Genomic DNA, 56719 nt, shown 5'->3' with positions numbered 1-56719 from the left:
GTATTTATGTCAATAATATAAATATTAAATATAAGGAGTTGATAATTTGAAGAAAATTTCTAGAATTATTACTATATTTTTGATCTCTTTAGTATTAACTACCTGTAGCATAATTCTTTATTTTAGTGATTCTTTACTGATAATATATAGAGTTTATGAGCAATTAAAAGATAATAACTCTTCAATAGAAACTCTTGCAGAGCTTACTGATTATAATGTTACTGATGATATAGATATACAGGGGGTAGTCTATAAGGATACAGATTCTAAAGAGGTATTTTTAGATATATATAAATCAACAGTTTCTAATAAGCCATCTCCTGTTATTTTATATGTACATGGTGGAAGCTGGATATATGGAGATAATGGTATTCCAATAGGGTTAGTACCAATAATAAAATCATTTAATGAAAGTGGATTTTCAATTATTAGTGTTTCATATGAACTTTTAAAAGAAGATACTCCAATAGAAAATCCAATTAAGGACGTAAAAGATTCAATAAGATGGATTTATAAAAATAAGAATAAATATAACTTTGACACTGATAATATTGGAATATTAGGAATTTCCTCTGGTGCCCACTTAGCTCTGATGGCATCTTATTCTAATGATAATGAATTTATAGGCGATTCAGATTTATCTACTTATTCATCAAAGGTTAATTATGTAATAGATGTTTTTGGGCCAACTGATTTATCAACATTAGATACATCTTCAATTGAAGAAGAATATAAAAACGAAATAGAAAAATTAATTAAATCTAAAAATATAATTAATAATTATAGTCCTATTAATTATATTTCAGATTCATCTCCAAATACACTTATAATACATAGTGAAAAAGATGAAATTGTACCATATAAAAATGCTTTAACTTTATACAATTCTCTAAAAAATAAAAAATCAAAACTACTATCACTGTCATCAGGTTCTCACTTTTTTAATGGATTCAAAGAAAATGAACTTGTTGCTCTAGTATTTGAAGTTTTAAAGTTTATACAATTAAACAAAAAAGGCTAGTACCATAAAATACTAGCCTTTATCATTATCTATTATATGTTACACCATATATATCATAATACGCTTCTATAGCTGCTTTCATTTCATCATCTATATATATTTTTCCATTTAATTCTCTATTATGTAGATATTCTACAACTTCTTTCATAGTAACTATTGAATATGTAGTAATTCCAAATACTTCTTTAATTTCTTCTTGAGCTGATCTATCAGTTTTACCTTTTTCCATTCTATCAACAGAAATTATAAGACCTTTAATATCTACATTTCCTTGAGCTTTTAATATAGGTGCAGTTTCGTAAATTGATGTTCCTGCAGTCATAACATCCTCAACTATAACAACTCTTGATGAATCTTTTAAGCTACCACCTAAAAGTATTCCACCTTCACCGTGATCTTTTACTTCTTTTCTGTTCGAACAATATTCTACATCTATATTATATAAATTATTAAGAGAAATAGCTGTTGTAACTGTTAAAGGAATACCTTTATAAGCTGGTCCAAATAAAACATCAAAGTCTTTTCCAAAATGTTTATTAATTGCCTTTGCGTAAAATTCCCCTAATTTCTTTAATTGTTCTCCAGTAGTATAATTTCCGGTATTTATAAAAAATGGAGTTTTTCTTCCGCTTTTAGTAACAAAATCTCCAAATCTTAAAACATTACTTTCAACCATAAATTCAATAAACTCTTCTTTATATCTTTCCATAATAAACATTCCTTCCAACACAAATATTAAGCATATATATAATTTTAATATACGCCTTAATAATTTTATCATTTCTTATTAAAAATTACCAATATTTTTTAAAAGAAAAAAGCATTAAATAAATTAATGCTTCTACAAACTATGAATATCTAGATAAAATTATTAATTTCTTGCTTCTTTATTTAATTCATATAATCTTTGTCTCTCTGGTAAAGTGAGTTCTACATCACCTTCTCTTTTTTCAATCAATTTTTCTAATTCTTTAAACTTCTCTTCACCCAATTTAATTTTAATAACTTCTGATTTAATTAATTTCAAATCATTTTTTTCTGTAATTGTTAAATTTTCTCCATTTTGAATTTTTTCTTTTAAAGCCTTTACTTTTTGATTTTGAACTTTATTTAAATAACTTTCATTTTTAGGAGTCCAAAAGTCATCAAATTTATCTTCTTTACTTATGCATATAGAATAGTTATTAAAGACTCTATATGCATTATTTTTATATCTAACATCATCAGATTTACATATATTAATAGAAGAGGTTATTGCACTTGTTGAAATCATTAAAAGTAAAGTTAAATTTTTAAACATCTTTTGCTCCTCCTTTTATAGATACTCACATTATTATTATATGAAGTTTTCTAATAAATAAAGAAAGTAATTTTTTCTATAGAAAATCTATATTGTTTTTAAAAGAAAATTTCTTATTTTTTTCATCCCATATAGAACTTTGAACCTCTCCTATATGAAGTTTATTAAGGAAGTACATACAAATACGAGATTGTCCAATACCTCCACCTATAGTATATGGAAGTCTTTCTTTTAAAATTTCTTGATGAAACTCTAAATTTGTTCTATTTTTACAATTACTTTTGCCTAATTGTTTTTCTAAAGTTTCCTTATCAACTCTTATACCCATAGATGATAGTTCATAGGCTATATTAAGCACAGGATACCATACTAAAATATCTCCATTAAGATGCCAATCATCATAATCTGGACTTCTTCCATCATGTTTAATTCCTGATTTTAGTAAATCACCAACTTCCATTAAAAATACTGCACCTTTATCCTTGCATATTTCATTTTCTCTTTCTTTTGGACTTAATTCAGGATATAAATCTTCTAATTCCTGAGTTGTAATAAAATATATATTTTCAGGTAATTTAAAAGAAATTGGATTTAAATTACTATTTACGAATTGTTCTGTTTCCCTAAAAACTTCATAAATATCTTTAACAGTTTTCTTTAAATATTCTTTATTTCTATCTGACTTAAAGATTATCTTTTCCCAATCCCACTGGTCAACATAAATTGAATGAATATTATCTAATTCTTCATCTCTTCTTATCGCATTCATATCAGTATAAAGTCCTGTATATGGATTAAATCCATATCTTTTTAAACTCCATCTTTTCCACTTGGCTAAAGACTGAACAACCTCTGCTTCAATTTTATCTGCTAATATTTCAAATTTAACAGGTCTTTCAGTTCCATTTAAATTATCATTAAGCCCTGTATTACATTTAAGAAATAAAGGTGCTGACACTCTTGTTAAGTTTAATTTACTTGCTAAAGCCTTTTCAAAAAAATCTTTAATTTCTTTAATTTGAATTTCAGTTTTTATTAATGAGTTTGTCATAAAATAAACCTCCTCTAATAAATAAGATTTTATTTTAAATTTAAATATTCATTAATGCTTTTTGCAGCATCTAACCCTTCTTTTATTGCCCAAACAACTAAAGATTGTCCTCTTCTTGCATCTCCACAAGAAAAAATCTTTTCTCTATTAGTTTTAAAATTATTATAGTCAGCTTCTATATTATTTCTATTATCTAAATCTACTTTAAAGAAGTTAGAAATGTAATCTTCTGTACCCACGAAACCCATTGCTAATAAAACTATATCTACATCTATTATCTCTTCAGTATTTTCAACTTCTCTAAATTTTAAGTTTCCTAAATTATCTTTAAACCAATTTACTTTTACTAATTTTGCTCCTGTAACTTTCTCAGAAGCATCATATAAAAACTCTTTAACGCTTGTACAATATCTTCTAGGATCCTCTCCAAATAAATCTATTGCTTCTTCTTGTCCATAATCTACTTTTAAAGATTTTCTCCATTCAGGCCATGGATTATCATATAATCTATCCTTAGGAAGAGGCTTTGTTATTTCTATTTGTAAAACTGATTTACATCCTTGCCTTATAGATGTAGCTACACAATCTGTTCCAGTATCTCCACCACCTATAATTAATACTCTCTTATCTTTACAATTAATATTATTTTCATATTTATTTAATAAATTTCTAGTGTTTTCTTTTAAAAAATCAACTGCAAAATAAATACCTTTTGAATTCCTACCATTAATATTTAAATCTCTAGGCTTACTAGCTCCTGTAGCAAGAACTATTGCGTCATATTCTGTAAAAACTTTTGTTTTTAAACTTTCATTTATACAAACATCAGAATTTGTATAAAAATTAATTCCTTCTTCCTTTAAAAAGTTGATTCTTCTATTAACAATAGCTTTATCTAACTTCATATTTGGTATACCATAAGTAAGTAAGCCACCAATTCTATCTTCTCTTTCAAATACATCAACTTTATAACCATATTGGTTTAAATAATAACTACATGAAAGTCCTGCTGGTCCAGAGCCTATAACTGCAATTGTTTTGTCTTTTCTCTTTTTTGGTGGATTTGATTTAATATATTGATTTTCAAATGCAAAATCAATTATAAATCTTTCATTTTCTTTAATTGTAACAGCTGAAGAATTCATAGAAACTGTACATGCTGATTCACAAGGAGCAGGACAAACTCTTCCAGTAAACTCAGGAAAGGGATTAGTTTTTAATAATCTATCTAAAGCTAAAATTAAATTATCTTTATATAGTAAATCATTAAATTCAGGGATTAAATTATTTAAAGGACATCCTGAAACCATTCCTTTAATTGTTATTCCAGATTGACAAAATGGAACTCCACAATCCATACATCTTGCACCTTGATTAATCTGCTCTTCTTTAGAAAGTAAGTTGTGAAATTCATTAAAATTTTCTACTCTTTCTTTTGGAGTTTTATCATCACCTGACTTTCTTTCAAACTCTAAAAACCCTGTTGCTTTTCCCATTTAATCCCACTCCTTTCATAAAATGTAGCTAATATAGCTTCATCTTCAGATAGTCCTTTATCTTTATTTTTATTTATCAAGCTTATGATATTTTTATAATCTGTTGGAACTACTTTTTTGAAGTATTTTATATAATTATCAAAGCTTTTTAATATTTCATTTCCATAAGAAGAATTAGTTAATTCTACATGCTCAGTTAGCAATTCTTTAATAATGTTTATATCTTCATTATTTAGAGTTTCAATTTCAACTAGCTCTTTATTTAAATTATGTTTTAGATTCTCATTTTTATCTAAAACATATGCAACTCCACCACTCATACCAGCTGCAAAATTTAATCCAAAATCACCTAATATTAAAATAGTACCTCCTGTCATATATTCACAACCATGATCACCGACACCTTCAACTACTGCAATTGCTCCAGAATTTCTAACTGCAAATCTTTCACCTGCAATTCCATTAATAAACACTTTCCCCGATGTTGATCCATATAATGCAACATTTCCAATTATTATATTATCTTGAGATTTAAAAAAACAATTTTCAGGTTTCTTAACAACTATTTTTCCACCAGATAATCCTTTACCTAGATAATCATTACAATCACCATAAATATTAATAGTTATACCTTTTGGAATAAAAGCACCTATACTTTCTCCACCAGAACCAGTACAATTTAAAATAATTGAATCCTCATCTAATTTATTATATCCAAATTTTTCTGTAATCTTAGATCCTAGAAGAGTTCCTAAAGCTCTATCTGTATTATTAATATCAATATTAATAGATAAATTTTCATTAATTTCAAAATACTTATCAACCATAGGAATTATAAGAGATCTATCTAGTGTTTTATCTTTTTCTTTAATATAATCTTTATTAAATTTATTTTTTAATGTAAAAAATCTTGAATCATTAATTAATATTGCTGACAAGTCAACTTTACTTCTTTTAAATCCTTTTTTATTTTCTTTTTCTTTTAACCTATCAAATCTTCCTATCATTTCATCTAAAGTTCTAAAACCTAATTTAGCCATATATTCTCTTAAATTCTGTGCTATAAAATACATAAAGTTAATTACATATTCAGGTTTACCATTAAATCTTTTTCTAAGTTCTTTATTTTGAGTTGCAATTCCAACTGGGCATGTATCTAGATTACATACTCTCATCATTACACAACCTAATGACACTAATGGTGCTGTAGCAAAACCAAACTCCTCAGCCCCAAGTAAAGCTGCAATAGCTACATCCCTACCTGTCATTAATTTTCCATCTACTTCAAGTCTTACCCTATCCCTTAAATTATTTAATATTAACGTTTGATGTGCTTCAGCAAGACCAATTTCCCAAGGTAAACCAGCATTTTGAATTGATGTTTTAGGTGATGCACCAGTGCCACCATCATGACCAGATATTAAGATAACATTAGTGCCTGCTTTTGCAACTCCAGTAGCAATAGTTCCTACTCCGGCTTCTGAAACTAATTTTACAGATATATCTGCTTCCTCATTTGATTGTTTTAAGTCATAAATAAGTTGAGCTAAATCCTCAATAGAATATATATCATGGTGTGGTGGTGGAGATATTAATCCTACTCCTGGTATAGCGCCTCTAGTCTTAGCTATCCATGGATAAACCTTACTTCCTGGAAGTTGTCCTCCTTCACCTGGTTTTGCACCTTGTGCCATTTTTATCTGTAATTCAGTAGCATTTACTAAATACTCAGATGTTACTCCAAATCTTCCTGAGGCTATTTGTTTTATAGCAGATTTTTTTGAATCTCCATTAGAGCTAAGTATAAATCTCTCTCTTTCTTCGCCACCTTCACCAGTATTAGATTTACCACCAATTCTATTCATTGCAATTGCTAAAGTTTCATGAGCTTCCTTTGAAATTGATCCATATGACATTGCTCCAGTTTTAAATCTCTTCACTATAGATCCAACACTTTCTACTTCTTCCATAGGAATAGGATCACTTAAAAATTTAAAATCTAATAAACTCCTTAAAGTAATAAAACTTTCATCATTATCTATTAATTCAGTAAACTCTTTGAAAGTTTCATAATTTTCATTTTTAGTTGCTTGTTGCAATTTATATATGCTTAATGGATTATACAGATGCTCTTCTTTATTTGATCTATATCTATCTCTTCCAATAGAATCTAATGATATTTCGTTAATGCTTCTATATCTTTTTAAAACCTCGTCTTGAATTTCTTTTAGTGATATTCCTTCGATTCTACTTATAGTATTAGTAAAATATTTATTTATAACGTGAGTATTTATTCCAACAGCTTCAAAGATTTGAGACCCTCTATAAGATTGAATTGTCGAAATTCCCATTTTAGAAATTATCTTAACTAATCCTTTTAATATAGCCTTGTTATATTTCTTTATTGATTCCTCATAACTGTTTTTTAATAAATTATCATCAATTAACTTATTAACTGATTCATATGCTAAATAAGGGTTTATTGCTGATGCTCCAAAACCTATTAAAGTTGAAAAATGATGAACTTCTCTTGGTTCTCCACTTTCAAGAATTAAATCTATTTTTTTTCTTAATCCTTTCTTAATTAAATAATGATTAACAGCTGATACTGCTAATAGTGATGGAATAGGTATTATTTTTTCAGTAACATTTCTATCACTTAATATAATAAGATTAAATCCATTGCTAATTGCTAGTTCAACTTCTACGCAAATAGAATCAATTGCAAATTCTAAATCATATTCATCATTTATTTTTCCATAAGAAATAAATATAGTTTTTACTTTAAAATTAGAATTTTTTATACTTCTTATTCTTTCTAAATCTTCATTTGTTATAATTGGTGAATTTAATTTAATTTTAGGTTTATTTTCATTTAATTTACCTAAAATGTTTCCAGTGGATCCTATATAAGTTGTTGTTGAAATAACAATTTCTTCTCGAATAGCATCTATCGGGGGATTAGTAACTTGAGCAAATAACTGCTTAAAATAATTAAAAAGTAGTTGAGCTTCTTTTGATAATATTGCTAATGGAGTATCTATTCCCATTGAACTTAATGGTTCTTCTCCAGTTTCACACATTGGTAATATAGTATTTTTAAGATCTTCATATGAGTAATTAAATATTTGAAGTAATTTATTTTTATCTAAGTTATTATTTTTAAGATTTGACTGCAAAGGTAAGTTTTCTATATTTAAAATATTTTCTTTAATCCATAATAAATAATCATTTTTTAGGTAATACTCTTTTTTTACCTCTTCATTACTTTTAAGTTTTTTATTAATAGTATCAACTAATAATATTTTGCCAGGTGTTAGTCTTCCTTTATATGTTATCTCATCATTTTTTATATCTAAAGCACCAACTTCAGAAGATAATATTAAATTATTATCTTTAGTTATATAATATCGCGCAGGTCTTAATCCATTTCTATCTAAGGTTGCTCCCATTACATTTCCATCAGTAAAAACTATAGCAGCAGGACCATCCCAAGGATCCATTAAAGTTGAATTATATTCAAAATAAGCCTTTTCCTCTTTTGATATATAAGGATTTTTTTCAAATGGTTCAGGAATTAAAATCATAATTGCTTCTTCAATACTTTTTCCATTCATAATTAAAAATTCTAAAGTATTATCTAAAATTGCAGAATCAGATCCTTCAGTATTAATTATAGGTAATACCTTTTTTAATTGATTTTTAAAAACATTTGAATATAAATTTCCTTCCATAGCCATCAAACTATTAATATTTCCTCTTAAAGTGTTAATTTCTCCGTTATGAATAATATATCTATTAGGATGAGCTCTTTTCCAACTAGGAACTGTATTTGTGCTATATCTTGAATGTACCATAGTTATTGCTGACTCCACCATAGCATTAGATAAATCTATATAGAAATTTTTTAGTTGACTAGCTAATAATAAGCCCTTATATACTATAGTCTTAGAAGAAAGGGAAGCTATATATGCTTTTTCAGTAAGTAACTCCTTTTCAAACCTCCTTCTTATTACATATAACTTTCTTTCAAAATCTTTTATATCAGAAATATTGGATGGTCTTTCTATAATTACTTGCTTAAAACAAGGTATTGATTTAGTAGCAAAATCACCTAAAACTGATTTATTAATAGGAACTGCTCTCCAAGCTAAAATTTTTAATTCTTCTTCTTTGCATAACTTTTTAAATATATTTACACAAAGTTGTTTTTCTATATTATTTTCTGGTAAGAAAAACATTCCTACAGCATAATTTCCTTCTTTAGGAAGAATAACTCCTAATTTTTGTGCTTCTTCCTTAAAAAATCTATGTGGTATTTGAAATAGTATTCCAGAACCATCTCCTGTTTTTCCATCTGCTCCAGTTCCACCCCTATGCTCTAAATTAATTAATATATTAAGAGCATCTTCTATAGATTTATGAGTTCTTATTCCATCTATATTTACTATGGCTCCAATTCCACAAGCATCATGTTCAAAAGAGCTTCTATATAGTCCTATATCATTATGCATAAATATTCCCCCTTCATAAAAATAGAGATACTCTTTAAATTCTATAAAGAATGCATTTTAATGAGTTGCTAATACAACTTATTAAAATAAGCTCTCTTTTTCATTTATTAGTTTTTTTGAAAAATCTATAATTTTAATACCATGATTCATACAACTTTTTTGTATATATTTATAAGCTTCCTCTTCTGACAACAGAAATTTATTCATTATTATACCTTTAGCTTTTTCTATAAGAATTCTATCATTAATTTTACTTTCTAATGATAAGACCTTTTCTTTTAGTTTTTTTACGCGTTTTTCACTTTGATATATAATCTCTAGTGAATTTATTAACAAAGAAGCATTAACTGGACTTGATATGCAGTATATATCTGTGGCTTCTTGAATAAATGATTTATATGGTTCATTTACTATAGCAAGAAAGCCACATCCATCTCTAACACTTTCATAAATATTAATCAAGTTCATATCCTTAAACTTATATCCACTAATGACTATAGAGGGAGAAAATTGCTTTATGGCTCTTATAAGTTCACTACCGTAGGTGCACATCGTTACTACATTAAATCCATTTGATACTACAATAATTTTTATCTTTTGAGCTATGTCTTCATTATTTAGTGCAATAATAACATCTATTGCCATCTTAATTGCTCCCTTACAAGTAAAGTTAGAATTGATTTAAATAATTATCTATTTCCCATTTATGAACTTTACTTCTATAATCATCCCATTCAGCTTTTTTAGCTTTAATATAATTATTAAAAGTGTGTTCCCCTAAAGTTCTCTTTACTAATTCACTTTCTTCCATATATTTTATAGCCTCCTCTAAACTTCCAGGTAAACTATCAATCGATTCACTTTCTCTTTCTTCAAGGGTCATTTTAAATATATTCTTTTCTACACTTTCAGGTGGAACTAAATTATTTTTTATACCATCTAATCCAGCAGCTAGTAAACATGCTAAAACTAAATATGGATTTGCACTTGGATCTGGGCATCTAAGTTCAACTCTTGTTCCATTTCCCCTTGTAGCTGGAACTCTAATTAAAGGACTTCTATTTTTAGCAGACCATGCTATATAAACAGGAGCTTCATATCCAGGAACTAATCTTTTATATGAATTAACTAATGGATTTGTTATAGCTGATATTCCTTTTATATTTTTAATTAAACCAGCTATAAAACTATATGCAGTTTTACTTAATCCTAATATATCATTTTCATCTACAAATGCATTTTTTCCATCTTTACTTAAAGACATATTTATATGCATTCCTGAGCCATTTATTCCGAAGAATGGTTTTGGCATAAAAGTAGCATAAACTCCATGTCTTTGAGCTATCGATTTTACAACTAGTTTAAAAGTCATTATATTGTCAGCTGTTGTTAAAGCATTCTCATATTTAAAATCTATTTCATTTTGTCCAGCTGCAACTTCATGATGAGAAGCTTCAATTTCAAACCCCATATCTTCTAATACTAATGCAATATCTCTTCTAATATTTTCACCTGCATCAACAGGACTTAAATCAAAGTATCCAGCATTATCTTGAGTTTTTAATAAAGGTTGTCCATATTCATCTGTGCTTAATAAGAAAAATTCACACTCAGGTCCTACATTCATAGAATACCCTAAATCCTCTGCCTCTTTTAAAACTCTTTTTAATATATTTCTTGGATCTCCTTCGAAGGGAGTTCCTTCTGGTCTATAAATATCACAAATTAATCTAGCAACTTTTCCTTGTTGAGGTCTCCAAGGAAAAATAACAAAGCTATCTAAATTTGGTCTTAAATACATATCAGATTCTTCAATTCTTACAAATCCTGATATTGAAGATCCATCAAACATTATTTCATTGCTTAAAGCTTTTTTTAATTGCTTATCGGTGATTGCAACATTCTTTAAAGCCCCAAATATATCAGTAAATTGCAATCTTATAAATTTAACACCATTTTCTTCTACTAAATTTAAAATGTTTTCCTTTGAATATTTTATCATTGTAAACTCCCCCTTTTTTAATAAAAAAAAGCGCACAATAGAAATACATCTATTGAACGCCGTTGTTCAAAAACTACTTTTTACCATTATATTCTTAAATTAATAATATGGCAATAATATTTCAAAAAATTTTTTTCAATTTTTTTCTAAAGTATTAACTCTTTATTATTATAAGCTATTAACCAATTTTGTGCTTTTTTACAAATCTTTTTATTCTTTTAACAGCTTCAATTAAATCTTCAGTAGAAGAGGCATAACAGGCTCTAATATATCCTTCTCCACATTCACCAAAAGCATTTCCAGGTACAGCTAATACCTTTTCTTCCATTAGTAACTTCTCACAAAATTCATCAGAAGTTAAGCCAGTAGATTTAATACATGGAAATACATACAAAGCACCTAATGGTTCAAAACATTCTAATCCCATTTCTCTAAATCCATTTACTAAAATTCTTCTTCTTCTATTATATTCTCTTGCCATTTCACTTACACTATCATCACCATTTTTAAGAGCTTCTATTGCTGCATATTGTGCTGTAGTCGGTGAACACATTATTGCATACTGATGTATTTTTTTTAAGGCATCAATTAAAACAGGATGTCCACAAACATATCCTAATCTCCAACCAGTCATAGCATAAGCTTTCGAGAAACCATTAATAACTAAAGTTTTATCTTTAACTTCTTCAAAGCTAGCTATGGAATAATGATTTTTATCATAAGAAAGTTCAGCGTATATTTCATCAGATAAAATTATAATATTTCTATCTTTTAAAACATCAACTATCTCTTTTAATTCTTCCTTAGTCATAATTGCTCCAGTAGGATTATTAGGAAATGGAATTATGACTACTTTAGTTTTAGGTGTTATTGCTTCTTCCAATAGTTTTGCTGTAAGTTTAAATTCATCTTCTTGCCTCAAATTTATTGTTACAGGTGTTGCCCCACAGAACGTTGCACATCCTTTATAAGCAACAAAGCTTGGCTCAGGTATAATAACCTCATCACCAGGACCGACAATAGCTCTTAAAGCTAAATCTATGCCCTCGCTTCCCCCGACTGTAACTAATATTTCATCATTAGGATTATATTTCAAATTAAATCTTCTATTTAGATAATTTGATATTTCTTTTCTTAATTCTATAAAGCCTGCATTCGATGAATAATGAGTATGTCCCTTTTCTAAAGAATATATTCCAGCTTCAATCACATTCCAAGGAGTAACAAAATCAGGTTCCCCTACTCCGAGTGATATAACGTCTTCCATTTCATTAATTAAGTCAAAATATTTTCTTATACCTGAAGGTGGCATATTTCTTACATTTTCTAAAATCATATTTTCTAGAATCATATAAATATAGCCTCCCTACTTTCATTTTTCTTTTCTTTAAAAATTCTTCCATGATCCTTATATTTTTTTAATACAAAGTGTGTTGCAGTTCCTGTTACATACTCTTGAACAGCTAATTTTTCTGAAACAAATAGAGCAACTTCCTTCATTGTTTTTCCTTCTACTATTACAGTTAAATCAAATCCACCTGAAGACATTAAATAACACGCCTTTACTTCATTAAATTTATAAATTCTCTCAGCAACCTTATCAAATCCTACACCTCTTTGTGGAGTTATTTTGACTTCAATTAAAGCAGTTACGGTTTCTTTTCCTGTATTTTCCCAATTAATTAAAGTTGTATATCCTGCTATTATGTTTTTTTCTTCATAATCTCTTATAGCTTCCCTAACTTCTTCAACAGTCTTACCAGTCATTGTGGCTATTTCTTCATCCTTGTACCTACTATTCTTTTCTAAAACCTCTAAAATATCATCCATTCCATATAGACCTCCTATGTTAAATTTAAAAATAAAAAAGCCCCTCATCCCCATATAAAGGGACGAAGGACTTAACTTCCGCGGTACCACCCTAATAAGTAATAAATTACTCACTCAGTATGAATATATTAAATATTCATGTCTCTTTAACGGGAGAAAACCGTCAATACCTAATTAAGATAAATCTTATTTTTCAATACGAGATTCAAAGGCTGCTTTCATTTAACATACCATACTAGACTCTCACCTATACCTAGCTCTCTTTAATGTTTAGTTAAACTACTCTTCCTTATCATAATCTTTACAAATATTACTTTTTTACTATTATAATAATAAAATAAGATTTATTCAATAGATTTTAATATAAAATTTATTTTATTTTTGCTAAATAGTTAATTAAAAGCTATTCTACTTCACCTACAAGAGAAAATGGTTGAGCTCTCACTATTTTAACATTTACTAAATCACCAGCTTTTATATTTTCACCAGAAAAGTTAACTAACTTTCCATTTCTAGTTCTTCCAGTAAATTTACTTTCATCATTCTTACTTGGACCTTCAACTAAAACTTCAACTACTTTTCCTTCAAATTCTTTATTTTTTCTTATAACACTATCATTTACAGCTTTTATTAATCTATCAAATCTGTGATGTTTATCATCATCTGAAACTTGATTTAACATCATATCGGCTGGTGTATTATTTCTTCTTGAATAAATAAAAGTAAATGCAGAATCATATTGTACTTTATTTACTAAATCTAATGTATCTAAGAAATCTTCTTCAGTTTCTCCAGGGAATCCAACTATTATATCAGTAGTTATAGATACTCCTGGAATTTCTTTCTTAATAAGTTCAACTAATTCTAAGTAAGACTCTTTAGTGTAATGTCTGTTCATTTTCTTTAATACTCTATTAGATCCACTTTGAACTGGAAGATGAACTTGCTCACATAGCTTATCACATTCTTTTATAGCCATTATAACATCTTTAGTTAAGTCCTTTGGATGAGGAGTCATGAATCTAATTCTTTCTAAACCTTCAACTTCATTAATTTTTCTTAAAAGCTTAGCAAAATCAATATCTTCTTCTAATCCTTTTCCATAAGAGTTAACATTTTGTCCTAAAAGAGTTACTTCTTTATATCCTTTTGATACTAAATCTTTAATTTCATTTATTATATCTTCAGACTTTCTACTTCTTTCTCTTCCTCTTACATATGGTACTATACAGTAAGTGCAGAAGTTATTACATCCATACATAATTGTAACAAAAGCTTTAACAGCACTTTCCCTATCTATAGGTACACCTTCTATAATTTCAGTTTCTTTATTAAATATTTCCTTAACTTGAACACCTTCAGTTCTTACTCTATTTAAATACTCTGGGAATTTATATGCATTATGTGTACCAAATATTATGTTAACATGTGGGAATTTATTAAGTATCTTATCTGCCATTCCTTCTTGTTGCATCATACAACCACAAACAGCAATAATTAAATCTGGATTTTTCTTTTTTAAATGTTTTAATTCTCCTAAGTTACCAAATACTTTATTTTCTGCATTTTCTCTAACACAGCAAGTATTATATATAATAATTCCAGCTTCTTCAAGAATTTCTGTTTTAGTATAACCTATACTCTTAAGCATACCGGATAGCTTTTCAGAGTCTTCCTCATTCATTTGACATCCCCATGTTTCAATATAGTATTTTAATTCCTTAATTTCTTCCTTCATAGTATTCTCCTTCTTAGAAATATATTTCTTCATTAATATTATAATAAAAATATTAACTTTTTTAAATACCTATAATAAAAATAGATATTATATGATTTTTTATATTCTATTTTACACTATATTAAAATACATTAAATTTATAGTTACTCCCTGTTTAACTAACAAGGAGTAATTTACTTAATACACTTTATATTTTCTTTCCCATAATGCTATTTTATTTAAATCTTTAAATCCAATTCCCTTATATAAATTAATAGCTTTTATGTTATCATAATCAACTCTTATATATAAATCATTTATCCCATAATTTTTAGCTTCCATAATTATTTCATTCAATAGAAGTTTACTTAATCCAAGCCCTCTATATTTTGATATTATTCCAAAGTTAACTATGGTATACATATTCCTATTAAAAATTATCTGTCCATAACCTATATATTCATTATTTACCATTCCAAAAAAGCAAAGATTATCTAAATAATAATCTTGAGCAGTATCAGCAAAAATATCATCTAAATTAAGAGGTCTTCTATTAACTTGAGCAAAAATATCATTTTGCAAATGACATCTCAATACTTCGTCTTTTCCAGCTTCTAATTTTCTTACTGAAAACTTTATTTTGTTTTTTGGGTTAGTTTTCTCATATACTTGATCTTTCATTACAGTTAAAATATCTTCATTAATATATTTGTTAATATACTTACTAATATCCATTTTTAATAGAAAAGTATAATTATTTTTTTGAAAACCCAACTTAGATAATAATAATGATTTTTGAGTATTATCTATTTCTTCGTAAGATAAAATATTATTGTTAAAATATGATAATGTTCTTTCATTTATCAAGGATATATAATTATTATCTATATAAAGAGCCCATACCTTAGTATATTCTTCATCTGTACTATCAAACCATATATATCCTATATAAATACCATTAATCTTTATTAATCTAATAAACTTTCTATATAAAAACTTAATTAAGAAATTCTGATTATCATAACACTTAAAAAAATCTTTATTATAGCTAATTTCATTAAAATTTTTAAAGTAAATTTCTTTAAATACATCAATATTATTTAATGTTAATTTCTCCAGCATTACCATAAAACCCCTTTAACTCTCTTTATAAAATATAGTATAATTGTTATATAATATATTGGTCAAGAGAATAAAGTGTATAAAAATTTAACATTATTAAAGAAAACACACACATATTTTTCCATGTGTGTGTTTTCTTTATACATTATTCAGCATCTCTTATGCTAAGAGCAATTTTTTTGTTTTCAGCATCTACTGAAAGAATTATAGCCTTTACTTCTTCTCCGATATTTAAGACATCGGCTGGATTATTAATTCTTTCATTAGATATTTTTGAAATATGAACTAAGCCATCAACACCAGGTTCTAATTCTACAAAAGCACCAAAATCATTAATTCTAACAACTTTTCCTAAAACAGCAGAACCTTCAGGATATTTTTCTTCAATATTGCTCCATGGTTCTGGAGTTAAAGCTTTTATACTTAATGAAATTCTATTATTTTCTCTGTCAGCTTCAATTATTTTAACATCTACAATTTGGCCTTTTTTAAGAACACTTTCAGCAGATTTAACATGATTCCATGATATTTGTGATAGGTGAATTAATCCATCAACACCATTTAAATCAGCAAAAGCTCCAAAATTAGTAAATCTTTTAATTTCAGCTTTAACAATATCTCCAACCTTTATATTTTCCCAAGCTGCATCCTCTACTTTTCTCTTTTCTTCTTCAAGAATAACTCTTCTAGATCCAACTATTTTCACAGGATTTCCTAGCGCAAAATCTATTAGTTTGATTTCTAATTCAGATCCAATTAAGTTTCTTCTATCATTTGAAAATCTAATATCTACTTGAGATGATGGAACAAAAACTCTTACACCTTTATAATAGCAAATAAGTCCTTTTTCAATAAAATCTTTTACATTAACTTTAAATATTTCTTGGCTATTAAATTTTTCTTCTAATTCTTTTAAAGTTTCTTTCTTTTCATATTCAAGTCTTGAAAGAACTACATTTCCATCTTCATTTTTTAATTTTATAACTTTAGCAGTTATTTCATCTCCAACTTTAATATTTTCAAGACAAGATTCTAAATTTTCTTCAGATGTTAATTCTTTAAATGGGATTACTCCATCTGACTTATAACCTACTAAAGATATAATAACCTCATCTCTTCCAAGTGATAAAACTTCACCTTTAATTTCATCACCAATTCTAAATCTTCTATCCATTTCTTCCATTAGTTTTAATTGATCTTCCATTTAGCTTTTTCCCTCCATAATATCAATTACTTCTTTTATTATCCAGTCGGGAGTAGATGCACCTGCAGTAATCCCAACAGTTTTACCTTTATTTTCTTCTATGAACTCTTTAGTAAGTTCTTTAGAATTTTCAATATGAATTGTATTTGGGCAATTTGTCTTTGCTATTTGATAAAGCTTAGTTGTATTAGAACTATTCCTTCCTCCAATTACAATCATAGTATCTACAGTTTTAGATAACTCATTAGCACTTTTTTGTCTTACTTCTGTAGCAGAACAAATAGTATTAAAAGCTAACAATTCTTTTGAAAGTGAAGATAAATTACTTACTGTCTTTTTCCAAGTTTCTTCTTTTTCTGTAGTTTGTGATACAACGCATATTTTTTTAGATAATTTCTTATCAAATGTACCATCCTTAGTTATTACAGCATTATTATTGCACCAACCATTTATTCCTACTACTTCTGGATGCTTGTCATCACCTAAGATAACAATATTGTAACCTAAATCCGAATACTTATTAACCTTTTTGTGTATATTTGTTACATAAGGACAAGTTGCATTTACAACTATAAGTCCACGTTTCTCAAGATTTTCAGTAACTTCTTTAGATACTCCATGAGATCTTATTAAAATTACATCACCTTCATTTAATTTATCAATTTCGCTATATTCAATAGCATATATATTATTTTCTTCTAAATACATAACAACATCATTATTATGTATTAATGGACCTAATGTATAAATCTTTTTATCATATTGTTTTTTTACTTTAAGAGCTTCTTCTACAGCTCTTTGTACACCAAAACAAAATCCAGCATTTTCTGCTAATATAACTTTATTCATATCAATTCTCCTAAGAAATTATTTGTTATTTTTTATACTTAGGGATATCTTTTCTACAACCTCATCTATTGATAAATTTGTAGTGTCTATTTCAATAGCATCTTCTGCTTTCCTTAGTGGGTCAACTTCTCTATTGCTATCTATATAATCCCTTTTAATTATATCTTCTAAGATAGTAGAATAATCTACTGATAACCCCCTATTTTTTAACTCTTTATATCTTCTTTCAGCTCTTGCTTCTGGAGTTGCTGTTAAGAAAAACTTAAACTTAGAATCTTTTAATACCACAGTTCCAATATCTCTACCATCCATTATAACATCATATTTTTTTGACATTTCTCTTTGTAAATCAACTAATTTACTTCTTACTTCTTTAATAGATGCATATTTAGATACTATTGAACTAATTTCTGGCATAGTAATTTTATCTTGAATATTTTCATCATTAAGATATAAATCATCATTTATAAACTTCATATTTAATGAATCAATTAAATTGCTTAATTCTTGAATATTTGTATCATCTATATTATTTTCCTTAGCAACTAATGCTACAGCTCTATACATTGCACCTGTATTTATATACATTAAGTTAAAATTCTTAGCAACTAACTTTGCAATTGTACTTTTTCCTGCTCCTGCTGGTCCATCTATAGCAACTGATATTTTCAAAATAATATTCCACCTTTCATCTTTGAAAAACATTTTCATATAAATTATATTATTATTATAAATTTTTAACAAGTTATTTTATATATTACTTCCAGCTAAATAACCAGTAGATAATGCAATTTGAACATTATATCCTCCTGTAAAAGCATCTACATCAATTACTTCTCCTGCAAAGGATAAATTACTTATTAATTTAGATTTCATAGTTGATGGGTCAATTTCTAAAGTATTAACCCCTCCTGATGTAACAATTGCTTCTTCTATTGGTCTTAATCCTTTTATATTCATTTTAATACTCTTAATTAGGTTGACTAAAAATTTTCTTTCTTCCTTTGTAATTTCATTAACCTTTTTATTTTCGTCAATACAAGAAAGACTAATTATAATTGGTATTATTTTTTTAGGAAGTAAATCATCTAAAGAGTTTTTAAAATCCTTATTTATATATTTTTTAAAATCTTTTTGGATTCTTTTATCAAGTTCATCATAAGACAACGCTGGTTTTAAATCTAGATTTAAATAATAGTTTATACCTTTTTCTATATACCTAGAAGCTTTTAATATTAATGGGCCTGAAGCTCCATAGCTTGTAAATAGAATTTCTCCTTGGTCTTTATATAATGGTTTTTTCGCTCCATCTTTTAATAAAGTTATTTCAATATTTTTAAGATTTAATCCTAATAAATCTTTAATCCATGAATCTTTAATTTCAATAGGAACAAGTGATGGTTTTAAGCTTACTATGGTATGACCTAAAGATTTAGAAAATTTAAGACCATCTCCAGTTGAACCGGTTAAAGGATAAGAAACTCCACCTGTAGCTATAATAAAATAGTCTCCCTTAATATAGTAATTATTATTTATTTGAACTTCTTCTATATTTCCATTACTAAACTTTAAATTAGTAACCTTACTATTTAACTTGATTTCAACATTATTATTTATTAATTCTTTTTGTAGTCCTTTTATAATATCAGAAGATTTATCTGACAATGGAAATACTCTTCCACCTCTTTCACTTTTAAGCTTTATCCCTTGAGACTCAAAAAAATTAATAGTGTCTTCATTTGTATAAGAATATAATGCACTATATAAAAAATGAGGATTTCCAGGAATATAGTCAAAGAATTCCGAAATATCTTTGCTATTTGTTACATTACATCTCCCCTTGCCTGTAATAAATAACTTTTTTCCTATTTTTTCATTACTTTCAAGTAATGTTACTTTATAATTATTTTTAGCTGCTGTTATTGCTGCCATCATTCCTGCAGGTCCTGCTCCTATAACTATAACTTTTTTCATTCTATTCCTCCAATGCATTAATTATCTTAGATAAATATATCATTTAAAAGATTCTAATTCAACTTTTATAAATTAAAAACTAAATAAAGTAATCAGATATTTAAATAATATAAAAATGATTTTTAAAATAAAAAAAACGACATATAAGCCGTTTTTAATTTATAATACATAAATACTATTTAATTAGTCTTCACCAACATTTCTATTATTATAAGAGTATACATTATACTCTCTCCAAATTGATTCAAGGTTATTAAAAGTACTTGTAATACTTGCTTTTTCTCTCATTCCAACAGCTATTATTAATGCATTAATAACAGATAAAGGAGCTACTAATGAATCTACAAAGGAAGCCATGTTACTTTGAGCTATTAATGAATAATCAGCTTTAGCTGCTAGTGGAGATAATAAGCTATCTGTTATAGCAACTACATCCGCACCTCTATCTTGGGCAAAAGCTAAAGCATCTATTGTTCTTGAGGCGTATCTTGGAAATCCTATTCCTATAACTAAATCCCCTTCCTCAAGATTAATCATTTGCTCAAATATATCTGAGATTCCATAACCTACTGTTTTTACATTTTGTAAAATTATATTTAAGTAAAATCCTAAAAATTCTGCTAAAGCAGTAGAACTTCTTAATCCTATAATATATATTCTTTTAGCTTCAAATATCTTATTAACTACTTCTTCAAAAGTATTATAATTTATTTTCTCAAGAGTTGCTCTTATATTTTCCATATCAGCTTTAAGAACACCTTTTAGAGCGTAACCCTCACTTACATAATCATTTGATAATTCTAATCTTTGAACTGTTGTAAGCTTGTTTTTAATTAACTCTTGTAATGCCTTTTGAAGTTTAGGATAACCAGAAAAGCCTAGCTCATTTGCAAATCTAACAACTGTAGATTCTGAAACTCCTACTGAGACTCCAAGCTTTGCTGCTGTCATAAATGCAGCTTTATCATAACTTTTTAAAATATATTCTGCAATTAACTTTTGTCCCTTACTTAATCTTGGGAATCTTGCTTGTATTAATCGCATTAAGTCTTTTGAGTTATCATTAAGATTATTATCCATCTGTATCCCTTCTTTTCATTTAAACTAACAATTATTAATTATATAGTATCATTTTTTGAATAAATCATCAATAATTATTTCATTTTATTATATAATTAGAATAAAAACTTATATATATTTTATAAGTTGTCAATTTTACTTTTTCTCTATAACTACTAATAAAGGCGAGATTTCTTGCCTGTTTAGATAAGTTTGAACCATTACTCCAAACTGATTTTTAGGTAAAGTCTTAAGATATTCTAAAATGCAAGATTCTTCAATTTTACCTTCAGAATGACCTCTATAAATACAAATTGTCATTATACCGCCATTTTTAAGTATTTCTAATCCTTCTTTAATACTTTTTAAAGATGTTTTATGTAAAGTTGTAATACTTTTATCTCCTCCAGGTAAAAAGCCGAGATTATACATTATACAATCAACTTTTTCATTTATATACTTTTTAAATAAATGATGAGAATCATTTATTACTTCAACATTATCTTTTTTATTAGCACTGTAATTGTCACAAGCCTCTTTTTGAATATCAAAAGTATAAACTTTTTTAAATAATGAAGATAAAAAGTCAGTATCATATCCATTTCCTAAAGTTGCATCTATTGCAACTTCTTTATTTAAAACAAAATCTTTAATTATGTAATGAGATAAATCACTTATATTTCCAACATATCTATACATACTTTTCTCCTATAATGAATTTATATAATCCAATTCAGATTTAGTTAAATTTCTCCATTCACCTTTTTTTAAATATCCTAGTTTAATATCACCTACAGAAATTCTATTTAATGATATTACTTCATGGCCTAAAGCTTCACACATTCTTCTTATTTGTCTATTTTTACCTTCATGAATACATATTTCAACTAAAGTATTAATACCATTTGTTTTTCTATCTATCTCTTTATCTATCACTTTAATTTTAGACTTAGCAGTAATATATCCACCGATATCAATTCCCTCTTCAAACTTCCTTAATTCTTCCTTTGTAAATTCTCCCTTACATAACACTATATATTTCTTGTCTATCTCTACTCTAGGATGAATTATCTTATTATATATATCACCATCGTTAGTTAATAGTATTAATCCTGAACTATCATAATCTAATCTACCAATTGGATAAATTCTTTCATCTACATTAACTAAATCTAAAATAGTTTTTCTTCCTTTTTCATCCTTCACAGATGTTATGTAACCTTCTGGCTTATTAAGCATTATATACAATTTATTTTCTTCTGGTGTAATTATATTTCCTTCATAATAAACTTTATCAACTTCTGAATTTACCTTAATACCAAGTTCATTTACTACTTTTCCATTAACTGATACTTTACCACTTAATATAATTTCTTCGCACTTTCTTCTAGATGCTACGCCGCATCTTGCCATATATTTTTGTAATCTTTCTTCCATAATCTCACTCCATTTTTAACATGAACAATAATATAGTACTCTACTATACTATATTCTGCAATATTAAATACTTTTAATATTTTGTTAAAGTAATTCTAAATAAAAAATAAGGCGTTAAAAATATATTTAATTTCCTAACACCTTAAAATTTATGATTCTAAATTCAACAAAATATCATCTAAATCTTTTTTTAGTTTTATAACTTTATTATTATCAGTATTCATACTACATAAAATTTTCGTAGGAATATCTTTTGCCTTATCTTGTAGATTTTCACCTTTTTCAGTTAGTTCTGCTATAACAACTCTATCATCTTCAATAGATCTATATCTATTAATAAATCCAGCAACTTCAAGTTTTTTTAATAGCGGAGTCAGAGTTCCAGAATCTAAGTGAAGTCTATTACCTAAATTCTTAACAGTTGATTTTCCTTCTTCCCATAAAACTAACATTACTAAATACTGAGTATATGTTAAATTTAGCTCATCTAATATTGGTTTATATAACTTAATTATTTCTCTAGATAAAGCATATAAAGAAAAACATAACTGATTTTCTAATTTTAAATTATTGTATTTTATCATTAAATCACCTTTATAATGTATTTATTAAATATAATTTTATACAACTAATATATTAACCATAATATTATATCTTTTAATTTATATTGTCAATCCCTAGGAATAACAGTTATTAATTTCTAATTTATAAATCCTACTTTAAATCCTTCAATAATATCTTCTATATCCTCTATTCCAAGTGAAACTCTAATTAAAGTATCTGTAATACCAAGTTTTTCTCTTTCATTTTTAGGTATTGCAGCATGGCTCATTTTAACTGGATATGAAACAATAGTTTCAACAGCTCCTAAGCTTACAGCAACTACAACATTTTTTACATTATTTAAAAAGTATTTTGTTTGCTCTATATTTTTAAATTTAAATGATAATACTGCACCAGGTCCAAAAGACTGTTCCTTATGAATTTTATATCCTTTATGATAAATAAGTCCAGGATAATAAACTTTATCAACTATATCTTGCTTTTCTAGCCAGTTAGCAAGTTTAATTGCATTCCTCTCTGATTCATCCATCCTTACTTTTAATGTCTTTAATCCTCTAGATACTAAGTAACAATCCTGAGGCGATAATATAGCCCCAAACCCATTTTGTATTTTATATATTTCACTTGCAATTTCTTTACTATTTGTAGCTGCTAATCCTGCTATAACATCACTATGTCCAGCTATAAATTTTGTTGCACTATGAATTACAATATCAGCTCCAAGATTTAGAGGATTTTGTAAGTATGGTGACATAAAAGTATTATCCACTATTGTTAATAAATCATTTTCTTTAGCCAATTTTATGCAACCTTTAAGATCTGTTATTTTTAATAATGGATTAGATGGTGTTTCTAGGTATATTGCTTTAGTATTAGTTTTTATTAATTTTTTTATATTAGAAATATCTTCTGTGTTTACAAAAGTAAATTCAATATTAAATCTATTGAAAATTTTTGTTATAGCTCTATAAGTACCTCCATACACATCTTCAGCTACTATTAAATGATCTCCTGATGAAAATATACTTAGCACTGATGAAATTGCTGCTATACCTGAAGAAAATGCAAAAGCATATTCTGCACATTCTAATTTTGAAAATTCCTCTTCTAATATATTTCTAGTAGGATTACCAGACCTTGCATAATCAAATTCTCCAAAATTATCTATATCAAATTGATGAAAGGTTGAACTTTGATATATTGGTAAAGTAACTGCACCATTATTCTTATCTATAGTTTTTTCACCATGTAATAATTTAGTTCCAAATTTCATATTAATCCTCCAATACTCTCTTTAAGTCATCTAATAAATCCTTTATATTTTCTATTCCTACAGATAATCTAAGTAATTTTTCGTCTACACCTAACTTGTCCCTTAATTCCTTTGGAATTTCAGAATGAGTTTGAGTAAACGGATAAGTAATTAAACTTTCCACTCCACCTAAACTTTCAGCAAAGGAAATAACTTTTAGATTTTTTAATATATAAGGAATTAATTTTTTATCTTTAACTCTAAAAGATATCATAGATCCATATCCAGTAGCTTGTTTTGAATTTATATTATATCCTATATGATTATCTAAACCTACGTAATAAACCTTTTCAATATTGGGGTTTGATTCAAGATATTTTGCTATTATAATTGCGTTTTCTTGAGCTTTTTCAACTCTAATATGCAAAGTTTTTATTCCTCTTAAAATTAACCATGAATCAAAGGAAGATAAAGTTGCCCCTATGGAATTTTGAATTAACCTTATTTTACTTAATATAGTATCATTATTTGTTACTACAAAACCTGCCAAAACATCATTATGTCCACCTAAGAATTTAGTTCCACTATGAATAACTATATCTGCTCCAAGAGAAAGAGGTCTTTGTAAATAAGGTGTTAAAAATGTGTTATCCACAATAAGTATTAAATTTGATACTTTACATATAGTTGAAATTTCTTTTATATCACTAACTCTCATTAAAGGATTAGATGGAGTTTCTATAAAGATAGCTTTAGTATTTTCATTAATAGATTCTTTGATTCCATTTAAATTTGAAGTATCTACAAAAGAAGCCTTTATACCAAAAATACTATAAATATCTTTAAATAGCCTAAATGTTCCTCCATATAAGTCTTCGGAAATTATAATATGATCATTTGGTTTAAATAAATGAATGCATGCTGATATAGCTGCTACTCCAGTAGAAAATGCAACTGCCCCTATACCATTTTCTAATAGGCTTAATGTTCTTTCAACTTCCTCTCTTGTTGGATTATTAGTTCTTGAGTAATCATATCCTGTACTTTTATTTAACTCAGGATGTTTAAATGTTGAACTTTGATAAATCGGATAGCTTATTGATCCAGTTACTTTATCCCCTCCACTATAACCTCTTACTGATATAGTTTCAAAGCTTAATTTTTTTTCGTTCATAATAAAATCCCCCTTTTTAAATATAAAAAAAGAATTCCCTCAAAATAGAAAGAATTCTTATATACAAAATTATTAAATTTTATATTATTTCTCTTATTTCTCAGATAATCTGTTGGAATTAGCACCACATTTATATAATAAATAGGTTGCTGGGTTTCTTAGGGCCAGTCCCTCCACCGCTCTTAATAAGATATTATTAAATTAAAATTATTATATAACACAATCCTATTATAATCAAGAATATTTTTCCATATTTATTAAAATTATTAATTTTTACTTACTTATAATATTCTTATAGAAATACTTAATTATTTAATATAAAATAATTAAGATAAAACTTTACTTTTGGAGGAAATAAAATGAAAGATTTTTTTAAAAAGCTCATATATAATAATTGGCTTTTTGTTTCGTTAGTTTTAATTATACAAGGAAAATCAATGCTATTACTTTCTATGTTAAGAACTACCAATTCATCAAGTATTGATTTTGCAACAATGTATTTTGGAGTTCCGGCAATTGGTGCACACATATTAATTATAACTCTATTATCTAGTATAATATATTTATTTAGATATAAAGGAAAAATACGAGCAGTTTTAACTATAGATATTATAATAACTCTATTATTTTTATTTGATATATGGTATTACAGAGCTAATGGAACATTTTTATCAATAAGACATATACTACATCCTGAAATATTTAATCCTACAGAGAGAAATTTACTAAATTTTAGAGTTGTAGACTTATTTTTCTTTATTGACTTTATAGCATTTTATATATTATTTAAATTTAATAAAGTTAAAAATTTTAAAGATACATCAAAGTTTACATTAAGATTAATAAAAACTTTATCTATAGCTATATTAAGTGGATTTATAATCTATCTTTCCCACTATTACATAGATATTAAAGGCTTAGTACCTAATATATCATTTTTAAGACTATCATGGGCTCCATTCCAAACCTATAGTGATATGAGTCCCTTAGGCTATCATGCCTTTGATTTATCATATTATACTGGAGCTAGTAAAGAATTAACTTCTGAAGAAATATCTGAAGTTGAAGAGTGGTTTGAAAATAATAAAGAAGATCTTAAAGATAATGAATATGCTGGATATTTAAAGGGAAAAAATTTAATTGCAATACAAGTTGAATCATTAGAAAACTTCGTTATTAATCAAAAAGTTAATGGACAAGAAATAACACCTACATTAAATAAATTACTATCAAACAGTTTATACTTTGATAATATTTATGAACAAAACAACTCTGGTACTAGTTCAGATGCTGATTTAATGGTTAATACATCTATTTTCCCAGTTAGGAACAATAGTACTTTTCCAACATATCCCTGGACTAAATATAATAGCTTACAACAACTTTTAAATGAAGAAGGTTATACAACAATTTCTACCCATGCAGAACTTCCTGGAAATTGGAACTGGGCAGAACCTCATAAGTCTTTTGAAACTGATAAAATTTGGGATATAAACGAATTTAACTTAGATGAAGTAATAGGGCTTGGATTATCAGACGAATCTTATTTAAAACAAGTTGCTAATAAATTAAAAGATGAAAAAGATCCATTTTATGCTTTTGTAGTTACATTAACTAGCCACGGTCCATTTGAAATTCCAGAGGATAAAAAGTTACTAAATTTACCTTCTGATTTAGACGAAAATATGTTAGGAGCTTATTTTCAAAGTATTAGATATACAGATGAAGCTATAAAATTATTTTTAGAAGAGTTAGATAAAAATGGACAACTTGATAATACAGTTATAATGATATATGGAGATCATTGTGGAGTACATAAATTTTATGAAGACTTAATAGTTGATGCTCCACTTGAAGGAGATTGGTGGCAGGATAATGATAAAGAAATACCTTTTATTATTTATAACAAAGATATAGAAGGAAAAACAATTTCTAATGCCGGTGGACAAGTTGACTTCTTACCTACTATTTCATATTTATTAGGAATAGATAAAGAAAAATTCCAAAATAGTTCTATGGGACGTATTTTAGTTAATACCAATAGAGACTCAACTATATTGAATAATGGAGAAATTAAAGGTACTCCTAAAGATGAGGATGAAAAGAATCATTTAGATAATGTATTTAAAATAGCTGATCTTATTATTGAAGGTAATTACTTTAATATACTAAAATAGATTCTATAGAAACAGTTTTGTTAATGGTTAAATCTAAACTGAAAGCAATCAACCATATTTAAAACAATTTTTAAATTGTATAGATGAAGTAGTTAATATAAAAATATAATTCTATAAACAGAAAATCAGCTAGTTTTATTAAAAATAAAGCTAGCTGATTTTAGTTTTTCATGAAATTAATATATAAGTTATACTTAACTATCTAATTTTTATATATGCTATTATTATAATGAAAAATAAAGCTACTAATATTATAGTTTGAACAAAAAAGCTCTTAGTATTTTTTGAAGAATTGTTTATACTACTGACTTCATTTTTAACTAATCCTTCTTCATTAAGACTATTTTGATTTAAATAATTTTCATTTGTATATTTCTCACTATCAGATATTACTATATTACTTTCTTTATATAGTACTTTATCAACTATATTATTGATTAAATTTTCATTATCAATATTTGAAAATGCATCTAAAGAAGAGATAGCGGTATTATCTTTAATATATTTAAAGTATTTTTTCACTTCACTTACATTTCCCGTAAAGATTTCATTTCCATTTTTCTTTTCTTTAAGAGTAAAATCACCACTTTTGATACTAAAATCTATTTTTAAATTCAAGTTATTTGCAATATTGTTGAAATGTTTATAAATCTTCAATATTTCTTTAATTTTATAATCACTAAAAGCTGTTTTCCCTTTAATATCTCCAATAATTATTTTACTATCCTCTGTAATTTCATTAACCTTATCCTCTGTTAATTCTAAGCTGTTAATATAATCAATCAAATCTTTAATATTTATATCATAACTTATTTCTTCTGATTTAGGAGATATAGTAAAAGTATCAAAAACACTCATATCATTACAAATAAGGAATATAAAAATACCTAATATAAGAAATAATAAAATTTTACTTTTCTTCACTTAATCAAACCTCCTTATTAGTTAAGAGTATTGACAGTAAAGTAAAAAATTAAACCATTTCCAAAGGAATTATTTTACATTATTTCCCAGAAAATAATATAAACTTAAACTTTGAACTTAAACATTTAAGTTTATATTATTGTGCTTATTGTTTCATTCATATGTATTCTCCCAATTTAATTTAATCTATTTATAATTTCTAAGCCATATTTATTTAATATATCTAAATCTAACTCTTTTTCAAATTCCATGAGTTGACTTAAAATTATATTTCCTTCTGTTTTATAACTTAATATCTTCCCCTTTGCTTCATCTTTAAAATCGCTCCATGTCCAAAGATGAGCTGTTCCATCAATAGCTTTAATTTCATATATATATTTTTTAGACATTAATATGTATTGAGATATTAATAATTTTTTATTATTTTCATTATAAATAACCTCATTAGAATAGCCCTTAATTATATTTCTTAAATCTTGATTCATATTTAAATATTTAATATATATATCCTTAAACTTTCCCATTTAAATACTCCATAAATATAATATTTATAAATATTATATCATTATTTATATATATAAAAAGATACTGCAATAAAAGAAGCTTATTTGCAGTATCTTACGTTTTACTCTACATCATAAATTTTATAATACTTATTCTTTAAGTAATCTATAAAGTATTTAGGATTAAGTCCTTCTCCAGTAATTTGTTTTATTAGCTCTTCTGGAGTATAAATTGCTCCGTGAACATGAACCTTTTCATTTAACCATTTTGTAATTTCAGTAAGATTTCCTTTTTTGACTTTTTCCATTACATCTGGTTTTTCTTTTAGTAATGTATTAAACATTTGGGCTCCATATAGATTACCTAAAGCATAGCTTGGAAAATATCCAAAGGAACCATCTGACCAATGCATATCTTGAAGAATACCTTCTGAATCATCTCTAGGCTCAACTCCTAAATATTCTTTATACTTCTTATTCCATAAATCTTTAAGATTATCTACAGAAATTCTTCCATTAATTAATTCCTTTTCTATTTCATATCTTATAATAACGTGAAGACCATAAGTTAATTCATCAGCTTCAGTTCTTATTAATGAGGGTTCAACATAGTTCATAGCTTCGTAGAATTCATCTAAAGTTACATTTTTAAAATCCTCAAAATAATCCTTAGCTACAGATAATAAATATGAGCAAAACTCCTTACTTCTTCCTAATATATTTTCATAGAATCTAGATTGAGATTCATGGATTGCCATAGAAGCCCCTCCTTGTAACCCTGTAGATTCTAATTCATCACTAATATTTTGTTCATAAATACCGTGTCCACCTTCATGAATTGTACTAAATAATGCTGAAGTAAATTCATCTTCATGATAATTAGTAGTTAATCTTACATCTTTATTTCCAAAGTTAGTTGTAAATGGATGTACACTAACATCTAAACGACCAGCTTCCATATCAAAACCTATTTTATCTAATATATATAAAGATAACTCTTTTTGCTTATCAGCATCAAATTTTCCATATAAAAAGTCGCGATTTAAAGTTTTCTTACTTTCCTTAATCTTATTTAATACTTCTATTATTCCATCTCTTAATTCTAAAAATATATTATCTAATTTTTCAGTAGTAAGACCTAATTCATATTTATCTAATAAAGTATCATATTTATCTTTATCATAACCCCAATACTCTATAAATTCCTTCTGGAATTCAACTACTTTTTCTAAATATGGTTTAAAAATTTCAAAATCCTTTGCATCCTTAGCTTTTTCCCAAGCTAATTCTGAATTACTACAAAGACCTACATAAGCAACATACTTTTCTTCTGGTATTTTTTTGGTTTCATTATAGTTTCTTTCTAGTTCTTCAAGCATTCTTTTTTCAATTAAAGACATTTCATTTACATATGGTTTTAAATCAGTAATAAATTCAGAAACTTTATCACTAGTAATTAATTTAAAGCCTTCACCTGATAAATACTCTACTACCTTAGATCTTGATTCTCCAGCTTTACTTGGAAGGTTAGTTCTCATATCCCAGTAAACTAATCCTAGGGCTTGTACTAACTTCTCATATTGACCTAGATAGTTCTTTAACTCATCTATTTTATTTTTTAACTCCATCTTATACTCCTCCTATACAAATTAACGTTATAATAAATATACCATATTTTATCTTTATATGAAAATTATTTATATATAATTTTATTATAAGTGAAAAATAACATCACTTAATTTTCCTAATTAAACTAAAATAGCAATAAAAGATCTATTAGACTATTAGTATTTTTAATTAAATTTTCATAATTTAATTCACTTAATGAAGATAAAATTCCAGTTAAATTAAAATTAATATCTTTTAAATATTTTAGTAAATACATTTTACTATTAGTATATCCTAAAGTAAATTTATCATTTTCTAAGCCATATATTATATTATTTATTATCTCTTTAGATTTCCTTGTCTTATTATTTATATCAATAATTAAGTCCTTACTAAATCCAATTTTGAATATGATATTCTTTCTCATTTCTAAAGTAAGATTTCTTAAAATATATATTTCATCATTTAAATCTACATAATTCTTTTTACCTATTATTTTTTCAATTAATTTTCTATCCAAATCTTTCTCCTGTTCTTTTATATACTTTATTATAAGTTTAATTGTACTAAATTAACTTTTCAATATAATTTTAAATATATAGAATAAAAAAATAGATAAACATTATATTCCTTTTTCCGTCGCATGCTCTCCAAGTCACCGTCATACAATGTTTATCTCTTTGTAAACTGAAGGAAGGAAATTATTAAGGTGCTAATTCTTACACTACGAATTTTACTACTCTTATAAAGCTATCTACAATTTGTCTATAGATATAATTTCCTAAATAATAAAAAAGTACGTAAATACGCACTTTTTTATTCTACAACTTCTGTATTCTTTTCTCCTTTATTTACTGCTAAATATGTAATTGATATAAAAATAATTATACAGCCTAAAAGCTTTTGCAAATTAATATTTTCATCAAAAATTATAACTCCAGTTACTACACTAGTAATTGGCTCAAACAAAGAAAATATTGCTGCAGATGTAGAGCCTATAATAGAAATACCCATTTGAAATAAAACTATTCCTACTACTGAAGCTAATACTGAACAAAATATAATTAATATATAAGCCTTTATAGGTAGATTAAGTTTTATATATCCTCCAAAAATATTACCTATTAACATTTCTACAGAGGAAAAAGTAACTACATAAAAAGATAACTTATATGGATTCATTTTTATTAAATTTCTTTTATCAATCCATAATATATAAAATCCATAAGTTAGTCCAGATATTAAAGCCATTATAGCACCAATCATATTTCCATTACTTTTGAGATCCATAAAAAATGCTACTCCAACTAACGCTAATATTAAAGAAATTATTTTTCCTCTTCCTAGTTGTTCTTTAAAAATAAACATACACGCTAAAGCAACAAACATTGGATATAAAAAATGTAATGTTGTTGCAGCTCCTATCCCAATGTATGAATAAGAACTATAAAGTAAAGCTGTTGTAAGTACGACGCCTATTAGACTTAAAATAAAAATATCTTTAACTTCTTTAATATTTATTTTTAATGGAATCTTTTTATATTTTAGTATTAAAAATAAAAAAGGAATAGCAAAGAAATTTCTATAAAAAGTCATTGATAAGGAATTATTACCAAGACCATAAGTTATACTAGCTAAAGCTGGTGTAAAGCCAAAAATTATTGCAGATATAATAGTAAGTAAAATTCCTTTAACTTTCATTTAATCACCTTCTATTATTAAATTCTATATTACCATTATATATTACTACATTATTATATAAAATTCATCATTTAAAGATTTTTAATTACTCATCACTACAAACACAAAATTTATTTTGAAGTTCTATGTATTCTTCATTGCTTAAACTATCTAAGTATTTTGTATAGTGCTCTTCACTGCAAAATACTCCTACTTTGTTTTCAAATCTATTTTCATTTAACTCTTTTTTACAATATCTACATTTATACATTTTATCTCCACCTTTTAATTTATTAATAATATTATGTATAAAAATACTTATATAAATACAAAAACCTACATAATAGATCTTAAAATCTATTATGTAGGTTTTAACTAATTGATAATATTAATTTTAAACTTCTTCATTCATAATTCCAAGCTTATCAAATACTATAAATGCTAAATTTAATACTATTCCAACTACAGTTGCAAGTCCCATTCCAGATAACTCAACAACACCTATACTTAATTTTATACCACTTAAGCCTACCATAAATATAACTGATGTAAGTATTAAATTTCTTGATTTTGAGAAATCTACTTTTTCTTCAATAAATGTTCTAAGTCCTGATGTAGCAATTGTACCAAATAATAATATACTAACTCCACCTATTACAGGAGTAGGTATTGTGCTTATTATAGCTGAAAGCTTACCAGAAAACCCTAATATTATTGAAAATATTCCTGCACCACATATTACATATACACTGTATACTTTTGTTAATGCCATAACACCTATATTTTCACCATAAGTAGTAGTTGGCACTGACCCAAACATACCAGAAATCATAGTTGATAAGCCATCACCTAAAAGTGATCTATGAAGACCAGGATCTTTAGATAAATCCTTACCTACTATACTACTAGTAACCTTTAAATGTCCTATGTGTTCTGCTATTACTACAAAGGTTGCTGGAAGTATAGTTATGATTGCTGTAATATCAAAATGTGCTAATTTTATTTGTGGTAATGTAAAAAATCCCGCATTAGCTATAGATGTAAAATCTACAAGCCCCATAAAACAAGCTGTTATGTAACCAACAACAACTCCTATTAATATAGGAATTACTTTTAAAAAGCCTCTTAATAAGACACTACTTAATATTACTGCTAAAAGAGTTACTGTAGAAACTATAACCCAAGTTGGATTTAGCTCTGGAGAATTTGATCCTCCAACAGGAAATCCTGCCATATCAGCTGCTGTAGTAGCAAGTTCTAATCCTATTATAGTAACTATAGCTCCCATTGCTGCTGGTGGAAATAATTTGTTTATCCAGCCTGTCCCAGTATAACCTACAATAATTGCAACAATTGAAAAAACTAGACCAGAAATTACAAATCCACTTTGTACAGTTTGGAAATTATAACCTTCACTAAATAATAAGAAAGTTGGTGCTAGAAAAGCAAAACTTGATCCTAAGTATGCTGGTATTCTTTTCTTTGTTATAAATGCATAAAGCAATGTTCCTATACCATTGAAAAATAATACAGTTGTTGGATCAATATTAAATAATATTGGAACTAAAACCGATGATCCAAACATTGCAAATAAATGTTGGATACTTAAAGGAATAGCTCTCTTCATAGGAACTTTTTCGGTAACATCAACCATTAGAATTTCATTCTCAGAATTTTTTGACATAATATTATCTCCCTTCTTAGTTTCTCTGAACTAAATTAAAAGTATTTTTATAAAATATATCATTTTTTTCGATTAAATACAACATATTTTTTAATAATTTGTTAATATTATTAAATTTTATAGATTCTATTTTACTGTAAAACAAATTATTTTATTTCTATTGTTTTTTCATATAAAAATAAATCTATATTTACCTTTGTTGTATCACCACTTTTTTCTACATTAACAAATTTATTTAAGAAATTTGGAATCTCAGACTTTATCTCCTCTATACTTGAAATATTGATATTTTTAACTTTCTCTTCTATTATTTTTCCTACTGCAAAATTTCCAGATAAAAGTACACCTACTATAGCTATAACAATAGCTAATTTAAAAACTTTTTTCACTAATGAAAGTATAATTCCTACTATAAGTATAGCTCCAATTATAAGTATTATATTGTTATTCATAGATTACCTCCTTAAGATATATTTAAATAGTATTTTAATATTAAAATACATATAAAAAGAAGTCAAATATTGACTCCTTTTTATGTAATTATTTGCTTGTATTTGATGTATAAACCCTTGCAGCTAATTCATCGTCCATTAAATAAAGTCCAGCAGGATTATCTTCAATTCTTCTGACTCTCTTTACTAATGAGCTAAAACTATTTTCTTCTTCAACTTGCTCATCTATAAACCACTTTAATAAACTAATAGTTGAATGTTCTCTTTCCTCATAAGCAATATCTGTTAATTCATAAATCTTCTTAGTAACTAATTGCTCATGTTCATAGCCCTTTTCAAATACATCAATTATTCCATCATATTCTGCTTTTGGCTTATCTATTTGTTCTAAGACAACTGATCCATTTTTTTGATATATATAATCATATATTTTCATAGCATGATCTAATTCTTCTTTTGCTTGAACTCTAAAAAAGTTCGCAAAACCAGCTAAATCTATTGATTCACAATATCCAGCCATTGCAAGATATGTATAAGAAGAATAAAATTCAAAATTAACTTGATCCTTTAATGCCTTTAATAATCTTTCACTTAACATAAAATATGCCTCCTTATATATAATATCTCCCTCTTATATTTTATACCATTTTATATTGTTTTTTACAATGATTTTAACTAATTTTTATACTAAACTTAAAATTAATTGGAGAATTTCGATATTTTATTATTCATATCTACAATTTAATTACTTATAAATAATTAAAAAGACTTAGCTAAAAAACTAAGTCTTAAAAAAATTAAAAGGCATGGCTCCTATTGAATATAAGAGCTATACCTTAGTGATGTAATTTTATATTATTTCAGTCTACTTGACATGGTGTTATTAATTTAAATATTCTCTTATTAAACTTGTATGATATTTTGCATCTAAAACATCATTTTCTGGTCCAATATTTTCTAAGACTATTATAGTACGATCTTTTTCTATATCATATTCAGTATTTGAGGTAAATCCATCTATAAAACCACTATGGCTTATAAGATTTTCTTTAATAAAAAGTCCATATCCATAATCATCAACTGGTGTTGTCATTTCATTATAAGATTCTTTTGATATAATCTCTCCAGTATGTAAAGATCTACACCAACGGAAGATATCATAAATATTTGAATAAATAGCCCCAGCAGCATAAGTAAATTCTGGATTAGCTACAACTATTCCTGATTCACTGCTTCCATATCCTTTAGCATCAAAATTTAATGGTACTAAACTGCTACTATTCATTTCAGCTGGTTTAAATATATATTCATTTAAATAATCTTCAAAAGACATCCCAGAAGCTTCTTCTATAATTAAACCAAGTAAATAATAATTAGTATTACAATAATCATATTCTTCATTTGGTTCAAAAAGTAAATCTGTTAAATACATATTCTTTAATATTAATTCTTTAGACCATCTATCATCTTCAACATATTTATCATAATAAACATTATCTTCATATTCTTTTAAAAGACTTTTAGTATCTTCATCTAACATGAATGTTTCCACTTCATTAAGATAATCTGGAATACCTGATCTCATTTGCAATAAATTTTTCACTGTAATTTTATTAGCGTATTTGTAATCTGGAAAATATTTATCTATAGTTTCATTAATATCTATTTTATTTTGTTCTACTAATTGCATTATAACAGCTGCTGTAAACTGTTTTGTATTTGATGCAATTGCAAAACGTGTAGTTAGTGTATTTTCTATATTATTTTCATAATCAGCATACCCATATGCTTTTGCAAAAACAATCTTGTCCCCTTCAGCAACTAATACTGTTCCTTGTAACTTTTTATCTAAAGCCTCTTCATCTAAAAACTTTTCTAAACCTTCATATCCTACTTCTACAACCTTTTCAACCGCTTCATCAATTTTATATCTTTGACTTAACTCTTCATTTACAATTATATTATTACTAATACCTATAGTATTGTTAGTACATGAAGTTAATGTTAGCATACAAGTATAAACACATAATACTCCTAATAGTAAATATCTCTTTTTCATAAATCCCTCCATCTATTCTTATTCCAAATATATATTAACATTTTTAATAAAAAAGTTCATCTGTTAATTGTATTTATGAACTCTTAATGATTTAAAATAGAATAATGTAAAGTATAAAAAGTTATTTGTATGATAATATTTTATAACTTTTTTAAAGAGTAAATAAGAGTAGTATTTGAATACTACTCTTTAAATTATATATTTAGCTATATTAACTTATCTATTATTCCCAAATTTCATTAGCTATTTCTTTTACTAATTTTAATTTTGCCCACTGCTCTTCTTCAGTAAGCTTATTCCCTTCTTCTGTCGATGCAAATCCACACTGAGGGCTTAGACATAATCTTTCAAGTGGAATATACTTTGAAGCTTCTTTTATACGATTTATTATATTTTCCTTATTTTCAAGTATAGGTGATTTTGTAGTTATAAGACCTAATACAACTTTCTTATCATCACTTACATATTTTAGTGATTCAAATCCACCTGAACGCTCATCATCAAATTCTAAGTAAAAAGCATTTACATCTTCATTTCTAAAAAGATCTTTTGCTACTCTATCATATGCTCCTTCACAAGCCCATGTTGAATGGAAATTACCACGACAAATATGAGTATTGATAACCATATCTTTAGGCTTGTCTTCAATTGCAAGATTATTTACTCTAATTAACTTTTCAATTACTTCTTGTAACCCTTCATCGTTAGTTCCAAGTATAAATAGAGCATTAGGATCTACACATACTCCCCATGTACAATCATCAAATTGAACATTTTTACATCCAGCTTCATATAAATCTTTAATTACCTTTTTATATCCTTTTGCTATATCATTAATAAGTTCTTCTTCATCAGGATAAATTTCTCTAGTTTTATCTATATTATCAGGTGTAATCAATTGAAATAAAAATTGTGCTGGTGCAGGTATTGTTTGACGGGCAACTGTATTCTCATCTTCAAATTGTTTTACAAACTTAAAATCATCTACAAAGGAATGATAATCCACAGAGATTTTTCCTGTAAGAAAGGTATCATCAATTAAAGCAGGCTCTCCATGGAATGGAATACCATTTTTTGTTTTTTGATGTCCAATACCATTAAATCCCCACATAAAATCAAGATGCCATGAACTTCTTCTAAATTCTCCATCTGTAATTGAAACTAATCCAACTTCTTTTTGCTTTTCAATTAATTCTGTAATTGCTTTATCTTCTATGATTTTTAACTCATTCTTATTGATAACTCCATCAGCATAATCTTTTCTAGCTTTCTTTAAATAATCAGGTCTTAAAAAACTTCCAACTATATCATATTTAAATGGTGCATTTTTACTCATATAACTCTCTCCTCTTTCTCTAAAACTTTTATTAAATTTAGTATAGAATAATTTTCCTTACTTGAAAAATACAAAAAAATAGGAGTTTGTTATAGCTTTAAACTATATCAAACTCCTATTATATATTTTCCATTATATCAACACATTTAAATTACTTTATGTAATCACCTAAATGATTTTTTAATGCTTCCATATATGCTTTTCCATATCTACTTAAAGACATATTTTTTTGAACTATAGTTCCAATACACATATGTTCATCTACAAGAAGAGGCTTTGCTATTATATTCTCACCATTAAGCTCTTTACTTATAACTCCAGAACTTACTGTATATCCATTTAATCCAACAGCAAGATTAAATAAAGTTGCTCTATCACTTACCTTTATATTTTTACTACGATCCAAGGTGCTTAGAATTTCTTCTGAGAAATAAAATGAATTATAATCTCCTTGCTCAAAGGAAAGGTATGGATAATCATTTAACTCTTCTAAAGTAAGTACCTTCTTATTAGCAAGTGGATGCTTTGAACTAATGAATACATGAGGTTTTGCAATAAATAATTTTTCAAAAACTAACCCATTCTGTTTAATAATTTTCATAATTACTTCCTCATTTTTAGATGAAGTATATAATATACCTATTTCACTTTTAAGCCTACTTACATCCTCAATAATTTCATAGGTCTGAGTTTCCCTTAAAGTAAAATCGTAATGATTTCCCCCAAATTCCCTAATAACATCCACAAAAGCATTTACTGCAAAGGAATAATGCTGAGTAGATACTGAAAATCTAGGACTTTGCTTTTTTATATTTAAAAACTTTTCTTCTAAAAGGTTAACTTGTTCAAGGACTTGTCTAGCATAAGCAAGAAACTCATTACCTTTATTTGATACTACAATCCCCTTATTAGTTCTGTTAAATATAGTAATTTGCATTTCCTCTTCTAATTCCTTGATAGCATTAGTTAAGCTTGGTTGAGAAATAAATAGCTCTTTTGCAGCACCACTAATGCTTCCACTATCTGCAACTGTTACTATATATTTTAATTGTTGTAATGTCATAATTTATTTTCCCCCTTTTATTTATTATATAAGATTTTATATTTTTTTGTTGTTATATTTATAAAGAAAAAGAGATTACAAATTAATCATTGTAATCTCTTTTACTAATTTATAGATTATTAATTATTTTAATTCACTCTTAAAGTAATCAAGCATGAATAATGCTGTACTAACTTCTTGATCTGTTGCATCTTGATTATTGTATATAGCACTTGCATACTCTATTCCATATAAGAAGTTATTCCATCTTACATCTTGATAGCTTCCTTTTTCTATTGCTTTAGCTTCGTTAATTTTCTTTTCAAGCTCTACTTTATTTTCTCTAATAACTAAGTTCTTAGATGATTCATTAATTTTATTTAATATAGCATCTACTTCTTCTTGTGTAGCTTCTTCATTAGCTAAAACTTTTTTACCTTCTTCTATTAATGCTTTATGTGAAGTAATAGCATCTTTGAAGTAATGTAATTCATTTAAATCACTATTTTGGTTTATAGCTTCTTCAAGGCTTGTAAAGTCTGTTTTTTTAGTTAAAGCACTTACTGCATCTTTTATAGCTTTTACAGCTTCATCTATTACAGTTTGATCTTTTGAAGTTAATGTTTCTTCACCTTTAGCTATTGCTTCTTTTAATACATTAATAGTTTCTTCTGTGTAATCAGTTAAATCTAAAGCTTTTGCTTCTTCTAAAGCTTTTACTAATTCTGTTCTATCATAATTAGCTACTTTTAAGAATCTAGCATTTGCCCAGTCTGCATGGTCCCAAGTGTTTCCGTTAGTAGATGTTTCAACTACAAGTTTTAATTGTTTTGAGTTTCTAACATCTACTGTTAAACGTTCCATTGGTGTATTTGACTTCATAACATCTGTTTGAGCTTTTAATACTCCATCAACATATACTTTGAATATAACACTTGAGCTAGTATTTCCTGCAACTTGTTGATCTATACCTACCCATGTGTCAAATACATCATATCCTTCTGAATTATAAACAATTTGTGAATATGAGTGAGTACCTATACCTGTTTTGAAAGTTTTAACCTCATTATTTTCATCTAATAATCTTATTGCATTACCGCTTACAGCTTTATTTTTTCCTATGCTACCTGATCCTATGCTTGCTGAGTTCCAATTTAAACTTGATAATTGAACTTCATCTTCAACAACTGCCACAAATCTTGTAAAGTCTGAAGTTAATCCATCACTATCAGTTACAGTATAAACAATTGTAAATACTCCTGATTTTCCTTTTACAAAGTCTGAAGATTTTACTGTAATATTTTTAGTTATATCTCCATCTTCAAAGTCAGTAGCTTTTAATCCATTCATTAAATCTACTTCTTCATCCATTGAGTATACTAAGTTATCTCCAGTTATTGTTGGTTTAGATTCCATAGTGAATAATTTTGCACCTGCCCAATCACCATGGTCAGCATCTGTTCCGTTACCAGCATCTGTTATTACTAATTTTAACTCTTTAGCACCTTTAACATCTACTTTAACGTACTTTTGATCTGTATCTCTTGTCATAACTCCACTATTATATTTTTCTACACCATCTACATAAACTTTAAATTCAATTGATGTTAAGCTAGAATTTGAGTTTCTATCTCCACCTATATATGATTCAAAGTATTCATAGTCTTTTCCTTCTAGATCATATACATATTCTGAATATGCATGTAAACCTAATCCCTTAGCATAAGTAACAGTATCTTCTCCTCTTTTTAAAGATATTGTTCCTCCACTTATACTCTTATCTTTTCTAACTGTTCCCCAACCATTCTTTGTTGATGTTGCAGTCATATCACTTAAGTATGTTTTATTAGCTACTACATTAACTTTAGTTTTAGCACTGTATACTATTCCACCTGATCCTTCTACAAAGTAAACTACTTCATATTCTCCAGTTCTAGATGTGTTAACATTAGATTCTACTTTTACTGAATCTACAATTGAATTTCCTTTCATATCCTTAGCTACAATATAAGATTTAGCATTAAATTCTTCACCTAATCCTATAGTTATTACTGGATTTACTGAAATTGTTGGCTGAAGAGCTCCAACTTCTATTTCATCTATTGCATTTAATTTTATATCATATGGAGTTACAGTATATACTTCATCATCATCTAGGTTAGAACTTGTATCAACAAAGCTATCATTATAAGCAAATCCTATATATTTTCCATCTTTACGTATTTCATATCCTAATAGATTATTTTTATTAGCTTCATCTATTGAGAATACAAGTTTTACATTTCCATTTGAACCAACTGTTTTTACTGATACATTTACATCTTCTGTAAATCCATTACCTGTATAATTAATTGCTTTATCATTTATATAGTAAATTTTCTTATCTGGTTTTTCATATTTAGCTGATATTTCTGCTTTAGCTTCATCGCTTAATCTTATACCATGTCTTTCGAAGAACTCAGTTAAATCTAATTGCATTGCATCAGATGCTGCTACAACCCATGACTTATAGATATCTTCTCTTGTCTTATTTCCATAGTTATTTGCTCTGAATTGTTGTTCAAACTTACCATAGAAAGTATTGTCATATAGGTATAATTGCCATAATGGAGTTATTTGTGCTAAATCTGTTGAATCATCTACATTATATAATGCATTATTAGAATAATCATCTAATCCAACCTTTGGATAAATTCTACTCCAAACATCAAATTTTGTTAATCTTGTAGTACCTTCGTATTTTGCTCCAAAGAATAATGGCATAATATTATTTGTAACTTCAGCTATTGCTCTTCCAGTTGTATCAAAGTTATGACCAAGTTCATGCATTGTTCCCCAGCCTACATCAGCTCCAACTATACAGTTTTGGTTACCAGGTCTTATTCCAATTATACCAGCATGAGCATTCATAAATACTCCACCAGTAAGATTTTTCATCATTGGCATTATTCTAAAGTTATAATCTGAGTTTATTTCACTTGATCCATCAAATCCCCAGAAGCCCATTGCCTCTCTAACTATTTGATCCCATCTTTCAGCTGTGTATTTAGGAGTTTTATTATTTTTTGTGTACCAATCTAAAGCATAAGTAGCTTGTACTAAACCTAATGATTTTTCTCCACTAACTGCAAATACATTTGGTGTAGTTGAAGGATTTTCTTTTATTTTAGCTACATAAGCTTCTAACTCTTTCATTACTTCATTTTCATCTGATTTACCAAGTACGAATACAGGATATTTCTTAGCTCCTTCTATTCTTACCTTTGGTGCTCTTGTTTGACTATCACTGCTATAGTTTGTAAAGAATAATTCTCCACCTTGGATAGTTCCAGATAAAATTCCATTTGACGTTGCATCTATTGTTGGTATAGTTATTACATTTTTACCTTTCTTTAATTGGAAAGTAGTTGCGCCACCATGTTGTGTAGCCGCTTGTCTATATAATAATGTTGGAGTTGGTTCTCCATCTTCTACATCAACATATACTGTGATAACATCTCCAGCTACAGCTGACATACCTGTTACCTGCCAATCTTGGAATCCCCACATTTTTCTATTATTAGTTTCAGCTACAGAGTTTCCTCTCATTTCTAATTCCATTACATCTTGTTGTACTGGATTATTTAATACTTCTTTAGCTAAATCTATTATTTCTTTAAATTTACTTTCATATAATGGATGAGTTTTTGCTGTTTCTTCTAAAGCACTTATTTCATTTAAGCCATTAAACTTATCTGATATAGCACTCATTGTTCCATCTGTAAATAATGAATCTACAGAATTCCATACTTCATCAGATTTATAGAACATTATTTCATTTAATGTTGCTGAGTTTTGATCTGACTTTTTGAATTTAAATTTAATTCTCTTAAATTCTGTTTCATTAAATTTAGCTTCTACAAGTCCTGAAACTTTGTTATATGATCCTGTTGCAATTAATTGATATGTATCACCTTTGCTTGTTGTAGTTCCATATATTTCAACTTCTGTTGCAAAACCTTTTAAATCACTTTGTCTTGAACCATAAACTACTCTATCAAATTTTACTATATCATTAAATTCAACTTCAACTTCATTTGTAAAGCTACCGCCATTTAAACTTCCTGTTTCCCAGTAAGTAGATAAATCACCATCTATAGCATTTTCTATTTTTTGGCTTGCATATTGTCCACCATTAGTTTTTATGGATTTTATTTTATCTGATGATATTCTATATAATTTGTTATAATCATCATTTTCGTTATAATCTACTTTTGACATATTTGCTTTTGTAGCTTCTATTGTTTTATTTTCTACTACTATTTTAGCATTGTCGATTGATTCCTTTAATTCATTATATAAAGGATGTTCTTTAGCTTTTTCTTCAAGTGCATTTAATTTTTCTGTAGTATTAAACTCTTCACTTACTTTGCTTAAAGTATTGTCTGTAAATAATCTATCAACAGCATCTTGCACATCATCTTTTGTATAGAACATTATTTCACTTAAGCTTGCCCAGTTTTGATCTGAGTTTACAAACTTGAATTTAACTCTCTTAAATTCTGTTTCATTAAATTTAGCTTCTACAAAGCCTGAAACCTTGTTATATGTTCCTGTTGCAACTAATTGATATGTATCTCCCTTACTTGTTGTTGATGCATATATTTCAACTTTTGTTGCAAATCCTTTTAAGTCACTTTGTCTTGGTGCATATACTACTCTATCTAATTTTATTGTATCTTTAAATGTAATTTCAACTTCGTTCTTGAAAGTATTGCTATTTCCAGTTGCTGTTTCCCAGTAAGTGCTTAAGTTACCATCTATAGCATTTCCAATTACTTGATCCCAATACTTTCCGCCATTGTTGCTAATTGATTCTATTTTATCTCTTGATACTTTAAATAAGTTATTATAATCTTCATTTTCAACATAAGAAGCTTTTCTCATAGTAGCTTCTGTTGCTTCTATTTTCTTGTTTTCTAATACTATTTTAGCATTTTCGATTGATTCCTTAAGTTGACTATATAAAGGATGAGTTTTAGCTTTTTCTTCAAGTTCATTTAATTTTTCTATAGTATTAAATTCTTCACTTACTTTGCTTAAAGTCTTGTCTGTAAATAATCTATCTACAGCATCTTGTACATCATCCTTTGTATAGAACATTATTTCACTTAAGCTTGCCCAGTTTTGATCTGAGTTTACAAACTTAAATTTAACTCTCTTAAACTCTGTTTCATTAAATTTAGCTTCTACAAATCCTGAAACCTTGTTATATGCTCCTGTTGCAACTAATTGGTATGTATCACCCTTACTTGTTGTTGATGCATATATTTCAACTTTTGTTGCAAATCCTTTTAAGTCACTTTGTCTTGGTGCATATACTATTCTGTCTAATTTTACTGAGTTTTTAAATGTAACTTCAACTTCATTCTTGAAAGTATTACTATTTCCTTTTGAAGTTTCCCAGTAGCTAGTTAAATCTCCATCTACAGCATAGTCTATTTTTTGACTTGCATAATGTCCACCATTATTGCTTATTGATTGTATATTTTCATAAGACATTCTATATAGATCATTATATTTTTCATTAGCTACATATGAAGCTTGTCTCATAGTTGCTTCTGTAGCTACTATTTCTTTGCTTGAAACTACTGCTTTTGCATCTTCTATTATTTGTTTAAATTCATTATATAATGGATGGTTTTTAACACTTTCTTCAAAAGTATTTAAACTTTCTAAGCTATTAAACTCTTCACTTACTTTAGTAAATGTGTTATCTGTAAATATTGTCTTTACTTTATCTGAAGCTGAATCTTCTTTGTAGAACATCATTTCTGATACTGTTGCTGTACCTGAATTTTTAAATACAAATTTAATTCTCTTGAATTTCGTTGGATTAAATTTAATTTCTACCATATCTGCTGTTTTGCTTGCTGTAGCACTTGTTACTAATTGGAATGTATCTCCTTTAGTTGTGCTCGATGCCCAGATTTCGAAATTTTCTGCAAACCCAACTGTATTCCATGCAGATCTGTATGCTATTCTATTTAAAACTGTTTCATCTCTTAATGTAAATATTAATTCATTTTTAAAATCATTTGTCGTATGCTTACCAGTTTCCCAATATGTATCTAATTTTCCATCTATAATTTTGCTAACAGATACACTGTCTCTTAATGAGCCACCTGTACTAGTTAAAGTTTGTATATTTGAATTATCCATTTTAAATTCTTTATCATACGCTTCTCTATTTGACGAGTAGTACGTATCAAACTTTGAAACTGTTGCTTCACTAGATTCTATTTTTATTTGATTTAATAAACTTCTTGCATTTTCAATATTTTCTTTATATTCTTCATATAATGGATGTTCTTTTAATTCTAATTCTAGGTTGTCTATAGCTTCTTTATTATTAAACTCATCTGAAACTTTTGACATTGAATTATCAGTAAATAATCTATTTGCTTTATCTAAAACCGTATCTTCTTCATAGAACATCATTTCTGATGCTGTTGCAGTTCCATTATTTTTAAATCTAAATTTAATTCTCTTAAATTTTGTTGGATTAAATTTAATTTCTACAACATCAGCTGTTTTAGTTGCTGTTGCTTCTGCTACTAATTCAAAATCGTCTCCATCCTCTGTTTCAGATGCTAATATTTCAAAATCTTCAGCAAATCCAACTGTATTCCATGCGGATCTATATGCTATTCTATTTAATGTAGTTTCTTTTTCTAAAGTAAATGTTAATTCATTTTTAAAATCATTTGATGTATGCTTACCTGTTTCCCAATAAGTATCTAACTTTCCATCTATTATATTATCAGTAGATACAGTATTTCTTAAATTTCCGCCAGTACTAGTTATACTTTTTATATTGGAGTTATCCATTTTAAATTCTTTATCATAATTATCTTTATATTTTGAATAATATATATCAAATCTTGAAACCTTAGTTTCAGTAGCTTGTACTTCTTGAGAATATTGTGTATTATTCACAGCAGCAAAAGCGTTTATATTTGGTGCTGTAACATTAATTGTTAGTGCAGCAACAATTACAGCAGCAATCTTCTTTTTGTTCATATTTATCCTCCTCATAATAGTATTAAAAAGTAAACCAAATTATTTATAACTAAATAATTTTTATACAAATAATACATCTTTTTTATAAAATATTATCTTATTTTTAATTATATTTATACTTTTTTATCCCCAATATTTTCTTATTATATAATAATAATTTTCTTTTATTATGTCAATAATAATTATTAATTAATTTTTATTATCTAAGAAATTTTTCTTAGTGAGGATATATTTTACATTTATATTTTTATCATATAAAATACCTTTTATTTTGTCAATATTAATTTAATTAAATTTTAAATTAAATTAAATTTATAATTAAACTAATTTTATATTGCCTTTTAAGTAAAAAATAAAAGGCTTAGTTTTTTACTCAAGCCTTTAAATTAATTATATATTAAGATTTTTCACTATTTATTTTGTAATTTAACTTTATTAAATCAGAAGAATATTCTAAAAATATATCTAAGTATATTATTTCTGAGTGGCAAAATTTAATAATATCTTTTTCTGCAATATCTCTTTTATAGTAATCATGAGCAAATCTATTTCTTAGAGTTACACACTTAATTAAAAAATTACATAGATATTCATTCATTATAATATACTGATTTTCACTTCTTGTCTTTGTAAGACTTTTAACGTCAAATTTACAACTGATTTTTCAGTAATATTAGTAACAATTTCTTCTGTATTATTTATGTCTTTTAAAACTGAATTTTTATTAATATCGACTTCAAGAATATCTGCTCTTATTAGTTCAATAAAGGGGTTTTCATTAAATATTTCTGTAAATAAAATATTTTCATCGCAAATGTTATGTTCAATAACTTTATCTAATTTAGTATTATAATCAATTTTATAATTGTAAAAATCTAATTCATCTTGAGTAGAATTTTTATTAAAAATAGGTTTTTTAATAAAATTAATATTTGTATTAAATTCAAAAGGCGTCTCAACTATACAATATCTTAAATTCCCATAAGTATTTTTACTTATAGGCACACTATATTTTTGTGGTATATACTGAATATTATTTCTTATAAAACCTTTTATAAATAATATTCCTGAATTAGGTTCATCATATTCTGAAACTGAAATAATATTAGATTGAGTTAAAAAGACATTTTTTTTAACTTCTTTAATTTCACTAGCTAATCTGTCTAATTTAATATTAGACTCCAAATTAAATATAATATTTACATCTGCTAAGACAACTGGAATTTTAACTATTAAAGATCCTGATGAAATTTCATTTATATTTAAAATATTTTGTTTAGTAAAAGATTCTACTTGAGAAACAATAGTTTTACAAGGAGCATCTATAGATATATTTTCATTTGTATTCTTATCATTATCCATTTTATGTCACTCTCCTTTTTATGATATTTTTTAATATATTCATTTAATCATCTAATATATAATATACATATTACATATTTGCTGTACTAAGCAGAATATAATTATAATTTTATAGCTAAAAATCCCTGACAACACTTGTATTAAGTATTGTCAGGGATAAACTTAGAAAATATAACTTTTAACTTAAGTGATTGACACTTTATAGAATAATTTTTAAATTAACTTCATAAATTTATAATTTTTATAATCCTAATGCTGTAACATTTACTTGTTGATTTTGTAACACTTTCAATGTTAAATTAACTACAATTTTTTCTGTTAATTTATTGAAAAGTTGTTCTGTTGGATTTTCACAATCTCTATAAGGATCTGCATGAATATCAACTTCTGCAATATCTGCTCTTACTAATTCAGTAAAAGGTTTTTCGTTAAAGTATTCTGAATTGAAAAAGCTTTGATCACAAACATTACGTCCAATAACAGGATCTGCACAAGCATCGCAACTCTTATTTTTATCTGTGAAGAATTCTACTTCAAGTTGAGGTTGATTTGTAACAAATATTGGTGGTCTACGGAAAGTAATCCTTGTTGTAAAATTGAAAGGTACTTCAACTGTACAATGTCTTATATTACCACAAACATTATGAGATCCATATCTACTACAAGTTTTAGTTGCATACTCTATATTCTTTCTTATAAATCCAGCTATAAATAGTATTCCAGTACCAAATTGACCATCTTGAGAAAATGGAATAACTCTAGATTGAGTTAAATATACATTTTTTCTTATTCTCTTAATTTCTATAGCAGGATAATCTAATTTAATAGTAGCCTCTACTGGTATTGTTATATTAGTCTCAGCTATTACAACTGGAATTTTAACAACTACAGGTCCTGGTGCAATTACACTTGGAGTTACAGAAGTTTGTTCAGTAAAAGATTGCTGTAAAGTCTTAACCTCAGCACATTGACCTATCATAGCTGCATTTTCAGCTATATTATCATTAGTATTTATTTTGTTATTATTCATAAATAACTTTTCCTCCTCGGTCTTATTAATTAAAATATTTCATTAAAGCTTATATTATATAATATCTAAAATATAGATTTTTGTGTCTATATATAAATTTAAATATATACATAATAAAAACTAGCCCTTAATTTAATTAAGGACTAGTTTTTAACTTACATCATTTATGAAAACTTCTTTTCCTTTGAATACTATAACTAACTTCTTTATTTTACTTATTCCTCTATCTAAAAGTTCTGTTTCATACTTTTTATCTTCTATTTGATTTTTAGCTTCTTCTATTAATTCTTCTAAGCTTTCTTCATCTTCTTCATCATACCTTTTAAACTCTATTATAATTCCTAACTTACTAATATCTCTTGGTATTACCATTACATCATATCTTCCATAACCTGATTCTCTATTCGATAATACTTGATGAGTTCTATTTAATGATACTAAAAGCCCTAAAGTAAATGCATGATATACTTTCTCTGGCATTTTACCACTTACATCAAAATAGCTAAAACTTTCTCTTACATATCTTGCAAATATTTTCTTAAATACTTTAAAATCAAAATTTACAAGTGCCTTAAGCATTTCATTATATTCTGAAGCTATATAACTTTCACTTTGCCAATCACGGATAATTTTTTCATACATTAATTCAACTTCTAAATTAGGAATTTTTAAGCTATAGTAAAATTCTTTTCCTTCTCTTCTCTTTCCTACAACCTTTAGATAGCCTGACATTAATAAAAAACTCCATATATTATTTTCATCTCTTTCTATATCAGCCATTACTATATTTTCATCTATTTTAGTTTCTATAGTATTTCCTCTAAGCAGTTCTTCAAAGGATTTTTTTAAATCCTCACTCCCCTTAGCTAAGATAGTTTTTATTATTTTATTTTCTGATGTATTTACCCAATATGGCTTAAAATAATCATCTTTATCCTTTAAATAAGATAAAACCGACCATGGATTATATATTACTGTGTTTCCAAAAATATATCCATTGTACCATTTTTTAAATTCTTCTCTTTGCTCTAATATATTAAAATCATTTAATATATTTTCTATTTCTACATCCGTAAATCCAAATTGTTTTGAATACTCTTCTCTAAGCACTGAATAAACATCTAAATTATTAAGTCCAGAAAATATAGACTCTCTAGCTACTCTTAGTATACCCGTAAGCATTGCCTTTTCTAAATATATATTATCCTTTAAGGTATTAGATAAAAAGTTTCTCATAAAATTAATTGTTTCATCATATATCCCTGAGAAATAACTATATTGAATTGGTGTATCATATTCATCTATTAAAATAATAACTTTTTCACCATAATAGTCATAAAGATAATTACTCAATTTTCTTAAAGCTATTTCTACTTCTGCCTTTGTTATTTTTCTATTAATAGTTTTATCAAAAAACTCTTTATCATCATCAAATTTTAAATGTTCATACAAATAATAGTGACTTTTATATGTTTCAGACATAAACACTTTTAACTTCATCTCAAAATCATCAAAGCTATCGTGCTTTTCATCTTTAAAAGTTAAATATATTGTTGGATATATACCTTGCTTTTTCATTATCTCTTCTTCTTTTTCTATAAGAAGGTTGTTAAAAAGATATCTTCTATCTTCATCACATTTTTCAACAAAGTATCTTACCATGGATAAATTAAGAGTTTTACCAAACCTTCTTGGCCTTGGAATTAAAACTATTTGAGATCTATCTTCAAGTAATTCTTTTATTAAAAGGCTTTTATCCACAAAATAATCATCATTATCTATCAATGTTTTAAAGTCACTATGACCTAAAGCTATTTTTTTCATAATATACACCTTCTTTCTAGCTTAAAATTTCTCACTTTATTATTAATTATTATACCATATTTTAATCACCATTATAATTTAGTATTTTAATAATTTCATCTCCATATTTATTAACCTTAATTATTGCATATATTATTCTTTTAATCTTATTATTAAAGTGTCATCTATATCTATTTCATTTATATCACAAGGTTGATAATCTCTTAAATAAGACTCCAATTTTAAAGCTTTCATTGTTCTTTTTATGTTATTAACTATATTTTCACTTCTTCTTTTATAACCAAAGTTTCTTAATAGTGTTCTTAGTTTTAGTCTTACAAAATTATAGTTTTCTATATATGTTAATCTAAGCTTTATAAATCTAAAGAAAGCTTCTACATAGTATTCTTCTCTTTCTAATAGATTCATTTCATATTCACTTCCTAGTTCTTCAAAGATTGTGTTTATTTCCTCTAATTCTTTTTTGTGTTCTTTTAAGCTTAATATAACCATATATTTTGATATTTCATTTATAAATTTCTTTTTATCTTTTCTGTATTTAGGATCTAAAACAATATCTCTATTTTCCCATAAATCTTCTCTTACCATTTTTTCGTCTGATTTTCTAAAATCACTATAATCAAAGAAAACTGCTATATCTTTAGGAGTATACAAATATTTACTCATACTTATCTCCTTTTACCTTGTTACAATTTTTACATAAAAGTTGTAAATTAGATAGAATAGTAAGTCCACCTTTAGCCATAGGTTTTATATGATCTATTTGAAATAACCCTTTATAGTTAGATTCATAGCCACAAGCTTTACAATAATAAGTTCCATCTTTGTTTGTAAATTTATAATATACCTTATCCTTTATTTCCTTTGCTTTTTTAGGAGATATTCTTTCTATTTCATTAATAGATAGTTTTTCTAATTCTCTAGTCTCTTCTATAAAGTCTGAATCTTCAATAGGATAATCTTCTGGATTTTCTAAAATATCTATTTGCTTCTGTAATTGTTGTTTAAAATAAAGTTTCTTATTAAAGTATATTTTTATTATCTGATTTTCATCATTCCAAAGACCTTCAATATAATCATTTATTTCTGAACGTCTCATATCTTTTTCTATTATATTTAAAGCTATAGTCTTTAAGTTTAAAGATTCTCTATCTACATCTTCAAAAGTAATAAATTTAGGCTTACATTCCTTTTCTGCATAGTATTTAAGTATATTCTTTATATCTTCTTTATCATATTTAGGTAGCATATTTTCGTTGAAATATGTATTTTCTACTTCATCTAATAATTTATTCATAACATCATCTTCTATATATTCTTCATTAATGTTATGAGCTTCAAAAATCAATGGTAGATCATTTATAAATTCTTCATACATATCTTTTGTACTATCATAAACTAATACCTGATGATTTTTCTCCATACTATTATCATCAATAAAAGTAAAGGCATACATACCTAAAGGTACTCTTTTCATAAATTCAATCTTTTCTAACTCACTAGTATCAACAGTTTCATCCATTAACATAGCAAATTCCTCTATCTTCTTTATTGAAATAAGCCTTAATAATTTCTTTTCATTATCATAATTATTATCTGCAAACTCATTATTTTCTTGAGTAAGCTCTGGATTTACCCAAGCTATACGCTCCTTCCAATCATCAATAAAGCTAACTACATGTGCTTCCTTAGTTCCACCAGCTTTTTCTCCTCTTAATGCTCTACCAATCATTTGAGTCATTAATATAGTAGAAATAGTTGGTCTGGTTAAAAATACAGTTTTAGTTTGTGGCAAATCAATACCTTCAGTTAATATATTTACATTTATAAGTACTTGAATTTCGCCATCTCTGTATTTTCTTATATTTTCTTCATTGGCTTCATTAGATATATCAACACCTGTAAATTCTAAAAAAGTTCCTGAAACTATTACTTCTGCTTTTACTCCTGATTCTTCAAATAACTTTCTTAAAGCAAAGGCATGTACCCTATTTACTGCAAAAACAATAGTTTGTCCATATATATTCTTCTTTTCTAAATACTTATTTACTATTAATCTATTACGTTCTTTATTCTCTGCTATTTTTTGTGCTACATCTTCTGGAAGGGTATCTAAACTTTCAATACTTTTAATAGCCTTTAGACCTAGATTATCTCCAAAGTTTATTTCCGTTTCACACTCTTCAAAGTTTGGTCTAGATAATATTTCTTTCTTTATTAGATCCTTTAAATCTATTTTAAATACTATTCCATCTTTATATATCTTAGCTAATAGACCTTCCTCATTATCAGCCGTTCTAAAAGGTGTTGCTGTTAAACCAAGTAATTTAACATTCTTCACTTTATCATATATATTATCTATTAATTTTCTATAAGACTTGGCAATTGAATGATGAGCTTCATCTATTACTAAATATATTTCTTCATCTTTACCTATCCATTTATTTATATAATCTAAATTCTTAATAGCACTATCTTTACTAATTATAAGAATATCATCAGATGGTTTTATATGTATTGCTCTATCATGCTTTCCAGAAACTATTCTATAACTAAATTCTGATATGTTATAAAGTAAATTAGAATATGCATTGTTTTTAAAGGTTTCTGCTGCTTGCTCTAATAATAAATGCCTATGGGCTACCCATAAAATTTTCTTTTTATTATTTACAGCTTCCTTTAAAAGCCAGTAAACTGCTGTTGCTGTCTTTCCCCCACCAGTTGGTAAAACTAACAAAGAACTAAAAGAAGCTCTCTTATTAATTTCATTTAATTTAGAAATAGCTTCTATTTGATGTTCATATAAAACTCTTGGATTCTTACCTTCATTTACTTTTTTAGTTCCTGCATAATTTAATTTTACTATATCTTTCATAATTAAATCTCCTTATCTTAATCCCCTAATATTACACTTTATATTACTATAATAATTAAACATATTTTACATTATATTCATACTAAATAATTATAACATTAATATTATTAAAGGAAATATTTTCAACACTTTTTCCAATTTATCGACAAGTATATATTAGATTTTTACATAATAATAAATCACCATTATACCTTTATATACAATGATGATTTATTTTAGGAATATACTTATATTTAATTAATTATATAGATTATAATCTAAATTTATTTTAATAACTGAACAATATATACCACTTTAAATAATTATAAAATTTTTCCTTTATCATTTATTATTAATATACTATTTAAAAGTCTTTCATATACATTTCTCCATTTTGCTTTTACTCCTATAGTCTTATTATTTTTCCAAAACGATTCTGGTCCTGTAGCTCTTTTTAAATCTATTCCGTATTTATTATTTTCATATTTAACTAATTGTACATTCTAATTTAAACCTACCTGTATACATTGATTTTTTATATTACTTAATAATATTACAGCACAAAAATTTTCTGCTGCTCTTGATTTTAAAATTGTTGAAAGTTTTGTTTCATAATATTTATAATCCAAAGAATTCCATTTATTTAATATTAAATATTTCTTATTTTTTATGTCTTTCAAATTTTTACTATATAATAATTTTAAAATATTTAAAGGATCTTCTATTTCATCATTTTCTAAATAAGCAATAATTAAATTATCTTCATTAATATTCTTTATATATAGCCCATCTTCAATTTTATTTTTCTTATTTATTAATTTTTCAATATCATCTATACTTAACTCTACACTTATGTTTTTACTTACAGTTTCTACTCCATTTATAAATTCATCAACTTCACTTTTATTTTTATCAAACTTTTCGAAATCACTTCTCTTTTTATCTATTTCAAATACATACAGTCCATTTGGAGTATTTCTTTCTATATTAGAGTAATTATTTATATTTATAAAATCTAATTTTTTACCATATCCATCAAAACCAAATACATATGAATCATTTTTGCATTTTCTCTGTAATATGCCATAGTACATAAATAATTACATTTATTTTCTAAAGCTCTTGATCTTTGATATATATACCACTTTTTATAATCAACATGTCCACCAGTCAAATTTATTAATATATCAACATCATCATAACATTTACTGAAAAGTAGATTATTAGAATCATAACATATTGTAATTCCTATATTATATCCTTTATATTCTACTGGATAGAATATGTCATTTACAACTTCCTTGTAATCCTCTAAATCAAAAGAAGATATCTGTGTTGCTATATGCTTTCCATAATACTTTATTCCTTCCTCAAATGGAGAAATAAATAATCCATATATAAATCCATTAAAATCAGATCTACTTATAATTATTGGACAATTTGCTTTCTTTGCATATTTTCTTAATATATCTACTATCTCATTAGCATTAGAACTATCATCTCCATAATTAAGATAATTTAAATTTTCTAATTCTAATTCATCTGGACAATAAAAATGCTCCGGAAAGACAAGTAAATCCAAATTATTTTTTTTAGCATTCTTCAAAACTCTATCAAAGTTTTTATTCATTTCTTCTATTGATAATCTAGTATCTTGTAAAAACAATCCTATTTTCATATATTTATATCCTTTCTAATTTTTCTTATTATTCAATTAATTTTCAATATTTTCATAGTCACAAAAATAAATATTATTACATCCATTATTTTTAAAATACTCTAAATGTCCTAATGCCTGCTTTTTAGAAAATAATATACCCATATATGAATTTTTCCACATATTAATTATTGCTCCATTTAAATGTTTATTAACTTCACTTTCAATTTCTATAGATATTAAAGGTATAAAAACATCTTTGATTTTATTATTATTTATTGAAAATATTAATTCATTATTCAAAATATCATTTTCCATATTCTTAGCTATTCTTTTAATCCATTTTATAAAGCTTTTAGGAAGATTAAATCCTAAAACTATATCTAATTTAGGTAAATAATACTTATTATTTATTCTATTTAATTCAAAAATATTTTTTTCATTTGGATCTTTATATGCTTTTCTTTTAAAATAAAATTCAAGTTCCTCATCCAATATGTCTATTTTTCTTGATATATAATCCTCTAAATAATACTTCATTTTAAATTTATCTGATGTATAGTCTTGTTTTATTTCTAAACCAATTGAATTTAAATCTTTAAAAATATAGTCAAATATTTGTATAGATCTATTTTCTCCTCCACTACCTTTTCTTGTTTTAGTATAAGAAGTATTAACTTCTATCTTTTTATCTTCTTCTTTTATCTTTAACCACTCATATGTATTTTTCACTTGACACCAATCTAAAAATATTAAATTTGAACTTCCTAAACATTCATTAAAATATCTTGTTATATTAAGTCCTCTTCTATAAGTGTCTTTCTCTGGAATAGCGGCTTCATTATTGACTATAATAAATTTATTTAATACATTTCCAAAAGTTAAGTTAGTTATATTTCCTATTTGATTCTTACTACTAGTTGCTGCTCCCTCTATCTCAAAAGCAGCTATAGGAATTAATTTCAATTTATTTTCTACTACATCAGGGGATATATATTTCTTTAAAACTTCTATATTAAAATTTTCACTTAAATCTAAAAACCATATAACATCATATATTGAAGAATAATAATTGTCTCTATCTAAATTCACTTCAACTTTAGATATGAATCCTAAGTATTCTCCTAAATCTTTTATAAACTTTTGTATTTCTAAAGTATCATTTTTAGGCATCTTTATCTCCTTTTCATTTCTAAATATGTTAAATATAGTTTAATATGACCTTTTAACTTTTGTTAAATTAACACATTTAATACTAATAATCCTATGTAAAATAATTAAAAATAACCTAAAATTTTACTAATTATATTTTTTTGTTTATAATATTCTAAATTAATTTATAGGATGTGATTTTAAAATGACAGAAAATTTAAAAACAAGTGAATTTAATATTGAAGAAAATACATTAGATATCTCTGAATTTAACAAAGAGAAAAATAATATTCCTTTGAGTAACAGAAGAAAAGACATTGGTGAATCTATTGATAATTTTACTTTTGGTTCTTTTCCATTAAAAAGAAAAAAAGATATTGGTGGATCTGATTTTAATGGTATTCCATTAAAAAGAAAGGATATTGATAAACTATAGATAGCACATTTTCATTAAAAAGCAAATCTTTAATTTAAGATTATAAGATAAATAACATAACATATGAAAGGTTAATTACTTATGTATCTAGATTCATTATTAATAGATTTTTTATCTAAGAAATGTACTTGCTATAAGTTCACTAAATTTATAGTATGGAAGATAGCTAAAGAATTTAATTTAGATTATGATATAAAAATCAAAGAAAATTATTATCTAATTAAAATAGGTAAATATGAAATAATATATGATGACGTTACTTCTAGCAGATTACAACCATCTGGTGGAATTAATGTTTATATATTTATCTT

At 26.1% G+C, this 56719-nt stretch carries 45 protein-coding genes, 1 pseudogene, 1 riboswitch and 1 other annotated feature; of the genes and pseudogenes, 4 read left to right on the top strand and 42 right to left on the bottom strand.

All coding sequences use genetic code 11. From position 1 onward, the window contains the following. Nucleotides 1-46: 46 nt before the first annotated feature. Nucleotides 47-1021, top strand: coding sequence for an alpha/beta hydrolase (locus tag H9660_RS06750; protein WP_191749604.1), 975 nt, complete (start codon nt 47-49; stop codon nt 1019-1021). Nucleotides 1022-1046: 25 nt separating this feature from the next. Here H9660_RS06750 and pyrE read toward each other — a convergent pair whose 3' ends face one another. The 20 genes and pseudogenes from pyrE to H9660_RS06650 all read right to left on the bottom strand — a co-directional run bounded on the left by pyrE (nt 1047) and on the right by H9660_RS06650 (nt 25566). Beyond that, nucleotides 1047-1730, bottom strand: coding sequence for an orotate phosphoribosyltransferase (pyrE, locus tag H9660_RS06745; protein ID WP_191749603.1), 684 nt, complete (start codon nt 1728-1730; stop codon nt 1047-1049). A gap of 162 nt (nt 1731-1892) precedes the next feature. After that, entirely contained in the window at nt 1893-2321 is a 429-nt protein-coding gene (locus H9660_RS06740) for a hypothetical protein (RefSeq protein WP_191749602.1), read from the bottom strand. Nucleotides 2322-2397: 76 nt separating this feature from the next. After that, nucleotides 2398-3372 (bottom strand): aspartate--ammonia ligase, encoded by a 975-nt coding sequence (gene asnA / locus H9660_RS06735; RefSeq protein ID WP_207729432.1) that lies wholly within the window; start codon nt 3370-3372, stop codon nt 2398-2400. Nucleotides 3373-3401: 29 nt separating this feature from the next. Then, nucleotides 3402-4868, bottom strand: coding sequence for a glutamate synthase subunit beta (locus tag H9660_RS06730; RefSeq protein WP_191749601.1), 1467 nt, complete (start codon nt 4866-4868; stop codon nt 3402-3404). After that, nucleotides 4844-9382 carry a glutamate synthase large subunit gene (gene gltB, locus H9660_RS06725; protein ID WP_191749600.1) on the bottom strand — a complete coding sequence of 1513 codons (4539 nt, stop codon included), beginning with the start codon at nt 9380-9382 and terminating at the stop codon, nt 4844-4846. Before gltB ends, H9660_RS06730 begins: the two co-directional genes overlap by 25 nt. 81 nt (nt 9383-9463) lie before the next feature. Beyond that, nucleotides 9464-10027, bottom strand: coding sequence for an ANTAR domain-containing response regulator (locus tag H9660_RS06720; RefSeq protein WP_191749599.1), 564 nt, complete (start codon nt 10025-10027; stop codon nt 9464-9466). 25 nt (nt 10028-10052) lie between these two features. Continuing rightward, a complete protein-coding gene (gene glnA / locus H9660_RS06715) occupies nt 10053-11384 on the bottom strand; it encodes a type I glutamate--ammonia ligase (RefSeq protein ID WP_191749598.1) in 1332 nt (443 codons plus the stop codon). A 178-nt stretch (nt 11385-11562) separates the two neighbouring features. Beyond that, the gene (locus H9660_RS06710; protein ID WP_191749597.1) at nt 11563-12735 is read right to left on the bottom strand and encodes an aminotransferase class I/II-fold pyridoxal phosphate-dependent enzyme; all 1173 of its coding nucleotides are present in this window, start codon (nt 12733-12735) and stop codon (nt 11563-11565) included. Further along, a complete protein-coding gene (locus H9660_RS06705; protein ID WP_191749596.1) occupies nt 12732-13214 on the bottom strand; it encodes an Lrp/AsnC family transcriptional regulator in 483 nt (160 codons plus the stop codon). Before H9660_RS06705 ends, H9660_RS06710 begins: the two co-directional genes overlap by 4 nt. A gap of 55 nt (nt 13215-13269) precedes the next feature. Continuing rightward, nucleotides 13270-13519, bottom strand: a binding site (T-box leader). Nucleotides 13520-13617: 98 nt separating this feature from the next. Next, nucleotides 13618-14952, bottom strand: a complete 1335-nt coding sequence (miaB, locus tag H9660_RS06700; RefSeq protein ID WP_191749595.1) for a tRNA (N6-isopentenyl adenosine(37)-C2)-methylthiotransferase MiaB — start codon at nt 14950-14952, stop codon at nt 13618-13620. Nucleotides 14953-15129: 177 nt separating this feature from the next. Then, nucleotides 15130-16053, bottom strand: coding sequence for a GNAT family N-acetyltransferase (locus H9660_RS06695; RefSeq protein ID WP_191749594.1), 924 nt, complete (start codon nt 16051-16053; stop codon nt 15130-15132). Between the two features lie 145 nt (nt 16054-16198). Then, a pseudogene (locus H9660_RS06690) lies at nt 16199-18106 on the bottom strand (bifunctional 4-hydroxy-3-methylbut-2-enyl diphosphate reductase/30S ribosomal protein S1). An 18-nt stretch (nt 18107-18124) separates the two neighbouring features. Further along, complete coding sequence (gene cmk, locus H9660_RS06685) at nt 18125-18778, bottom strand: (d)CMP kinase (RefSeq protein WP_191749593.1); 654 nt, start codon at nt 18776-18778, stop codon at nt 18125-18127. A 78-nt stretch (nt 18779-18856) separates the two neighbouring features. Beyond that, nucleotides 18857-20080 carry a BaiN/RdsA family NAD(P)/FAD-dependent oxidoreductase gene (locus H9660_RS06680; protein WP_191749592.1) on the bottom strand — a complete coding sequence of 408 codons (1224 nt, stop codon included), beginning with the start codon at nt 20078-20080 and terminating at the stop codon, nt 18857-18859. Nucleotides 20081-20263: 183 nt separating this feature from the next. Then, nucleotides 20264-21160, bottom strand: coding sequence for a MurR/RpiR family transcriptional regulator (locus H9660_RS06675; RefSeq protein WP_191749591.1), 897 nt, complete (start codon nt 21158-21160; stop codon nt 20264-20266). A 135-nt stretch (nt 21161-21295) separates the two neighbouring features. Next, nucleotides 21296-21838, bottom strand: a complete 543-nt coding sequence (mnmM, locus tag H9660_RS06670) for a tRNA 5-(aminomethyl)-2-thiouridylate-methyltransferase MnmM (RefSeq protein ID WP_191749590.1) — start codon at nt 21836-21838, stop codon at nt 21296-21298. A 9-nt stretch (nt 21839-21847) separates the two neighbouring features. Then, nucleotides 21848-22576 (bottom strand): pseudouridine synthase, encoded by a 729-nt coding sequence (locus tag H9660_RS06665; RefSeq protein ID WP_191749589.1) that lies wholly within the window; start codon nt 22574-22576, stop codon nt 21848-21850. Between the two features lie 149 nt (nt 22577-22725). Next, nucleotides 22726-23160, bottom strand: coding sequence for a MarR family winged helix-turn-helix transcriptional regulator (locus tag H9660_RS06660; protein WP_191749588.1), 435 nt, complete (start codon nt 23158-23160; stop codon nt 22726-22728). 116 nt (nt 23161-23276) lie between these two features. After that, nucleotides 23277-24413: an aminotransferase class I/II-fold pyridoxal phosphate-dependent enzyme gene (locus H9660_RS06655; protein ID WP_191749587.1), complete on the bottom strand. Its 1137-nt coding sequence runs from the start codon at nt 24411-24413 to the stop codon at nt 23277-23279. A gap of 1 nt (nt 24414) precedes the next feature. After that, entirely contained in the window at nt 24415-25566 is a 1152-nt protein-coding gene (locus H9660_RS06650) for a trans-sulfuration enzyme family protein (RefSeq protein ID WP_191749586.1), read from the bottom strand. Between the two features lie 90 nt (nt 25567-25656). Continuing rightward, a riboswitch (SAM riboswitch) is annotated at nt 25657-25758 on the bottom strand. Between the two features lie 167 nt (nt 25759-25925). On the opposite strand from H9660_RS06650, the gene H9660_RS06645 reads away from it, so the two are divergent. Continuing rightward, nucleotides 25926-27743, top strand: coding sequence for an LTA synthase family protein (locus tag H9660_RS06645; RefSeq protein WP_191749585.1), 1818 nt, complete (start codon nt 25926-25928; stop codon nt 27741-27743). Nucleotides 27744-27941: 198 nt separating this feature from the next. Here the strand turns inward: H9660_RS06645 and H9660_RS06640 are convergent, their stop codons facing one another. From H9660_RS06640 to H9660_RS06535, 22 genes are all read right to left on the bottom strand, one after another. Continuing rightward, the gene (locus H9660_RS06640; protein WP_191749584.1) at nt 27942-28667 is read right to left on the bottom strand and encodes a hypothetical protein; all 726 of its coding nucleotides are present in this window, start codon (nt 28665-28667) and stop codon (nt 27942-27944) included. Between the two features lie 176 nt (nt 28668-28843). Then, the gene (locus tag H9660_RS06635) at nt 28844-29191 is read right to left on the bottom strand and encodes a hypothetical protein (RefSeq protein WP_191749583.1); all 348 of its coding nucleotides are present in this window, start codon (nt 29189-29191) and stop codon (nt 28844-28846) included. A gap of 101 nt (nt 29192-29292) precedes the next feature. After that, a complete protein-coding gene (locus H9660_RS06630) occupies nt 29293-30798 on the bottom strand; it encodes a carboxypeptidase M32 (RefSeq protein WP_191749582.1) in 1506 nt (501 codons plus the stop codon). A 125-nt stretch (nt 30799-30923) separates the two neighbouring features. Beyond that, nucleotides 30924-31298, bottom strand: coding sequence for a hypothetical protein (locus tag H9660_RS06625; protein WP_191749581.1), 375 nt, complete (start codon nt 31296-31298; stop codon nt 30924-30926). Between the two features lie 296 nt (nt 31299-31594). After that, nucleotides 31595-32479, bottom strand: coding sequence for a DMT family transporter (locus H9660_RS06620; RefSeq protein ID WP_191749580.1), 885 nt, complete (start codon nt 32477-32479; stop codon nt 31595-31597). An 85-nt stretch (nt 32480-32564) separates the two neighbouring features. Then, nucleotides 32565-32729, bottom strand: coding sequence for a hypothetical protein (locus H9660_RS06615; RefSeq protein ID WP_191749579.1), 165 nt, complete (start codon nt 32727-32729; stop codon nt 32565-32567). A gap of 123 nt (nt 32730-32852) precedes the next feature. Beyond that, nucleotides 32853-34142, bottom strand: a complete 1290-nt coding sequence (uraA, locus tag H9660_RS06610; RefSeq protein ID WP_191749578.1) for a uracil permease — start codon at nt 34140-34142, stop codon at nt 32853-32855. A gap of 146 nt (nt 34143-34288) precedes the next feature. Further along, nucleotides 34289-34594, bottom strand: a complete 306-nt coding sequence (locus H9660_RS06605; protein ID WP_191749577.1) for a hypothetical protein — start codon at nt 34592-34594, stop codon at nt 34289-34291. An 88-nt stretch (nt 34595-34682) separates the two neighbouring features. Continuing rightward, nucleotides 34683-35192: a ferritin gene (locus tag H9660_RS06600; protein WP_191749576.1), complete on the bottom strand. Its 510-nt coding sequence runs from the start codon at nt 35190-35192 to the stop codon at nt 34683-34685. A gap of 285 nt (nt 35193-35477) precedes the next feature. Continuing rightward, nucleotides 35478-36653, bottom strand: a complete 1176-nt coding sequence (locus H9660_RS06595) for a serine hydrolase domain-containing protein (RefSeq protein ID WP_191749575.1) — start codon at nt 36651-36653, stop codon at nt 35478-35480. A 223-nt stretch (nt 36654-36876) separates the two neighbouring features. Then, a complete protein-coding gene (locus H9660_RS06590; protein ID WP_191749574.1) occupies nt 36877-37989 on the bottom strand; it encodes a 5-methyltetrahydropteroyltriglutamate--homocysteine S-methyltransferase in 1113 nt (370 codons plus the stop codon). Between the two features lie 151 nt (nt 37990-38140). Continuing rightward, nucleotides 38141-39052 (bottom strand): LysR family transcriptional regulator, encoded by a 912-nt coding sequence (locus H9660_RS06585; protein WP_191749573.1) that lies wholly within the window; start codon nt 39050-39052, stop codon nt 38141-38143. A gap of 123 nt (nt 39053-39175) precedes the next feature. Next, nucleotides 39176-46093, bottom strand: a complete 6918-nt coding sequence (locus H9660_RS06580) for an NPCBM/NEW2 domain-containing protein (protein ID WP_191749572.1) — start codon at nt 46091-46093, stop codon at nt 39176-39178. 397 nt (nt 46094-46490) lie between these two features. After that, the gene (locus H9660_RS06575; RefSeq protein WP_191749571.1) at nt 46491-46691 is read right to left on the bottom strand and encodes a hypothetical protein; all 201 of its coding nucleotides are present in this window, start codon (nt 46689-46691) and stop codon (nt 46491-46493) included. Continuing rightward, nucleotides 46691-47455 (bottom strand): CsxC family protein, encoded by a 765-nt coding sequence (locus H9660_RS06570; RefSeq protein ID WP_191749570.1) that lies wholly within the window; start codon nt 47453-47455, stop codon nt 46691-46693. The genes H9660_RS06575 and H9660_RS06570 overlap by 1 nt, the downstream gene beginning before the upstream one ends. 241 nt (nt 47456-47696) lie before the next feature. Beyond that, nucleotides 47697-48515 carry a CsxC family protein gene (locus H9660_RS06565; protein WP_479927580.1) on the bottom strand — a complete coding sequence of 273 codons (819 nt, stop codon included), beginning with the start codon at nt 48513-48515 and terminating at the stop codon, nt 47697-47699. 120 nt (nt 48516-48635) lie between these two features. After that, nucleotides 48636-50309, bottom strand: coding sequence for an AAA family ATPase (locus H9660_RS06560; protein WP_207729431.1), 1674 nt, complete (start codon nt 50307-50309; stop codon nt 48636-48638). Nucleotides 50310-50441: 132 nt separating this feature from the next. Then, entirely contained in the window at nt 50442-50975 is a 534-nt protein-coding gene (locus tag H9660_RS06555; RefSeq protein WP_191749568.1) for a hypothetical protein, read from the bottom strand. Further along, a complete protein-coding gene (locus tag H9660_RS06550; protein ID WP_191749567.1) occupies nt 50968-53184 on the bottom strand; it encodes a DEAD/DEAH box helicase family protein in 2217 nt (738 codons plus the stop codon). Before H9660_RS06550 ends, H9660_RS06555 begins: the two co-directional genes overlap by 8 nt. Before the next feature lie 482 nt (nt 53185-53666). Continuing rightward, the gene (locus tag H9660_RS06545; RefSeq protein WP_191749566.1) at nt 53667-54257 is read right to left on the bottom strand and encodes a hypothetical protein; all 591 of its coding nucleotides are present in this window, start codon (nt 54255-54257) and stop codon (nt 53667-53669) included. Then, nucleotides 54179-54841, bottom strand: a complete 663-nt coding sequence (locus H9660_RS06540; protein ID WP_191749565.1) for a nitrilase-related carbon-nitrogen hydrolase — start codon at nt 54839-54841, stop codon at nt 54179-54181. The genes H9660_RS06545 and H9660_RS06540 overlap by 79 nt, the downstream gene beginning before the upstream one ends. Before the next feature lie 36 nt (nt 54842-54877). Then, complete coding sequence (locus H9660_RS06535; RefSeq protein WP_191749564.1) at nt 54878-55993, bottom strand: hypothetical protein; 1116 nt, start codon at nt 55991-55993, stop codon at nt 54878-54880. Between the two features lie 184 nt (nt 55994-56177). On the opposite strand from H9660_RS06535, the gene H9660_RS06530 reads away from it, so the two are divergent. Then, a complete protein-coding gene (locus H9660_RS06530; RefSeq protein WP_191749563.1) occupies nt 56178-56408 on the top strand; it encodes a hypothetical protein in 231 nt (76 codons plus the stop codon). An 81-nt stretch (nt 56409-56489) separates the two neighbouring features. Beyond that, the coding region (locus tag H9660_RS06525) for a hypothetical protein (protein ID WP_191749562.1) at nt 56490-56719 on the top strand (230 nt) is incomplete at its 3' end.

The sequence above is a fragment of the Clostridium gallinarum genome, from assembly GCF_014836325.1.
Classification (GTDB): Bacteria; Bacillota; Clostridia; order Clostridiales; family Clostridiaceae; genus Clostridium; species Clostridium gallinarum.
The sequence above is the reverse complement of the archived record's forward strand: the minus strand, read 5'-3'. Positions and strand labels throughout refer to the sequence as shown.

Bases quoted from the DNA above. Each gene is read 5' to 3' on its own strand.
- H9660_RS06580 (WP_191749572.1), bottom strand. From the start codon at position 46,093: ATGAACAAAAAGAAGATTGCTGCTGTAATTGTTGCTGCACTAACAATT.
- glnA (WP_191749598.1), bottom strand. From the start codon at position 11,384: ATGATAAAATATTCAAAGGAAAACATTTTAAATTTAGTAGAAGAAAAT.
- gltB (WP_191749600.1), bottom strand. From the start codon at position 9,382: ATGCATAATGATATAGGACTATATAGAAGCTCTTTTGAACATGATGCT.
- H9660_RS06680 (WP_191749592.1), bottom strand. From the start codon at position 20,080: ATGAAAAAAGTTATAGTTATAGGAGCAGGACCTGCAGGAATGATGGCA.
- H9660_RS06705 (WP_191749596.1), bottom strand. From the start codon at position 13,214: ATGGATGATATTTTAGAGGTTTTAGAAAAGAATAGTAGGTACAAGGAT.
- H9660_RS06655 (WP_191749587.1), bottom strand. From the start codon at position 24,413: ATGAAATTTGGAACTAAATTATTACATGGTGAAAAAACTATAGATAAG.
- H9660_RS06535 (WP_191749564.1), bottom strand. From the start codon at position 55,993: ATGCCTAAAAATGATACTTTAGAAATACAAAAGTTTATAAAAGATTTA.
- H9660_RS06635 (WP_191749583.1), bottom strand. From the start codon at position 29,191: ATGGGAAAGTTTAAGGATATATATATTAAATATTTAAATATGAATCAA.
- H9660_RS06560 (WP_207729431.1), bottom strand. From the start codon at position 50,309: ATGAAAAAAATAGCTTTAGGTCATAGTGACTTTAAAACATTGATAGAT.
- H9660_RS06740 (WP_191749602.1), bottom strand. From the start codon at position 2,321: ATGTTTAAAAATTTAACTTTACTTTTAATGATTTCAACAAGTGCAATA.
- H9660_RS06550 (WP_191749567.1), bottom strand. From the start codon at position 53,184: ATGAAAGATATAGTAAAATTAAATTATGCAGGAACTAAAAAAGTAAAT.
- mnmM (WP_191749590.1), bottom strand. From the start codon at position 21,838: ATGTATAGATATGTTGGAAATATAAGTGATTTATCTCATTACATAATT.
- H9660_RS06530 (WP_191749563.1), top strand. From the start codon at position 56,178: ATGACAGAAAATTTAAAAACAAGTGAATTTAATATTGAAGAAAATACA.
- uraA (WP_191749578.1), bottom strand. From the start codon at position 34,142: ATGTCAAAAAATTCTGAGAATGAAATTCTAATGGTTGATGTTACCGAA.
- pyrE (WP_191749603.1), bottom strand. From the start codon at position 1,730: ATGGAAAGATATAAAGAAGAGTTTATTGAATTTATGGTTGAAAGTAAT.
- H9660_RS06730 (WP_191749601.1), bottom strand. From the start codon at position 4,868: ATGGGAAAAGCAACAGGGTTTTTAGAGTTTGAAAGAAAGTCAGGTGAT.
- H9660_RS06645 (WP_191749585.1), top strand. From the start codon at position 25,926: ATGAAAGATTTTTTTAAAAAGCTCATATATAATAATTGGCTTTTTGTT.
- H9660_RS06585 (WP_191749573.1), bottom strand. From the start codon at position 39,052: ATGACATTACAACAATTAAAATATATAGTAACAGTTGCAGATAGTGGA.
- H9660_RS06650 (WP_191749586.1), bottom strand. From the start codon at position 25,566: ATGAACGAAAAAAAATTAAGCTTTGAAACTATATCAGTAAGAGGTTAT.
- H9660_RS06595 (WP_191749575.1), bottom strand. From the start codon at position 36,653: ATGAAAAAGAGATATTTACTATTAGGAGTATTATGTGTTTATACTTGT.
- H9660_RS06620 (WP_191749580.1), bottom strand. From the start codon at position 32,479: ATGAAAGTTAAAGGAATTTTACTTACTATTATATCTGCAATAATTTTT.
- H9660_RS06675 (WP_191749591.1), bottom strand. From the start codon at position 21,160: ATGGATAATAATCTTAATGATAACTCAAAAGACTTAATGCGATTAATA.
- asnA (WP_207729432.1), bottom strand. From the start codon at position 3,372: ATGACAAACTCATTAATAAAAACTGAAATTCAAATTAAAGAAATTAAA.
- H9660_RS06590 (WP_191749574.1), bottom strand. From the start codon at position 37,989: ATGAGTAAAAATGCACCATTTAAATATGATATAGTTGGAAGTTTTTTA.
- H9660_RS06615 (WP_191749579.1), bottom strand. From the start codon at position 32,729: ATGTATAAATGTAGATATTGTAAAAAAGAGTTAAATGAAAATAGATTT.
- H9660_RS06570 (WP_191749570.1), bottom strand. From the start codon at position 47,455: ATGGATAATGATAAGAATACAAATGAAAATATATCTATAGATGCTCCT.
- H9660_RS06555 (WP_191749568.1), bottom strand. From the start codon at position 50,975: ATGAGTAAATATTTGTATACTCCTAAAGATATAGCAGTTTTCTTTGAT.
- miaB (WP_191749595.1), bottom strand. From the start codon at position 14,952: ATGAAGGAAGAAATTAAGGAATTAAAATACTATATTGAAACATGGGGA.
- H9660_RS06695 (WP_191749594.1), bottom strand. From the start codon at position 16,053: ATGCTGGAGAAATTAACATTAAATAATATTGATGTATTTAAAGAAATT.
- H9660_RS06665 (WP_191749589.1), bottom strand. From the start codon at position 22,576: ATGGAAGAAAGATTACAAAAATATATGGCAAGATGCGGCGTAGCATCT.
- H9660_RS06630 (WP_191749582.1), bottom strand. From the start codon at position 30,798: ATGGAGTTAAAAAATAAAATAGATGAGTTAAAGAACTATCTAGGTCAA.
- H9660_RS06600 (WP_191749576.1), bottom strand. From the start codon at position 35,192: ATGTTAAGTGAAAGATTATTAAAGGCATTAAAGGATCAAGTTAATTTT.
- H9660_RS06540 (WP_191749565.1), bottom strand. From the start codon at position 54,841: ATGAAAATAGGATTGTTTTTACAAGATACTAGATTATCAATAGAAGAA.
- H9660_RS06660 (WP_191749588.1), bottom strand. From the start codon at position 23,160: ATGATAAAATACAATAATTTAAAATTAGAAAATCAGTTATGTTTTTCT.
- H9660_RS06605 (WP_191749577.1), bottom strand. From the start codon at position 34,594: ATGAATAACAATATAATACTTATAATTGGAGCTATACTTATAGTAGGA.
- H9660_RS06575 (WP_191749571.1), bottom strand. From the start codon at position 46,691: ATGAATGAATATCTATGTAATTTTTTAATTAAGTGTGTAACTCTAAGA.
- H9660_RS06720 (WP_191749599.1), bottom strand. From the start codon at position 10,027: ATGGCAATAGATGTTATTATTGCACTAAATAATGAAGACATAGCTCAA.
- H9660_RS06710 (WP_191749597.1), bottom strand. From the start codon at position 12,735: ATGATTCTAGAAAATATGATTTTAGAAAATGTAAGAAATATGCCACCT.
- H9660_RS06545 (WP_191749566.1), bottom strand. From the start codon at position 54,257: ATGTACTATGGCATATTACAGAGAAAATGCAAAAATGATTCATATGTA.